This window comes from Streptococcus mitis, assembly GCF_023109105.1.
GTDB lineage: Bacteria > Bacillota > Bacilli > Lactobacillales > Streptococcaceae > Streptococcus > Streptococcus mitis_BW.
In genome coordinates this window covers 164,031-221,701 of sequence record NZ_JALDTZ010000002.1, presented here as the reverse complement: position 1 = coordinate 221,701, position 57,671 = coordinate 164,031, and the positions used below count along the sequence as shown (strand labels likewise).

At 42.4% G+C, this 57,671-nt stretch carries 59 protein-coding genes and 1 pseudogene (2 of these 60 cut by a window edge); 52 read left to right on the top strand and 8 right to left on the bottom strand.

Annotation, left to right across the window (positions count from 1 at the left end; genetic code table 11):
• From pnp to M1F37_RS02625, 6 genes are all read left to right on the top strand, one after another.
• Window positions 1-772, top strand: partial view of a polyribonucleotide nucleotidyltransferase gene (gene pnp / locus M1F37_RS02650; protein ID WP_247934610.1) — the end only. Its footprint begins 1,451 nt before the window's first position; only the last 772 of its 2,223 coding nucleotides appear in the window; the start codon falls outside the window, past its left edge; it ends in the stop codon at window positions 770-772.
• A 15-nt stretch (window positions 773-787) separates the two neighbouring features.
• The gene (cysE, locus tag M1F37_RS02645; protein WP_247934609.1) at window positions 788-1,405 is read left to right on the top strand and encodes a serine O-acetyltransferase; all 618 of its coding nucleotides are present in this window, start codon (window positions 788-790) and stop codon (window positions 1,403-1,405) included.
• A 235-nt stretch (window positions 1,406-1,640) separates the two neighbouring features.
• Window positions 1,641-2,984, top strand: a complete 1,344-nt coding sequence (cysS, locus tag M1F37_RS02640; protein WP_247934608.1) for a cysteine--tRNA ligase — start codon at window positions 1,641-1,643, stop codon at window positions 2,982-2,984.
• Window positions 2,977-3,363 carry a ribonuclease III domain-containing protein gene (locus tag M1F37_RS02635; protein WP_049540908.1) on the top strand — a complete coding sequence of 129 codons (387 nt, stop codon included), beginning with the start codon at window positions 2,977-2,979 and terminating at the stop codon, window positions 3,361-3,363. Before cysS ends, M1F37_RS02635 begins: the two co-directional genes overlap by 8 nt.
• A gap of 3 nt (window positions 3,364-3,366) precedes the next feature.
• Complete coding sequence (locus M1F37_RS02630; protein ID WP_247934607.1) at window positions 3,367-4,236, top strand: helix-turn-helix domain-containing protein; 870 nt, start codon at window positions 3,367-3,369, stop codon at window positions 4,234-4,236.
• Window positions 4,237-4,348: 112 nt separating this feature from the next.
• Window positions 4,349-5,479: an ABC transporter ATP-binding protein gene (locus M1F37_RS02625; protein ID WP_153208909.1), complete on the top strand. Its 1,131-nt coding sequence runs from the start codon at window positions 4,349-4,351 to the stop codon at window positions 5,477-5,479.
• A gap of 202 nt (window positions 5,480-5,681) precedes the next feature.
• Here the strand turns inward: M1F37_RS02625 and M1F37_RS02620 are convergent.
• The 5 genes and pseudogenes from M1F37_RS02620 to M1F37_RS02600 form a co-directional block, all read right to left on the bottom strand.
• Window positions 5,682-6,872 (bottom strand): annotated as a pseudogene (locus M1F37_RS02620) (oxidoreductase).
• A gap of 142 nt (window positions 6,873-7,014) precedes the next feature.
• Window positions 7,015-7,674, bottom strand: a complete 660-nt coding sequence (locus M1F37_RS02615) for an amino acid ABC transporter permease (protein WP_247934606.1) — start codon at window positions 7,672-7,674, stop codon at window positions 7,015-7,017.
• Window positions 7,675-7,683: 9 nt separating this feature from the next.
• Window positions 7,684-8,361 (bottom strand): amino acid ABC transporter permease, encoded by a 678-nt coding sequence (locus M1F37_RS02610; RefSeq protein WP_247934605.1) that lies wholly within the window; start codon window positions 8,359-8,361, stop codon window positions 7,684-7,686.
• A 12-nt stretch (window positions 8,362-8,373) separates the two neighbouring features.
• Entirely contained in the window at window positions 8,374-9,168 is a 795-nt protein-coding gene (locus M1F37_RS02605) for a transporter substrate-binding domain-containing protein (protein ID WP_247934604.1), read from the bottom strand.
• 10 nt (window positions 9,169-9,178) lie between these two features.
• Window positions 9,179-9,937: an amino acid ABC transporter ATP-binding protein gene (locus tag M1F37_RS02600; protein ID WP_247934603.1), complete on the bottom strand. Its 759-nt coding sequence runs from the start codon at window positions 9,935-9,937 to the stop codon at window positions 9,179-9,181.
• 176 nt (window positions 9,938-10,113) lie between these two features.
• Between M1F37_RS02600 and recJ the strand changes: the two genes are divergently transcribed.
• The 31 genes from recJ to whiA all read left to right on the top strand — a co-directional run bounded on the left by recJ (window position 10,114) and on the right by whiA (window position 39,120).
• Window positions 10,114-12,336 (top strand): single-stranded-DNA-specific exonuclease RecJ, encoded by a 2,223-nt coding sequence (gene recJ / locus M1F37_RS02595; RefSeq protein WP_247934602.1) that lies wholly within the window; start codon window positions 10,114-10,116, stop codon window positions 12,334-12,336.
• Between the two features lie 137 nt (window positions 12,337-12,473).
• On the top strand, window positions 12,474-12,758 hold the full coding sequence (locus M1F37_RS02590; RefSeq protein ID WP_247934601.1) for a DUF2695 domain-containing protein: 285 nt from the start codon (window positions 12,474-12,476) through the stop codon (window positions 12,756-12,758).
• Between the two features lie 223 nt (window positions 12,759-12,981).
• A complete protein-coding gene (locus tag M1F37_RS02585; protein ID WP_247934600.1) occupies window positions 12,982-14,643 on the top strand; it encodes a ribonuclease J in 1,662 nt (553 codons plus the stop codon).
• A 66-nt stretch (window positions 14,644-14,709) separates the two neighbouring features.
• The gene (locus M1F37_RS02580; RefSeq protein ID WP_247934599.1) at window positions 14,710-15,489 is read left to right on the top strand and encodes an alpha/beta hydrolase; all 780 of its coding nucleotides are present in this window, start codon (window positions 14,710-14,712) and stop codon (window positions 15,487-15,489) included.
• Window positions 15,490-15,657: 168 nt separating this feature from the next.
• On the top strand, window positions 15,658-16,359 hold the full coding sequence (locus M1F37_RS02575; RefSeq protein ID WP_247934598.1) for a M57 family metalloprotease: 702 nt from the start codon (window positions 15,658-15,660) through the stop codon (window positions 16,357-16,359).
• Window positions 16,360-16,398: 39 nt separating this feature from the next.
• The gene (gene uvrC / locus M1F37_RS02570) at window positions 16,399-18,246 is read left to right on the top strand and encodes an excinuclease ABC subunit UvrC (RefSeq protein ID WP_247934597.1); all 1,848 of its coding nucleotides are present in this window, start codon (window positions 16,399-16,401) and stop codon (window positions 18,244-18,246) included.
• Window positions 18,236-19,090, top strand: a complete 855-nt coding sequence (locus tag M1F37_RS02565; protein WP_247934596.1) for a metallophosphoesterase family protein — start codon at window positions 18,236-18,238, stop codon at window positions 19,088-19,090. The genes uvrC and M1F37_RS02565 overlap by 11 nt, the downstream gene beginning before the upstream one ends.
• Before the next feature lie 173 nt (window positions 19,091-19,263).
• Window positions 19,264-19,869, top strand: coding sequence for a nitroreductase family protein (locus M1F37_RS02560; RefSeq protein WP_247934595.1), 606 nt, complete (start codon window positions 19,264-19,266; stop codon window positions 19,867-19,869).
• A 9-nt stretch (window positions 19,870-19,878) separates the two neighbouring features.
• Window positions 19,879-21,279 (top strand): dipeptidase PepV, encoded by a 1,401-nt coding sequence (pepV, locus tag M1F37_RS02555; protein WP_247934594.1) that lies wholly within the window; start codon window positions 19,879-19,881, stop codon window positions 21,277-21,279.
• A 53-nt stretch (window positions 21,280-21,332) separates the two neighbouring features.
• Entirely contained in the window at window positions 21,333-21,923 is a 591-nt protein-coding gene (locus tag M1F37_RS02550) for a uracil-DNA glycosylase family protein (RefSeq protein ID WP_247934593.1), read from the top strand.
• Window positions 21,920-22,207, top strand: coding sequence for a rhodanese-like domain-containing protein (locus M1F37_RS02545; RefSeq protein WP_247934592.1), 288 nt, complete (start codon window positions 21,920-21,922; stop codon window positions 22,205-22,207). Before M1F37_RS02550 ends, M1F37_RS02545 begins: the two co-directional genes overlap by 4 nt.
• A 166-nt stretch (window positions 22,208-22,373) precedes the next feature.
• Entirely contained in the window at window positions 22,374-23,699 is a 1,326-nt protein-coding gene (brnQ, locus tag M1F37_RS02540) for a branched-chain amino acid transport system II carrier protein (RefSeq protein ID WP_247934591.1), read from the top strand.
• Window positions 23,700-23,910: 211 nt separating this feature from the next.
• Window positions 23,911-24,948, top strand: coding sequence for a M42 family metallopeptidase (locus tag M1F37_RS02535; RefSeq protein WP_247934590.1), 1,038 nt, complete (start codon window positions 23,911-23,913; stop codon window positions 24,946-24,948).
• Between the two features lies 1 nt (window position 24,949).
• Window positions 24,950-25,378 (top strand): HIT family protein, encoded by a 429-nt coding sequence (locus tag M1F37_RS02530; protein ID WP_247934589.1) that lies wholly within the window; start codon window positions 24,950-24,952, stop codon window positions 25,376-25,378.
• A gap of 44 nt (window positions 25,379-25,422) precedes the next feature.
• Complete coding sequence (gene ldcB / locus M1F37_RS02525; RefSeq protein WP_247934588.1) at window positions 25,423-26,139, top strand: LD-carboxypeptidase LdcB/DacB; 717 nt, start codon at window positions 25,423-25,425, stop codon at window positions 26,137-26,139.
• 122 nt (window positions 26,140-26,261) lie between these two features.
• Window positions 26,262-26,687: a 50S ribosomal protein L11 gene (rplK, locus tag M1F37_RS02520; RefSeq protein WP_001085807.1), complete on the top strand. Its 426-nt coding sequence runs from the start codon at window positions 26,262-26,264 to the stop codon at window positions 26,685-26,687.
• 97 nt (window positions 26,688-26,784) lie between these two features.
• A complete protein-coding gene (gene rplA / locus M1F37_RS02515; RefSeq protein WP_001085675.1) occupies window positions 26,785-27,474 on the top strand; it encodes a 50S ribosomal protein L1 in 690 nt (229 codons plus the stop codon).
• 181 nt (window positions 27,475-27,655) lie between these two features.
• Window positions 27,656-28,168, top strand: a complete 513-nt coding sequence (locus M1F37_RS02510) for an adenine phosphoribosyltransferase (protein ID WP_001049318.1) — start codon at window positions 27,656-27,658, stop codon at window positions 28,166-28,168.
• A gap of 182 nt (window positions 28,169-28,350) precedes the next feature.
• Complete coding sequence (gene metA, locus M1F37_RS02505) at window positions 28,351-29,295, top strand: homoserine O-acetyltransferase MetA (protein WP_001122699.1); 945 nt, start codon at window positions 28,351-28,353, stop codon at window positions 29,293-29,295.
• Window positions 29,296-29,303: 8 nt separating this feature from the next.
• Window positions 29,304-29,981, top strand: coding sequence for a DnaD domain-containing protein (locus tag M1F37_RS02500; RefSeq protein ID WP_247934587.1), 678 nt, complete (start codon window positions 29,304-29,306; stop codon window positions 29,979-29,981).
• 97 nt (window positions 29,982-30,078) lie between these two features.
• Complete coding sequence (tpiA, locus tag M1F37_RS02495; RefSeq protein ID WP_247934586.1) at window positions 30,079-30,837, top strand: triose-phosphate isomerase; 759 nt, start codon at window positions 30,079-30,081, stop codon at window positions 30,835-30,837.
• A gap of 37 nt (window positions 30,838-30,874) precedes the next feature.
• Window positions 30,875-32,485, top strand: coding sequence for a GH25 family lysozyme (lytC, locus tag M1F37_RS02490; RefSeq protein WP_247934585.1), 1,611 nt, complete (start codon window positions 30,875-30,877; stop codon window positions 32,483-32,485).
• A gap of 230 nt (window positions 32,486-32,715) precedes the next feature.
• Complete coding sequence (locus M1F37_RS02485) at window positions 32,716-33,234, top strand: Dps family protein (protein WP_000229863.1); 519 nt, start codon at window positions 32,716-32,718, stop codon at window positions 33,232-33,234.
• 130 nt (window positions 33,235-33,364) lie between these two features.
• Complete coding sequence (locus M1F37_RS02480; protein ID WP_247934584.1) at window positions 33,365-33,871, top strand: dihydrofolate reductase; 507 nt, start codon at window positions 33,365-33,367, stop codon at window positions 33,869-33,871.
• The gene (locus M1F37_RS02475; protein WP_000442261.1) at window positions 33,871-34,041 is read left to right on the top strand and encodes a hypothetical protein; all 171 of its coding nucleotides are present in this window, start codon (window positions 33,871-33,873) and stop codon (window positions 34,039-34,041) included. Before M1F37_RS02480 ends, M1F37_RS02475 begins: the two co-directional genes overlap by 1 nt.
• A gap of 36 nt (window positions 34,042-34,077) precedes the next feature.
• On the top strand, window positions 34,078-35,310 hold the full coding sequence (gene clpX, locus M1F37_RS02470) for an ATP-dependent Clp protease ATP-binding subunit ClpX (RefSeq protein ID WP_247934583.1): 1,233 nt from the start codon (window positions 34,078-34,080) through the stop codon (window positions 35,308-35,310).
• 8 nt (window positions 35,311-35,318) lie between these two features.
• Window positions 35,319-35,906 (top strand): ribosome biogenesis GTP-binding protein YihA/YsxC, encoded by a 588-nt coding sequence (yihA, locus tag M1F37_RS02465; protein ID WP_247934582.1) that lies wholly within the window; start codon window positions 35,319-35,321, stop codon window positions 35,904-35,906.
• Window positions 35,907-35,915: 9 nt separating this feature from the next.
• Window positions 35,916-36,296 (top strand): RidA family protein, encoded by a 381-nt coding sequence (locus M1F37_RS02460; protein WP_247934581.1) that lies wholly within the window; start codon window positions 35,916-35,918, stop codon window positions 36,294-36,296.
• Window positions 36,297-36,347: 51 nt separating this feature from the next.
• Entirely contained in the window at window positions 36,348-37,238 is an 891-nt protein-coding gene (rapZ, locus tag M1F37_RS02455; protein WP_247934580.1) for an RNase adapter RapZ, read from the top strand.
• On the top strand, window positions 37,235-38,212 hold the full coding sequence (locus M1F37_RS02450) for a YvcK family protein (RefSeq protein WP_247934579.1): 978 nt from the start codon (window positions 37,235-37,237) through the stop codon (window positions 38,210-38,212). The genes rapZ and M1F37_RS02450 overlap by 4 nt, the downstream gene beginning before the upstream one ends.
• Window positions 38,209-39,120, top strand: coding sequence for a DNA-binding protein WhiA (gene whiA / locus M1F37_RS02445; protein ID WP_247934578.1), 912 nt, complete (start codon window positions 38,209-38,211; stop codon window positions 39,118-39,120). The genes M1F37_RS02450 and whiA overlap by 4 nt, the downstream gene beginning before the upstream one ends.
• A gap of 33 nt (window positions 39,121-39,153) precedes the next feature.
• Here whiA and M1F37_RS02440 read toward each other — a convergent pair whose 3' ends face one another.
• Window positions 39,154-40,122 carry an NAD(P)/FAD-dependent oxidoreductase gene (locus tag M1F37_RS02440; protein WP_247934577.1) on the bottom strand — a complete coding sequence of 323 codons (969 nt, stop codon included), beginning with the start codon at window positions 40,120-40,122 and terminating at the stop codon, window positions 39,154-39,156.
• 138 nt (window positions 40,123-40,260) lie between these two features.
• On the opposite strand from M1F37_RS02440, the gene cdaA reads away from it, so the two are divergent.
• From cdaA to M1F37_RS02395, 9 genes are all read left to right on the top strand, one after another.
• Entirely contained in the window at window positions 40,261-41,118 is an 858-nt protein-coding gene (cdaA, locus tag M1F37_RS02435; RefSeq protein WP_247934576.1) for a diadenylate cyclase CdaA, read from the top strand.
• Window positions 41,105-41,884 carry a YbbR-like domain-containing protein gene (locus tag M1F37_RS02430; protein WP_247934575.1) on the top strand — a complete coding sequence of 260 codons (780 nt, stop codon included), beginning with the start codon at window positions 41,105-41,107 and terminating at the stop codon, window positions 41,882-41,884. Before cdaA ends, M1F37_RS02430 begins: the two co-directional genes overlap by 14 nt.
• Before the next feature lie 23 nt (window positions 41,885-41,907).
• Complete coding sequence (gene glmM / locus M1F37_RS02425; protein ID WP_247934574.1) at window positions 41,908-43,260, top strand: phosphoglucosamine mutase; 1,353 nt, start codon at window positions 41,908-41,910, stop codon at window positions 43,258-43,260.
• Between the two features lie 73 nt (window positions 43,261-43,333).
• Complete coding sequence (locus tag M1F37_RS02420) at window positions 43,334-43,708, top strand: DUF1149 family protein (protein WP_247934573.1); 375 nt, start codon at window positions 43,334-43,336, stop codon at window positions 43,706-43,708.
• 1 nt (window position 43,709) lies between these two features.
• Window positions 43,710-44,558, top strand: coding sequence for a DegV family protein (locus M1F37_RS02415; RefSeq protein ID WP_247934572.1), 849 nt, complete (start codon window positions 43,710-43,712; stop codon window positions 44,556-44,558).
• A gap of 276 nt (window positions 44,559-44,834) precedes the next feature.
• The gene (gene dapB, locus M1F37_RS02410) at window positions 44,835-45,602 is read left to right on the top strand and encodes a 4-hydroxy-tetrahydrodipicolinate reductase (protein ID WP_247934571.1); all 768 of its coding nucleotides are present in this window, start codon (window positions 44,835-44,837) and stop codon (window positions 45,600-45,602) included.
• Window positions 45,599-46,798, top strand: coding sequence for a CCA tRNA nucleotidyltransferase (locus M1F37_RS02405; RefSeq protein WP_282184449.1), 1,200 nt, complete (start codon window positions 45,599-45,601; stop codon window positions 46,796-46,798). The genes dapB and M1F37_RS02405 overlap by 4 nt, the downstream gene beginning before the upstream one ends.
• Window positions 46,795-48,663, top strand: a complete 1,869-nt coding sequence (locus M1F37_RS02400; RefSeq protein WP_247934570.1) for an ABC-F family ATP-binding cassette domain-containing protein — start codon at window positions 46,795-46,797, stop codon at window positions 48,661-48,663. Before M1F37_RS02405 ends, M1F37_RS02400 begins: the two co-directional genes overlap by 4 nt.
• Window positions 48,663-49,268: a hypothetical protein gene (locus M1F37_RS02395; protein ID WP_282184448.1), complete on the top strand. Its 606-nt coding sequence runs from the start codon at window positions 48,663-48,665 to the stop codon at window positions 49,266-49,268. The genes M1F37_RS02400 and M1F37_RS02395 overlap by 1 nt, the downstream gene beginning before the upstream one ends.
• Before the next feature lie 53 nt (window positions 49,269-49,321).
• Here the strand turns inward: M1F37_RS02395 and mntE are convergent, their stop codons facing one another.
• Complete coding sequence (gene mntE / locus M1F37_RS02390) at window positions 49,322-50,515, bottom strand: cation diffusion facilitator family transporter (RefSeq protein ID WP_247934568.1); 1,194 nt, start codon at window positions 50,513-50,515, stop codon at window positions 49,322-49,324.
• Between the two features lie 307 nt (window positions 50,516-50,822).
• Here mntE and M1F37_RS02385 point away from each other — a divergent pair, with 307 nt between their 5' ends.
• The 6 genes from M1F37_RS02385 (at window position 50,823) to yaaA (ending at window position 57,493) form a co-directional block, all read left to right on the top strand.
• Complete coding sequence (locus tag M1F37_RS02385) at window positions 50,823-53,519, top strand: cation-translocating P-type ATPase (RefSeq protein ID WP_247934567.1); 2,697 nt, start codon at window positions 50,823-50,825, stop codon at window positions 53,517-53,519.
• A 12-nt stretch (window positions 53,520-53,531) separates the two neighbouring features.
• Window positions 53,532-54,323 carry a glutathione-dependent disulfide-bond oxidoreductase gene (gene yghU, locus M1F37_RS02380; RefSeq protein WP_247934566.1) on the top strand — a complete coding sequence of 264 codons (792 nt, stop codon included), beginning with the start codon at window positions 53,532-53,534 and terminating at the stop codon, window positions 54,321-54,323.
• A gap of 115 nt (window positions 54,324-54,438) precedes the next feature.
• Window positions 54,439-54,849 carry a peptide deformylase gene (locus M1F37_RS02375; protein ID WP_247934565.1) on the top strand — a complete coding sequence of 137 codons (411 nt, stop codon included), beginning with the start codon at window positions 54,439-54,441 and terminating at the stop codon, window positions 54,847-54,849.
• 11 nt (window positions 54,850-54,860) lie between these two features.
• Entirely contained in the window at window positions 54,861-56,456 is a 1,596-nt protein-coding gene (locus M1F37_RS02370; RefSeq protein ID WP_247934564.1) for a hypothetical protein, read from the top strand.
• A 65-nt stretch (window positions 56,457-56,521) separates the two neighbouring features.
• Window positions 56,522-56,686 (top strand): YczI family protein, encoded by a 165-nt coding sequence (locus M1F37_RS02365; RefSeq protein ID WP_247934617.1) that lies wholly within the window; start codon window positions 56,522-56,524, stop codon window positions 56,684-56,686.
• 78 nt (window positions 56,687-56,764) lie between these two features.
• Window positions 56,765-57,493 carry a peroxide stress protein YaaA gene (gene yaaA / locus M1F37_RS02360; RefSeq protein WP_247934563.1) on the top strand — a complete coding sequence of 243 codons (729 nt, stop codon included), beginning with the start codon at window positions 56,765-56,767 and terminating at the stop codon, window positions 57,491-57,493.
• A 130-nt stretch (window positions 57,494-57,623) separates the two neighbouring features.
• On the opposite strand, the gene M1F37_RS02355 is transcribed toward yaaA, so the two are convergent.
• Window positions 57,624-57,671: the end of an NADPH-dependent FMN reductase gene (locus M1F37_RS02355; RefSeq protein ID WP_247934562.1), read on the bottom strand. Its footprint extends 501 nt past the window's final position; 48 of the gene's 549 nt are visible here — the last part of the coding sequence; its start codon lies off the right edge, out of view; the stop codon is at window positions 57,624-57,626.

The window sequence follows — 57,671 nt, the reverse complement described above, 5'->3', positions numbered from 1 at the left end:
CCAAGGTTTGGAAGACCACTTTGGAGATATGGACTTCAAGGTTGCAGGTACTCGTGATGGGATTACAGCCCTTCAAATGGATATCAAGATCCAAGGGATTACTGCAGAAATCTTGACTGAGGCTCTTGCCCAAGCCAAGAAAGCGCGTTTTGAGATTCTCGATGTCATCGAAGCAACCATTCCAGAAGTTCGTCCAGAATTGGCTCCAACTGCTCCGAAAATTGATACCATCAAAATCGATGTGGATAAGATCAAGATTGTCATCGGTAAGGGTGGAGAAACCATCGACAAGATCATCGCTGAAACAGGCGTTAAGATTGATATCGACGAAGAAGGAAACGTGTCTATCTACTCAAGCGACCAAGATGCTATTAACCGTGCTAAAGAAATTATTGCTGGTTTGGTTCGTGAAGCGAAAGTGGACGAAGTTTACCATGCCAAAGTTGTTCGTATCGAAAAATTCGGTGCCTTTGTCAACCTCTTTGACAAGACTGATGCCCTCGTTCATATCTCTGAAATGGCTTGGACTCGCACTAACCGTGTCGAAGACTTGGTAGCCATCGGTGATGAAGTGGATGTCAAGATTATCAAGATTGACGAAAAAGGTCGTGTAGATGCTTCGATGAAAGCACTCTTGCCACGTCCACCGAAACCTGAACATTCAGAAGATAAAGGTGAAAAGGGTCATCGTCATGGCGATCGTCCTCGTCACCATCACAAGGACCACAAACCTAAGAAAGAAACTACAGAAACACCAAAAGACTCAGAATAAGAAAAGGAGAATTGTATGGGATGGTGGCGTGAAACCATTGATATCGTAAAAGAAAATGATCCAGCGGCTCGCACCACTTTGGAGGTTCTTTTGACCTATCCTGGTGTGAAAGCCTTGGCTGCCCATCGTCTCTCTCATTTTCTCTGGGAGAATGGCTTTAAGCTCTTAGCTCGTATGCACAGCCAGTTTTGGCGCTTTTGGACACAAATCGAGATTCATCCAGGTGCCCAGATTGATTCAGGTGTTTTTATCGACCATGGTTCAGGCTTGGTGATTGGGGAAACAGCTATTGTTGAAAAAGGGGTTCTTCTCTACCACGGGGTAACTCTTGGTGGGACAGGGAAGGATGTTGGCAAACGCCATCCGACCGTGCGTAAGGGAGCTCTCATATCTGCACATGCCCAAGTTATCGGGCCTGTAGAAATCGGTGAAAATGCCAAAGTCGGTGCTGCAGCGGTTGTTGTTGCAGATGTACCTAGCGATGTAACGGTTGTCGGTATTCCTGCTAAGATTGTCCGAGTGCATGGTCAAAAGGATGAACCAACCATTCACGAAGTCGAAGAAAAACGAGAGTATTACGTCAATAAACTCGAGCAAGCGAGAGATGCCAGTCATAGATCGTCTGGGCTCTAATTTATGATGATTCTTTTATCCATTAACATTTTTTCAAAGACGATATTCGACTGAGTAGGTCGTAAAGCAAAAGGGCGACTGTCAGCCCTTTTCTTGCATTTATTTGATTCTTCTTTTACTTTTTAGAAAGGAGCAAGGAATTCCGAAGTGTAGAGATATTCGGACTGAAATTCAATTGAACTGTCAGCGATGAAATTAACTGTTCTTGGATTTTGGCTTTCCTGACTATTATTTTATGATTAAAATTTACGATACCATGTCTCGTGATTTGCGAGAATTTGTCCCGATTGAGAACGGCAAGGTCAAGATGTATGTTTGTGGGCCAACCGTGTATAACTATATCCACGTGGGGAATGCTCGTTCGACGGTAGCTTTTGATACCATTCGACGTTACTTTGAGTACCGTGGTTACGAGGTTGCCTATATTTCCAATTTTACGGATGTTGATGATAAGATTATCAACCGTGCCAAGGAAGAAGACATCACGCCTCAGGAGGTTGCGGACAAGTACATCGTTGCCTTTCGTGAAGATGTGACGGCCTTGGGCGTCAAACCTGCAACTCGCCATCCGCGTGTGGTGGAGTTTATGGCTGACATTATCCGCTTTGTGGAAGACTTGATTGAAAAAGGTTTTGCCTACGAGAGTCAAGGGGATGTTTATTTCCGTGTGGAAAAATCCCACAATTATGCCAAGTTGGCCAATAAAACCTTAGAAGATTTGGAGCTGGGGGCTTCAGGTCGTACCGATGAAGAAACGGTTCGTAAGGAAAATCCTGTGGACTTTGCCCTCTGGAAATCTGCCAAATCAGGAGAGATTTCTTGGGATAGCCCTTGGGGACCTGGTCGTCCGGGCTGGCACATCGAGTGTTCAGTCATGTCGACAGAGATTTTAGGTGATACCATTGATATCCATGGTGGTGGAGCCGACCTAGAGTTTCCACACCACACCAATGAAATTGCCCAGTCAGAAGCCAAAACAGGCAAGACCTTTGCTAACTACTGGATGCACAACGGCTTTGTCAACATTGACAATGTCAAGATGTCCAAGTCTTTGGGGAATTTTATCACTGTTCATGATGCTCTCAAGACCATTGACGGACAAGTGCTTCGTTTCTTCTTTGCGACTCAACATTACCGCAAGCCAATCAACTTTACAGAAAAAGCAGTGCGGGATGCCGAGACCAATCTCAAGTATCTGAAGAACACTTATGAGCAACCATTTACAGGAAATGTGGACGCCCAAGAGTTACAAGCATTTAAAGATAAGTTTGTAGCTGTTATGGATGAAGATTTTAACGCGGCAAATGGAATCACTGTTGTCTTTGAAATGGCCAAGTGGATCAATTCCGGCAACTATGATGCAAGTGTCAAGCAAGCTCTTGCAGCTATGTTAGAGGTTTTTGGAATTGTCTTTGTTGAGGAAGTTTTGGACGCTGAGATCGAAGCCTTAATCCAAAAACGCCAAGAAGCGCGTGCCAATCGGGACTTTGCGACAGCGGATCAAATCCGTGACCAATTGGCTGCTCAAGGGATTAAGCTCCTTGATACCAAGGATGGAGTGAGGTGGACTCGTGATTGATGTCAATCTCATTAATGGGATTGCGCTAGCCTTTGAAGGAGATGCGGTGTACTCTATGTATATTCGCCGTCATCTCATCCTCAAAGGTATGACCAAGCCCAATAAACTCCATCAAGAGGCAACCAAATATGTGTCAGCCAAGGCTCAGGCCCACCTGATTTCTCTTATGTTGGAGGAGCAAGTCCTGACAGAAAAAGAAGAAGAAATCTACAAACGTGGCCGCAATACTAATAGCCATACCAAGGCCAAAAATGCTGATGTGGTGACTTACCGTATGTCCACAGGTTTTGAAGCCGTGATGGGCTATCTCCATATGACTGAAAATCTGGAACGACTTGAAAGCTTGATTTCTTGGTGCATCCAAAAAGTGGAGGACTAGGACATGATAGCAAAAGAATTACTAGACTGGTTTCCACAAGCTCAAATTGTAGACCAGCCAGTTGATAAGGAAGGTTTTCTTACGCTGCCAGTCTCCTCTCAACAGTGGATTTTACTGGAGGAAGCTGGACTAAGTGAACGCGAGAAACAGTTGGTGGCTCTTTTAACTCAGCAGGAACAGGCTCGTTCGCTCAATCCTTGGTATTCTTATCTGATTGAGGGTAAGGGGCAGGCTCCTCAAACTTTTAAAAAGATTCAGTTGGTTTATTGTCATCTTTCCTATTTTCAGCAGGAAAATCTGGCTTCTTGGTTGGATATGATGCGAACCCTATTTCCTAACTGTCAGACGGTGCTTCAAGTCGGAGCTCAGGATTATGTTTTCGTGCTTCAACAAGATAAATACACCTCTGTAAGAGCTATTTTAAGTGATACGATTGAAGCGGTTGAGTATGACTTTGGACTGCGTCTCTCTATCATGTTGGGTCAGGTTTGGTCTCAGACAGGACATCAAGCTCTATCAGACTTAATCAAAGCGGAGCGGGATTTGTTTAAGACTTGGTGGCGTCAGGGTCACCAAGGTGTTCATACCTTTTCACAACTCTATTTGTGGAGTATGGGAGAAAGACTCGTGGATTTGAAGGCAATCAAGGAATGCCTGCACCAGATGATTTTGGATCAGGACCAGATTCAGGAAATTATCCTTTCTCTCTGGGAAAATAGTGCTGTTCTGACTAAAACAGCCCAGCAACTCTACCTCCACCGCAATTCTCTCCAATACAAGATTGATAAATGGGAAGAATTGACAGGGCTTCAGTTGAAGGAGTTGACCGACCTGACCCTGTGCTATCAATTGATTTTACCAGATATTCTCTAAAGTTTTGTGCAAGTTGCACAGAACTTTTTTGTTTTTTTGGTCATCTTGCCATAGAAAAGTAAAGCGTTTTCATCTATAATATAATTATCAAAATACAAAAGGAGTTCACCTCATGGTAGAATTGAATCTTAAAAATATTTACAAAAAATATCCAAATAGCGAACACTACTCAGTTGAAGACTTTAACTTGGACATCAAAGACAAAGAATTTATCGTTTTCGTAGGTCCTTCAGGGTGTGGTAAATCAACAACTCTTCGTATGATTGCCGGTCTTGAAGATATTACAGAAGGTACTGCATCTATCGATGGCGTGGTTGTCAACGATGTGGCTCCAAAAGACCGTGACATCGCCATGGTATTCCAAAACTACGCTCTTTACCCACACATGACTGTATACGATAACATGGCTTTCGGTTTGAAATTGCGTAAATACAGCAAAGAAGACATCGACAAACGTGTTCAAGAAGCAGCAGCAATCCTTGGTTTGAAAGAATTCTTGGATCGTAAGCCAGCTGACCTTTCAGGTGGTCAACGTCAACGTGTTGCCATGGGTCGTGCCATCGTCCGTGACGCAAAAGTGTTCTTGATGGATGAACCTTTGTCAAACTTGGATGCCAAACTTCGTGTATCAATGCGTGCTGAAATTGCGAAAATCCACCGTCGTATCGGAGCTACAACTATCTACGTAACTCACGACCAAACAGAAGCGATGACACTTGCAGACCGTATCGTTATCATGTCAGCAACTAAGAACCCTGCTGGTACAGGTACTATCGGACGTGTAGAACAAATCGGTACTCCTCAAGAAGTTTACAAAAACCCAGTTAATAAATTCGTAGCAGGATTCATAGGAAGCCCAGCTATGAACTTCATTAACGTGAAATTGGTTGGTAGCGAAATTGTTTCTGACGGTTTCCGTTTGAAAGTTCCAGAAGGAGCATTGAAAGTTCTTCGTGACAAAGGCTACGAAGGTAAAGAATTGATCTTTGGTATCCGTCCAGAAGACGTGAATGCAGAACCTGCTTTCCTTGAAACATTCCCAGAATCAGTTGTGAAAGCTACTATCTCTGTATCAGAATTGCTTGGTTCAGAATCTCACCTATACTGCCAAGTTGGTAAAGATGAATTTGTTGCTAAAGTTGACGCTCGTGACTACTTGCAAACAGGTGCAACAGTTGAACTTGGATTTGACTTGAACAAAGCACACTTCTTTGATGTAGAAACTGAAAGAACAGTTTACTAAGATAAATGAAACTCAAAACACTGCTAGAGAAATCTGGCAGTGTTTTTTGCGGTTGAGTAGAAAAACTCCTGAGATATCCCAGAAGAATGTGATTGATACTCAATGAAAATCAAAAAGCAAACTAGGAAGCTAGCCGCAAGCTGTACTTGAGTACGGTAAGGCGACGCTGACGTGGTTTGAATTTGATTTTCGAAGAGTATGATTATTTGAACTTGAATCCTTCATAAATAAGCTCTGCTTTTGGATTTTGTTTCTTAATCTGTTTGGCAAGTGACTTCATCATAGAAAGAGGGCCACACATATAGACGGTTGCATGTTCGGGTACTTCTTTTTGTTCAAAATTAAGATAGCCGTCTTTTGTACTGTCTACTAGATGGAGTTCAAAATTAGGATTTTTCTGAGCATAGTCACGGAGCAAATCTAGGTAGACTGCATTTTCATCTCCACGGAAACTATAGTAGAAGTGAACCTGTTTATCTAAAATAGGATGTTCACGGATGTAAGAGATGAAGGGGGTGATCCCAATACCTCCAGCAATCCAAACCTGATTTTCTCGTCCTTCTTCTATAATCATGTGCCCGTAAGCTCTGTCTACGCTTACTTTGCTGCCGACTTGAAGATTGTCATAGATATTCTTGGTATGGTCACCTGAATTTTTGACAGTAAAGTAAAGAGTTTGACCATGACCTCCTGAGATAGAAAAGGGATGCGGAGCACTTTCAAAGCCTTCTTGGAAAATCTTTAGGAAGGCAAACTGTCCTGGTTGATAGTTGAATGGTCTGCTAAGATGGATTTGAATTTCTCTAGTATCGTGGTTTAAGCGTTTGAGATTGGTGATTTTGCCTAGATAGGGGAAGGAAATCTTTTGATAAAGGAAGATGATATAAAAACCGGCCAGTAAGCCTAAAAGAGCATAGCTACCAACAAGAAAACTTAGAAGATTAAATGTAAGGAGGCGATTGCCCATCATCATATAGACGTGAAAGAGTCCAAAAATATAGGCTAGGTAAACCAGACGGTGAATTCATCGCCAAGCTTCGTATTGGATGTATTTGCCTAAATAGGCGACCAGGATGATACTGATAAAGATATAGATAGCAAGGTTGCCAAACTGAGCAGCTAAGCGAGAGCCCCACAAACCGCCCATACTAAAGTTATGAAAGATTGGCAGGATGATGGAGAGAAAGGCTGTGAATTTGTGGACAGTGTAGACCTTCTCCAAACCGTGAAACCAGCTTTCTAGTAGTGGGAGACGAGTGGCTAGGATAAAAGTTAGAGATAGGCTTGTTAAAGCTAGTCCTGGAATCATGAATTGGGGAGAGGTGTTCATCCAAGTCAAAATAATCAGGACAAAACTAGTTGTGATAAAGAGTATTCCTTTGAGTGATTTCATAAAAAATTCCATTTCATTAAGATTTGATTTGTTGTAAACAAATTTGTTACATTTTATCATAGAAAATGTATGGTGTCAAATCTAGGTTTGTAAATTTCTGTTCTCATCAAAAAACTCTCCAATTGAACTGGAGAGTGGCTGTTTATTCTGCAGCTTGTTGCCAACGTTTTGCTAGCATATGAGACAGGCTAGAAATTGCTAGGTTAAAGCTGAAGTAGATGAGGGCAGTCAGGATGTAAAGGCTAAAGACCTGCTCTGGTTCGAAATAACGGCCCATGAGAATTTGGCTGGCTCCAAAGAGTTCTTGTAGGGCGATAACAGAGTAGAGAAGACTGGTATCCTTAATCACGGTTACAAACTGAGAAATGATGGCAGGCAACATTTTGCGGATGGCTTGTGGGAGAATGATGTGATAGAGGATTTGGGCTGAGGTGAAGCCTTGTGACATTCCTGCTTCGTACTGTCCCTTGTCTACGGCATTGAGACCACCTCGGATAATCTCAGCTAAGGCTGCTGAGGTAAAGAGGGTAAAGGCTGTAATACCTGCTGGTGTCGACTTCATCTTGAACACCAAAAAGATAGTGAAAATCCAGAGAAGGTTGGGAACGTTACGCACAAATTCGATATAAATGCTGGAGATGATTCGCAAGACAGGATTTTTCCCATTTCGCATGACCGCAAGTACCGTCCCAATCAGGGTAGAGAGTACGATGGCAATCAGAGAAATATAGAGGGTCAAGCCAAATCCTTTAAAGATGAAGATTAGGTTATCTGGGGTCAAAACTTCTAAAATGGATTCCATAGTAACCTCCTAAAGTGAATAGGCTTTTTTGTTGGTTTGCTCCATTTTGCGACCAAACTGGGCAACAGGGAAGCATAGAGAAAAGTAGAGAAGGGCAGCGCCTAAGAATGCTGGAATGTAGTTTCCGTTAAGTGCTGACCAAGACTTAGTCACAAACATCAAGTCGACTCCAGAGATGATAGCGACTGTAGAGGTGTTCTTGATGAGGTTGACGATTTGGTTGGTCAAAGGAGGGAGAATGATACGGAAAGCCTGAGGCAAGATAATCAAGCGCATAGCACTGATATAGGTAAACCCTTGCGACAAGGCGGCCTCCATCTGACCGCTAGGAATAGACTGAATACCTGAACGAATAACCTCAGCAATATAGGCGCCGTGATAGAGACCTACACAGAGTACAGCTGTCCAATAAATCGGAATCATGATGATGTGGTCACTGATAAGAGGTAGACCATAGAAGACGATAACAAACTGCACCAAGAGGGGAGTGTTTTGGTAAAATTCGACAAAGATGCGAGCTAAAATGCGCAAAATTGGGCGTTTACTGGTCGACATAGCTCCAAAGAAGATACCTAAGACCATGGCGAGGATAAAGGATCCGATTGCCAGGGCAAGAGTAAAGAGGAAGCCATTGAAAAATTGTCCAAAATCCTGAAAATAGGCTGTCCAAGATGATAAATCTGTCATGGGGTGTCCTCCTTAATCTGCAGTATGGCTAGATGGCTTGAGCTTGTAACGGTCATAAAGTTTTTGCAAACTGCCATCCTTGCTCCATTTGGTAACCAAGTTATCAAGATAGTCGTTGAGCTCGGTATTTGATTTTTTAGTAACAATACCGTAGTCAGATGGCTTGAAACTATCATCTAGCAGTTCTGTCCGTTTACTGATGTAACCAGATAGGATAGAGCGGTCAACGGAAAAAGCATCAATACGGTGAGCGTGGAGGGAAGTAATCAATTCTGGGTAGGAACCAAGTTCGACGAATTTAAAGGTCAGGCCTTTCTTTTTACCCAGTTCGGTAATCAAGCGTTGGGTAATGGAACCTTGGGCAATGCCGATGGTTTTTCCGTTTAGGTCTTCAATGCTTTTGATTTTGGCAGACTTATTGACCAAAAAGCCAGAAGCATCTGTGTAGTAAGGGCTGGTGAAGTTATAGAGTTTTTTGCGTTCGTCTGTGATGGTAAAGGTCGCTATATCCATATCGACCTGCTCATTGTCTAGAAGGGGGCCACGAGTTTGCGCTGTAACAGGCACATAGCGAACCTTGACCTTGAGTTCATCAGCTACCATCTTGGCCAAGTCAGTTTCGATACCAGAATAGGTTCCTGTCTTGGGATCCTTGTAACCGAAATTGGGAACGTCTTGTTTCACACCGACAACTAGCTCGCCTCTTTTTTGAATGTCTGCGACACTGGTATCAGCTTGGACTGGTTTTGTAGCAGCAAGACCGAAAAGGCTAATCAATATTGCTGATAAAAAGAATTTCTTTTTCATAGGTGCCTCCTTATTTGACTTTGTCACTTTCGTGGTTGATGATTTTGCTGAGGAATTGTTGAGCGCGAGGTTCACTTGGATTATCGAAAAAGTCATCGACATCTGTCGTATCCACCAAAACTTCTCCGTCAGCCATAAAGATGATGCGGTCGGCAACTTCACGGGCAAAGCCCATTTCATGGGTAACGATAATCATATTCATACCCTCGTGGGCCAATTTTTGCATAACTGCAAGAACATCGCCGATGGTTTCAGGGTCAAGAGCAGATGTTGGTTCATCAAAGAGGAGGAGTTCAGGATGCATAGCGAGTCCACGTGCAATGGCGATCCGTTGTTTTTGTCCACCAGATAGCATGGCTGGATAAGAATCTTTTTTGTCCCACATATTTACAAATTCCAAATATTTTTGAGCTGTTTTTTCAGCTTCTTTTTTATCAATTCCTAGAACTTTTACAGGCGCTAGTGTTACGTTTTCTAACACAGTTTTATGAGGATAGAGGTTGAAATGTTGAAAAACCATGCCAACTTCCTTGCGAAGGGGCACCAAATCTTTCTGGCTGGCACCAGCAACTTGGTGACCATTTACTAGAAGACTTCCTTTGTCAACAGCCTCTAAACCATTGATGGTACGGATAAGAGTGGACTTTCCAGAACCAGATGGTCCGAGTAGGACAACGACTTGTCCTTTTTCAAAACGGAGATTGATGTCACGGAGTGCATGGTAGTCTCCGTAATATTTTTCGACGTGTTCAAATTCTACTAAAGCCATAAGGAATCTCCTTTGTGTTAGATTTTATAACATGATTCTACACCAAAAGATTTGTCTTGTCAAATCATATCAGAAAAAAGTTAGTAAAATTTTTGTAGAAAGTAATCTGGATAGAGAAAAAGTCTAAATCATGTTATAATGAAGCAATAGAATTCTTAGAAAGAGTGGATGTCTTTTTGATAACACCTACTTATGAATGGCAGTTTGCCCCGCAGGTTGAAGATGCGGATTTTACAAAGATAGCCAAGAAGGCTGGATTGGGTCCTGAGGTGGCTCGCTTATTATTTGAGAGAGGGATTCAGGACCAAGAAAGTCTGAAAAAGTTTTTAGAACCTTCCTTGGAGGACTTGCATGACCCTTATCTGCTTCATGATATGGATAAGGCAGTAGAACGGATTCGTCAGGCCATTGAAGAAGGGGAAAATATTCTCATCTATGGAGATTACGATGCAGATGGCATGACTTCGTCTTCTATTGTGAAGGAAAGTTTGGAACAGCTTGGTGCTGAGTGCCGTGTTTACCTGCCCAATCGTTTTACAGATGGTTATGGACCTAATGCCAGTGTTTATAAATACTTCATCGAGCAAGAAGGAATTTCCTTGATTGTGACGGTGGATAATGGGGTTGCGGGTCATGAGGCGATTGAATTGGCTCAGTCTATGGGAGTGGATGTCATTGTGACTGACCACCATTCAATGCCTGAAACCTTGCCAGATGCCTATGCTATTGTCCATCCTGAGCATCCAGATGCGGACTATCCTTTCAAATATTTGGCTGGTTGTGGAGTAGCCTTCAAGTTAGCTTGTGCCTTGTTAGAAGAAGTACAAGTTGAATTGCTTGATTTAGTCGCTATTGGTACCATTGCAGATATGGTCAGTTTGACGGATGAAAACCGTATCTTGGTTCAATATGGTCTGGAAATGTTGGGGCACACTCAGCGTGTTGGTCTACAAGAAATGCTGAATATGGCTGGGATTGCTGCTAACGAAGTAACAGAAGAAACGGTTGGTTTCCAGATTGCTCCTCGTTTGAATGCCTTGGGTCGCTTGGATGATCCCAATCCAGCAATTGATTTGCTGACTGGATTTGATGATGAGGAAGCGCACGAGATTGCCCTTATGATTCACCAGAAAAATGAAGAGCGCAAGGAAATCGTACAATCTATCTATGAAGAAGCCAAAACCATGGTGGATCCCGAGAAGAAGGTCCAAGTCTTGGCCAAGGAAGACTGGAATCCTGGGGTTCTAGGGATTGTGGCTGGTCGTTTGTTGGAAGAATTGGGGCAGACAGTCATCGTTCTTAATATAGAAGACGGTCGTGCCAAGGGTAGTGCTCGTAGTGTAGAAGCGGTCGATATTTTTGAGGCTCTGGATCCCCATCGAGACCTCTTCATCGCCTTTGGAGGCCATGCTGGTGCGGCGGGCATGACGCTGGAAGTTGAGAAGCTTTCAGATTTATCTAAGGTCTTAGAAAATTATGTCCGTGAAAAAGGAGCAGATGCTGCTGGCAAGAACAAGTTAAATCTAGATGAAGAGCTGGATTTGGAGGCACTTAGCTTGGAAACGGTCAAAAGTTTTGAACGTTTAGCACCTTTTGGCATGGATAATCAGAAACCTATCTTTTATATTAAGGATTTTCAGGTCGAAAGTGCCCGTACTATGGGTGCAGGCAATGCCCATCTCAAGCTGAAAATATCTAAAGGTGAGGCGAGTTTTGAAGTGGTAGCCTTTGGTCAAGGCAGATGGGCGACAGAGTTTTCTCAAACCAAGAATCTAGAGTTGGCAGTTAAATTGTCTGTCAACCAATGGAACGGCCAAACTGCCCTGCAGTTGATGATGGTGGATGCGCGTGTAGAGGGTGTTCAACTTTTTAACATCCGTGGGAAAAATGCAGTCTTGCCAGAAGGAATTCCAGTATTGGATTTTGCTGGAGAACTACCAGATATAGTGACTAGTGAAGCGGTTGTCGTAAAAACCATTCCTGAGGATATTACTCAGCTGAAGACCATTTTTCAGGAACAGAATTTCTCTGCGGTTTATTTCAAAAATGACATTGACAAGGCCTATTATCTGACAGGTTATGGGACTAGAGAGCAGTTTGCCAAATTGTACAAGACCATCTACCAGTTTCCAGAGTTTGATATTCGCTACAAGCTCAAAGATTTATCTACTTATCTCAATATTCAACAAATCTTGTTGGTCAAGATGATTCAAGTGTTTGAAGAACTAGGATTTGTGACAATTAAAGATGGTGTCATGACAGTCAATAAAGAGGCACCAAAGCGGGAAATCGGAGAAAGCCAGATTTACCAACATCTCAAACAAACCGTCAAAGATCAAGAAATGATGGCGCTGGGTACCGTGCAAGAAATTTATGACTTTTTAATGGAAAAAGAGTAGACGATAGGAAAGAGTTGGCTTGCTGACTCTTTTTTATGTTCATGAATAGGCTTCAAAAGGAGCCAGTTTAGTGTTATAATAAAAAAAGAGGACTAGTTAGCTAGATAACTGGTCAAAGGAAAGCTTAGAGGTGTCAAATGGATAAGATGAAGAAAAAGAGATTACGAGCGGACTATAAAAAGCAAGAAAGACAAAAGTTCGAAGAAAGTTTGCCCTTGTCAAGGGAGCTCTTTTTTGACTTGTTTGACTTTTTGGATGTAGAACTTGAAACTCAAGCTTGTCAGGACGATTTTTTATTAACACAAACATTTCTAGAGAAGCACAATGTGGAAGTCGAAACAGTTAGAGACTTTTTAGAAGCAAATGGAGCCTACTGTGACTGCGAAGTGCTATTCAATGTCGCGGAAAGATTTGAAGAGTAACAGGAAACTAGTCAGAAACATTCTTTTTAGTTTTTCCCAGTTCTTTCTTGTTTGTGCCTTGGAGAAGAGTTGTTTATAGTTCTTTAGCTGGAAACCTTCATTTTGAAAATCATCAAAAAAATGGTATAATAGTAGGAAAAGATTCGGCTAAAAGCAATAGTGCTTTTAGAATAAAAGGGTAAGCAACCCTATAATCAAGATAAACTAAGCTTTCGGAGGAAAAATGAGTAATATCAGTTTAACAACACTTGGTGGTGTGCGTGAAAATGGGAAAAATATGTATATCGCTGAAATCGATGGGTCTATTTTCGTTTTGGATGCAGGTCTAAAATACCCTGAAAATGAACAACTAGGGGTGGATGTAGTCATTCCCAATATGGACTACCTTTTTGAAAATAGCGACCGTATTGCAGGGGTCTTCTTGACCCACGGACATGCCGATGCTATTGGCGCGCTTCCTTATCTCTTGGCTGAAGCCAAGGTGCCTGTATTTGGATCGGAGTTGACCATTGAGTTGGCCAAACTCTTTGTCAAAGGAAATGACGCAGTTAAGAAATTCAATGATTTCCATGTCATTGATGAAGATACGGAGATTGATTTTGGAGGGACTGTGGTTTCCTTCTTCCGTACGACCCACTCTATCCCAGAGAGTCTGGGTGTGGTTTTGAAGACGGCTGAAGGTAGTATCGTTTATACAGGTGACTTCAAATTTGACCAGACAGCTAGTGAATCCTATGCGACAGACTTCGCTCGTTTGGCAGAAATCGGTCGTGATGGAGTTCTAGCGCTTCTCAGTGACTCAGCCAATGCGGACAGTAATATCCAAGTGGCTAGCGAAAGTGAAGTTGGGGACGAAATCACTCAAACCATTGCAGACTGGGATGGCCGTATCATTGTTGCAGCAGTAGCTAGCAACCTCTCTCGTATTCAGCAGGTGTTTGACGCTGCGGATGAAACAGGCCGTCGTGTGGTCTTGACAGGATTTGATATTGAAAATATCGTCCGTACTGCTATTCGCCTCAAGAAATTGTCTCTAGCTAACGAGAGTCTTTTGATTAAGCCAAAAGATATGTCTCGTTTTGAAGACCATGAGTTGATTATCCTTGAGACAGGCCGTATGGGTGAGCCAATCAACGGTCTTCGCAAGATGTCGATTGGTCGCCACCGTTATGTGGAAATCAAGGACGGTGACTTAGTCTATATCGTAACGACTCCGTCTATCGCTAAAGAAGCAGTCATGGCACGTGTGGAAAACATGATTTACCAAGCTGGTGGAGTTGTCAAACTGATTACCCAAAGCTTGCGCGTCTCAGGGCATGGAAATGCGCGTGATTTGCAGCTGATGATTAACCTCTTGCAACCCAAGTATCTCTTCCCAATTCAAGGGGAATACCGTGAGTTAGATGCCCATGCTAAGGCTGCTATGGCAGTTGGGATGTTGCCAGAACGCATTTTCATCCCTAAAAAGGGAACCAGCATGGCTTATGAGAATGGAGACTTTGTCCCAGCTGGAGCGGTTTCGGCAGGGGATGTCTTGATTGACGGAAATGCCATCGGTGATGTTGGAAATGTGGTCCTTCGTGACCGTAAGGTCCTGTCAGAGGACGGTATTTTCATCGTCGCAATCACCGTTAACCGTCGTGAGAAGAAAATTGTAGCCAAGGCCCGTGTTCACACGCGTGGATTTGTTTATCTCAAGAAGAGTCGCGATATTCTCCGTGAAAGTTCAGAATTGATTAACCAAACGGTGGAAGACTATCTTCAAGGAGATGACTTTGACTGGGCAGATCTTAAAGGGAAGGTTCGTGATAATTTGACCAAGTACCTTTTTGACCAAACCAAGCGACGTCCAGCTATTTTACCAGTAGTCATGGAAGCAAAATAATCGTTGAAATAAACAGAGAGAAAGTCGAATGTCGGCTTTTTCTTATAGAAAAATAGAGGAAAAATTATGGCAGTAATGAAAATTGAGTATTACTCACAAGTTTTGGATATGGAGTGGGGGGTGAATGTCCTCTACCCTGATGCCAATCGAGTGGAAGAACCAGAGTGTCAAGATATTCCTGTCTTGTACCTCTTGCATGGGATGGCTGGTAATCATAATAGTTGGCTTAAGCGGACTAATGTAGAACGCTTGCTTCGAGGAACTAACCTCATCGTCGTCATGCCTAATACCAGCAACGGTTGGTACACCGATACCCAGTATGGTTTTGACTATTACACAGCTCTGGCAGAGGAATTACCACAGGTTCTGAAACGCTTCTTCCCTAATATGACTACAAAGCGTGAAAAGACCTTTATCGCTGGTCTTTCTATGGGAGGCTACGGCTGCTTTAAACTTGCTCTTGCTACAAATCGTTTTTCTCATGCAGCTAGCTTTTCAGGTGCCCTTAGCTTTCAAGATTTTTCTCCTAAAAGCCGAAATATGGGAACGCCAGCTTATTGGAAAGGTGTTTTTGGGGAGATTAAAGATTGGACAGCTAGTCCCTATTCTCTTGAAAGTCTGGCTAAAAAATCGGACAAAAAGACCAAGCTATGGGCTTGGTGTGGCGAGCAGGATTTCTTGTATGAAGCTAATAATCTAGCAGTGAATAATCTCAAAAAACTGAAATTTGATGTGACCTATAGCCATAGCGCTGGAACTCACGAGTGGTATTATTGGGAAAAACAATTGGAAAAATTTTTATCAAGCCTACCAATCGATTTCAAATTAGAAGAGAGATTGTCATAATTTATACTCAATAAAAATCAAAGAGCAAACTAGGAAGCGAGCCGCAGGCTGTACTTGAGTACGGCAAGACGAAGCTGACGTGGTTTGAATTTGATTTTTGAAGAGTATTAGCTTTCTTTCAGCTTGTTTTAGTAGAATAATTTTTATTTGCTAGAAAGGTGGAGAGACATGCGCTGGATTTTTCGTTTGATAGGGGCTTTCTTTTCTTTTGTGTGGCGTTTGTTTTGGCGCCTGGTTTGGACAGTTGTTCTCTTATGTGCTCTTGCTTTTGGTTTTCTCTGGTATCTGAACGGGGATTTTCAAGGAGCGCTAAAGCAAGCAGAGCGGTCAGTCAAGATTGGTCAACAAAGTATCGACCAATGGGGAAAAACAGGGCAACTGCCTAAGTTGAGCCAGACAGATAGCCACCAACACTCTGAAGGAAGGTGGCCACAGGCTTCTGCTCGTATTTACTTGGATTCCCAGATGGATTCACGCTTTCAAGAGGCATATTTAGAAGCAATTCAGAACTGGAATCAAACTGGTGCTTTTAACTTTGAAATTGTCACTGAGTCCAGCAAGGCAGATATCTTAGCTACGGAGATGAATGACGGAGGCACTCCTGTTGCAGGAGAAGCGGAAAGTCAGACCAATCTCTTAACGGGGCAATTCTTGTCTGTAACAGTGAGGTTGAATCATTATTATCTGTCCAATCTTGACTATGGTTATTCCTATGAGCGTATTGTCCATACGGCAGAACATGAGTTGGGGCATGCGATTGGCTTGGACCATACAGATGAGAAGTCTGTCATGCAACCTGCGGGTTCCTTTTATGGTATCCAGGAAGTGGATGTTGAAAGGCTTCGAAAATTATATGAGACCAATGAGTAGGGAGGTTATCTTTCCCTACTTTTTTGCTATAATGGAACTATGAATAACTTGATTAAATCAAAACTAGAGCTCTTGCCGACCAGCCCTGGTTGCTACATTCACAAGGATAAAAACGGAACCATTATCTATGTAGGAAAGGCTAAAAATCTGCGCAACCGCGTGCGGTCTTATTTTCGTGGAAGTCATGATACCAAAACAGAAGCTTTGGTGTCTGAAATTGTAGATTTTGAATTTATCGTTACTGAGTCTAATATTGAGGCCCTCCTTCTGGAAATCAACCTCATCAAGGAAAACAAGCCTAAGTACAATATCATGCTCAAGGATGATAAGTCTTATCCTTTTATCAAAATCACCAATGAGCGCTATCCACGCTTGATTATCACCCGTCAGGTCAAGAAGGACGGAGGTCTCTATTTTGGTCCCTATCCAGATGTGGGAGCGGCCAATGAAATTAAGAGACTACTGGATCGGATTTTCCCTTTTCGTAAGTGTACCAATCCACCGTCTAAGGTCTGTTTTTACTACCATATCGGCCAATGTATGGCCCACACTATCTGTAAGAAAGATGAGGCCTATTTCAAGTCAATGGCTCAGGAGGTTTCTGATTTCCTAAAAGGGCAGGATGACAACATCATCGATGACCTAAAGGGCAAGATGGAAACGGCAGCCCAGACGATGGAATTTGAACGTGCAGCGGAATACCGCGATTTGATTCAGGCCATTGGAACGCTTCGGACCAAGCAACGGGTTATGGCCAAGGATCTCCAAAATCGGGATGTCTTTGGCTACTATGTGGAAAAGGGCTGGATGTGTGTCCAGGTTTTCTTTGTCCGTCAGGGCAAACTTATCGAACGAGATGTCAATCTCTTCCCCTACTATAATGATCCGGATGAGGACTTCTTAACCTATGTGGGACAATTTTATCAAGAAAAATCTCACCTAGTTCCCAATGAGGTGCTGATTCCGCAGGATATCGATGAAGAAGCGGTAAAGGCCTTGGTGGATACTAAGATTGTCAAACCCCAGCGTGGAGAGAAAAAACAACTGGTCAATCTAGCTATAAAGAATGCCCGTGTTAGTCTGGAGCAGAAGTTCAATCTGCTAGAAAAATCTGTTGAAAAGACCCAAGGGGCTATTGAAAATCTGGGACGCTTGCTCCAAATTCCGACCCCAGTTCGCATCGAGTCTTTCGATAACTCCAATATCATGGGGACCAGCCCTGTTTCAGCCATGGTAGTCTTTGTTAACGGCAAGCCGAGTAAGAAGGATTACCGTAAGTATAAAATCAAGACTGTTGTTGGGCCGGATGACTATGCCAGTATGCGAGAGGTCATTCGCAGGCGTTATGGTCGAGTTCAACGTGACGGTTTGACTCCTCCTGATTTGATTGTCATTGATGGAGGACAAGGTCAAGTCAATATCGCTAAGAAAGTCATCCAAGAGGAACTGGGTTTGGATATCCCCATTGCAGGTTTGCAAAAGAATGACAAGCACCAAACCCATGAATTGCTCTTTGGAGATCCGCTTGAGGTGGTGGAGTTGTCTCGCAATTCTCAGGAATTTTTCCTCCTCCAACGCATTCAAGATGAGGTGCACCGCTTTGCTATTACCTTTCACCGCCAACTGCGCTCTAAAAACTCCTTTTCATCCCAATTGGATGGGATTGACGGTCTGGGACCTAAACGCAAGCAAAATCTCATGAAGCATTTCAAGTCTTTGACTAAAATCAAGGAAGCCAGTGTGGATGAGATTGTGGAAGTTGGCATACCAAGAGCTGTCGCAGAAGCTGTGCAGAGGAAGTTGAATCCGCAGGAAGAAGAGGAATTAGCTCAAGTGGCGGAAGAAAGAGTCGATTACCAAACAGAAGGAGACCATCATGAACCATAAAATCGCAATTTTATCAGATATTCATGGGAATACGACAGCCTTAGAAGCAGTGATTGCAGATGCTAAAAATCAAGGAGTCAGTGAATATTGGCTTCTGGGGGATATTTTTCTTCCTGGTCCAGGTGAAAATGACTTGGTCGCCCTGCTACAAGACCTTCCGATTACTGTGGCTGTTCGTGGGAACTGGGATGATTGTGTCCTAGAGGCCTTGGATGGCGAATACGGTTTGGAACATCCGCAAGAAATCCAGCTCATGCGAATGACACAATTTTTGATGGAGCAAGTGGATCCTGAAACGATTGTCTGGCTACGAAACTTGCCTTTGCTGGAAAAGAAAGAAATTGACGGACTGCGCTTTTCTATCTCTCATAATTTGCCAAATAAGAACTATGGTGGTGACTTGCTAGTTGAGAATGATACAGAGAAATTTGACCAACTCCTAGATGATAAAGTTGACGTGGCAGTCTATGGTCACGTCCACAAGCAGTTGCTTCGTTATGGAAGTCAAGGGCAACAAATCATCAATCCAGGTACGATTGGTATGCCTTATTTTAATTGGCAAGCACTGAAAAATCACCGTGCCCAGTATGCCGTGATAGAAGTTGAAGATGGGGAATTGGTCAATATCCTATTTCGTAAAGTCGCTTATGATTATGAAGCGGAGTTAGAATTGGCCAAGTCCAAGGGTCTTCCCTTTATCGAAATGTATGAAGAGCTACGCAGAGAAGACAACTATCAGGGGCACAATCTGGAATTATTAGCCAGCTTAATAGAGAAGCATGGATATGTAGAAGATGTGAAGGATTTCTTGGAGGCTATAAAGTCAGAATATAAGATAGACTAGTTTCTTTAAATTGCTGAACATTAGTTGAAACTGGATGAGGGGATTCCTGATTTAAATGATTTTCTTCATTCGGTTGCTTATCCTTGTTCCAATTTCTTTCTATGAAAAATCTCTGCAAGCTCTTTCAAATTATGGTAAAATGGAAGCAGTAGAATTAGAAAAGGAAATCGATTATGAAATTTCTTGAATTAAATAAAAAACGTCATGCGACTAAGCATTTTACTGATAAGCCAGTTGATCCAAAAGATGTGCGTACGGCTATCGAAATTGCAACCTTGGCTCCAAGCGCCCACAACAGTCAGCCTTGGAAATTTGTGGTGGTTCGTGAGAAAAATGCTGAACTGGCAAAATTGGCTTACGGTTCAAACTTTGAGCAAGTCGCAACTGCTCCTGTAACTATTGCCTTATTTACAGATACTGACCTAGCAAAACGTGCTCGCAAGATTGCCCGTGTTGGTGGAGCAAAGAATTTCTCAGAAGAACAGCTTCAGTACTTTATGAAAAATCTTCCAGCAGAGTTTGCACGTTACAATGAACAACAAGTGAGTGACTACTTGGCCCTCAATGCGGGGCTTGTAGCTATGAACCTAGTTTTGGCTCTGACAGACCAAGGAATCGGTTCAAATATTATCCTTGGTTTTGATAAATCAAAAGCCAATGAAGTCTTGGAAATCGAAGAACGCTTCCGTCCAGAGCTGTTGATTACAGTAGGCTACACAGACGAGAAGCTGGAGCCAAGTTACCGCTTGCCAGTAGATGAAATTATCGAAAAAAGATAGGAAGTAAAAATGACAGTTATTGATTTTACAGCAGAAGTAGAAAAACGCAAAGAAGCCCTCTTGGCTGACCTATTCAGTCTATTGGAAATTAATTCAGAACGTGATGACAGCAAGGCTGATGCGCAACATCCTTTTGGACCTGGTCCAGTGAAAGCCTTGGAAAAATTCCTTGAAATCGCAGACCGTGATGGTTACCCAACAAAAAATGTTGACAACTATGCAGGACATTTTGAGTTTGGTCAAGGAGAAGAAGTTCTCGGAATCTTTGCCCACATGGACGTAGTGCCTGCTGGTAGCGGTTGGGATACAGATCCATACACACCAACTATCAAAGATGGTCGCCTTTATGCGCGTGGTGCTTCTGATGACAAGGGACCTACAACAGCTTGTTACTATGGTTTGAAAATCATCAAAGAATTGGGCCTTCCAACTTCTAAGAAAGTTCGCTTTATTGTCGGAACTGATGAAGAATCAGGTTGGGCAGATATGGACTACTACTTTGAACATGTAGGACTAGCAAAACCAGACTTTGGTTTCTCTCCAGATGCTGAATTCCCAATCATCAATGGTGAAAAAGGAAATATCACAGAATATCTCCATTTTGCAGGTGAAAATACTGGTGCAGCTCGTCTTCACAGCTTCTCAGGTGGTTTGCGTGAAAACATGGTTCCTGAATCAGCAACTGCAGTCGTTTCAGGTGACTTGGCTGACTTGCAAGCGAAACTAGATGCTTTTGTTGCAGAGCACAAACTTAGAGGAGAAATCCAAGAAGAAAATGGTCAGTATAAGGTTACGATTATCGGTAAATCTGCCCACGGTGCTATGCCTGCTTCAGGTGTCAATGGTGCAACTTATCTTGCCCTCTTCCTCAGCCAGTTTGCTTTTGAAGGACCTGCAAAAGACTACCTTGACATTGCTGGTAAGATTCTCTTAAATGACCATGAAGGCAAAAACTTGAAAGTGGCTCATGTGGATGAAAAGATGGGTGCTCTTTCTATGAATGCCGGTGTCTTCCGCTTTGACGAAGCAAGTGCTGATAATACCATTGCCCTCAACTTCCGTTATCCAAAAGGAACGAGCCCAGAGCAAATCAAGTCAGTTCTTGAAGACTTGCCAGTTGTTTCTGTTAGCTTATCAGAACATGGTCACACACCTCACTATGTATCAATGGAAGATCCACTTGTGCAAACCTTGTTGAATGTCTATGAAAAGCAAACAGGTCTTCAAGGTCACGAGCAAGTTATCGGTGGTGGTACTTTTGGTCGCTTGCTTGAACGTGGGGTTGCCTACGGTGCCATGTTCCCAGACTCAATTGACACCATGCACCAAGCCAATGAATTTATCGCCTTGGACGATCTCTTCCGAGCAGCAGCAATCTATGCCGAAGCTATTTACGAATTGATCAAATAAAACGATAGAAGTCTGAGATGGTATGCTTAGACTTCTTTTTGGAGGGAAAGTAGATGTCTCAAATCGAAAGAATCAAGCAGGATATCATGGCGGATTCGCAGAATGCCAGCTATACCGAACGCGGGATAGAGCCTCTCTTTGCAGCGCCAAAGACTGCTCGCATCAATATCATCGGTCAGGCACCGGGACTTAAAACCCAAGAAGCTGGCCTTTACTGGAAAGATAAGAGTGGTGATCGTCTGCGGGACTGGCTAGGCGTGGATGAAGACACTTTTTACAATTCAGGCTATTTTGCTGTTTTGCCTATGGATTTCTATTTTCCAGGACATGGCAAGTCGGGTGATTTACCGCCGCGAACTGGCTTTGCAGAAAAATGGCATCCGCAGCTCTTGAAAGAATTGCCCGATATTCAATTGACCCTCTTGATTGGGCAATATGCCCAGGCCTACTATTTAAAGGAGAAAGTCAGTGGTAAGGTGACAGAACGGGTAAAATATTACCAGAACTACTTGCCAACCTATTTTCCACTGGTACACCCATCACCACGAAATCAAATCTGGATGGCCAAAAATCCTTGGTTTGAGTCAGAAGTGGTGCCAGATTTGAAAAAAAGAATTAAAACTATTTTAGGAGAAAAAGAATGAAAGAAATTTCCTTTGACGCATTTTACCAGCTTTACCAAAACGACCAACTTTCTCTAGTGGACGTGAGAGAAGTGGAAGAGTTTGAAACTCTTCATTTAGAAGGTGCCCACAACCTACCGCTGAGTCAATTGGCTGATATATATGATCAGTTGGACAAGAACCACTTGCATTATGTCATTTGCAAATCTGGAATGAGATCGGCGCGTGCTTGCCAATTCCTATCAGAACAAGGTTATGAGGTTATCAATGTCCAAGGTGGCATGACTGCCTTTGAAGAACTCTAAACGTATTTCTCCTACTTGGTGTGATCTGGGTAGGAGAGTTTTATTTTTAGATAATTCTCGTTTTTCTGAATCTTGAAAACATTCAATATTTACTTCGTGAAGCTTTTTTCATACTCCTATTCATGATATACTAGGTCAGTATTTTATAAATATGAAGGAGATTTACATGGCTAAAAAAGGTGCCCTAACAGGTTTACTCCTGTTTGGAATATTTTTTGGTGCGGGGAACTTGATTTTTCCGCCTTCTCTAGGTGCTCTATCTGGAGAACATTTTCTTCCTGCCATCGCAGGTTTTGTCTTTTCAGGTGTCGGTATCGCCGTCTTGACTCTTATTATTGGAACGCTAAATCCTAAAGGATATATCTACGAGATTTCAACAAAGATAGCGCCTTGGTTTGCGACTCTTTACCTCTCAGTTCTTTACTTGTCAATTGGTCCATTCTTTGCTATCCCACGTACCGCTACAACAGCTTACGAAGTAGGGATTAGCCCACTTTTGTCGGATGCAAATAAAGGTCTTGGTTTGATTGTCTTTACTGTTTTGTATTTCGCGGCAGCGTATCTAATTTCGCTTAATCCATCAAAAATCTTGGACCGTATCGGCCGTATTTTAACGCCAGTTTTTGCGATTTTGATTGTTATCTTGGTTGTTCTAGGAGCTATCAAATACGGTGGAACAAGCCCTCAAGCTGCCTCAGCTGCTTATCTAGCTTCTGCTTTTGGTACAGGTTTCCTAGAAGGTTACAATACCTTGGATGCCCTTGCCTCAGTTGCCTTCAGTGTAATCGCAGTTCAAACCTTGAAACAGCTTGGATTTTCAAGTAAGAAAGAATACATTTCAACCATTTGGGTTGTTGGTATCGTTGTTGCCCTTGCCTTCAGCGCTCTTTACATCGGTTTAGGTTTCCTTGGAAATCATTTCCCAGTACCAGCTGAAGCGATGAAGGGTGGAACACCAGGTGTTTACATCTTGTCACAAGCTACCCAAGAAATCTTTGGCTCAACAGCTCAACTCTTCCTGGCAGCTATGGTTACTGTAACCTGCTTCACAACGACAGTTGGACTGATTGTGTCAACAGCTGAGTTCTTTAATGAACGCTTCCCACAAATCAGCTACAAGGTTTATGCGACAGCTTTTACCTTGATTGGATTTGCCATTGCCAATTTGGGTCTTGATGCGATTATCAAGTACTCAATTCCAGTACTAGTTATCTTGTATCCAATCACGATTGCCATCGTTATGATTGTTATTGTCAACAAATTTGTCGCTCTTTCAAAACCAGGTATGCAGTTGACAATTGCTGTTGTTACAGCTATTGCCATTGCAAGCGTACTAGGAAGCTCATTTAAGGTTGAGTTTCTTGCAAATCTTGTCAATGCTCTTCCTTTTGCCAAGGCATCTCTTCCATGGTTGGTGCCAGCCATCGTCGGAATTTTGCTCTCATTGGTTCTACCAAACAAGCAAGAAAGCGATGTTTTTGAAATGGAATAATGATAATACTCAATGAAAATCAAAGAGCAAACTAGGAAGCTAGCCGCAGGTTGCTCAAAACACTGTTTTGAGGTTGCAGATGGAAGCTGACGTGGTTTGAAGAGATTTTTGAAGAGTATAAAATCACTTTTGTAGCCAAGTCTACAGGAGTGATTTTCTTTTTTTATCCGATGATAAATGTGTTATAATAGGTAGCAAAAGAGGTGAAGAAATGAATCAAACAGTAGAATATATCAAAGAACTAACAGCCATTGCGTCGCCAACGGGCTTCACTCGTGAGATTGCGGACTATTTAGTCAAAACTTTAGAAGGTTTTGGGTACCAGCCGGTTCGCACAGCCAAGGGCGGTGTCAATGTAACCATCAAAGGTCAAAATGACGAAGAGCACCGCTATGTGACTGCTCATGTGGATACCCTAGGTGCCATTGTCCGTGCTGTCAAACCAGATGGCCGTCTCAAATTGGATCGTATAGGTGGTTTCCCTTGGAACATGATTGAAGGAGAAAACTGTACCGTTCATGTAGCAAGTACAGGTCAAAAGATATCGGGAACCATCCTCATCCACCAAACTTCTTGCCATGTCTACAAGGATGCAGGAACTGCAGAACGCACGCAGGATAATATGGAAGTGCGTTTAGACGCAAAAGTAACCAATGAAAAAGAAACTCGTGCCTTGGGGATTGAGGTCGGTGATTTTATCAGCTTTGATCCACGAACTGTCGTGACAGAGACAGGTTTTATCAAGTCTCGTCATTTGGATGATAAGGTCAGCGCAGCGATTCTGCTCAATCTGCTTCGTATTTATAAGGAAGAGAAGATTGAATTGCCAGTAACAACCCATTTTGCTTTTTCAGTTTTTGAAGAAGTGGGACACGGTGCCAACTCTAATATTCCTGCTCAGGTAGTAGAATATCTGGCTGTTGATATGGGAGCTATGGGAGATGACCAGCAGACAGATGAGTACACAGTATCTATCTGTGTCAAGGATGCTTCAGGTCCTTATCACTATGACCTCCGTCAACATTTGGTGGCCTTGGCGAAAACCCAAGATATTCCATTTAAGCTGGACATCTATCCATTTTATGGTTCGGATGCTTCAGCGGCTATGTCTGCAGGGGCAGAAGTCAAACATGCCCTTCTCGGTGCTGGTATCGAGTCTAGTCATTCTTATGAGCGCACTCATATTGACTCAGTGGTCGCAACAGAACGTATGGTTGATGCTTATCTTAAGAGTGGATTGGTAGACTAATATGTGTCTTATTTGCCAGAGAATTGAATTCATCAAGAAGGGAGAAAATCCCTATTTTGTCAAAGAGTTGGAAACAGGCTATCTTGTCATTGGAGACCACCAGTATTTTGAAGGCTATAGTCTCTTTCTAGCCAAGGAGCATGTCACCGAATTGCATCATTTAGAGAAGAAAACTAGAATCCGTTTTCTAGAGGAAATGAGTTTAGTCCAAGAGGCAGTTGCTAAGGCCTTTACTGCTGAGAAAATCAATATCGAGCTTTTAGGCAATGGCGATGCCCATCTTCATTGGCACATTTTCCCTAGACGAACAGGTGACATGAATGGTCACGGCCTCAAGGGACGTGGTCCAGTCTGGTGGGTTCCTTTTGAAGAAATGACAGCAGAAACCTGCCAAGCAAAACCGGATGAGATTGAAAAATTAGTCAAATGATTGTTGTCAGAAGTAGATAAACTATTAGAAATAAAGGAGTAGAAATGAAAAAAAGATACCTTGTCTTGACAGCCTTGCTAGCCTTGAGTTTAGCAGCTTGTTCACAAGAAAAAGCAAAAAATGAAGACGGAGCAGCTAAAACAGAACAAACTGCCAAAGCTGATGGAACAGTCGGAAGTAAGTCTCAAGGGGCTGCCCAGAAAAAAGCAGAGGTGGTCAATAAAGGAGACTATTACAGCATCCAAGGAAAATACGATGAAATTATTGTAGCAAATAAACACTATCCCTTGTCAAAAGACTACAATCCAGGGGAAAATCCAACAGCCAAGGCTGAGTTGGTCAAACTCATCAAAGCTATGCAAGAGGCAGGTTTCCCGATTAGCGACCATTATAGTGGTTTTAGAAGTTATGAAACTCAGACCAAGCTCTATCAAGATTATGTCAACCAAGATGGGAAGGCAGCAGCTGACCGTTACTCTGCCCGTCCTGGCTATAGCGAACACCAAACAGGTTTGGCCTTTGATGTTATTGGGACTGATGGTGATTTGGTAACAGAGGGAAAAGCAGCCCAATGGCTCTTGGACCATGCGGCTGATTATGGTTTTATTGTCCGTTATCTCAAAGGCAAGGAAAAGGAAACAGGCTATATGGCTGAAGAATGGCACCTTCGTTATGTCGGAAAAGAAGCAAAAGAAATTGCTGAGAGTGGTCTCAGTTTGGAAGAGTACTATGGCTTTGAAGGCGGAGATTACGTAGATTAAAAAATAAACTTTTCTCTTGCAATTCTAGATAAATAGTGTATAATAGATGAGTATGTGTAAAGCATACTTGTGGGAGGTAAAAATCTCTAATTACCGCCAAAACCACAAAGGAGGATTTAAAAATGGCTAAAAAAGTCGAAAAACTTGTAAAATTGCAAATCCCTGCTGGTAAAGCTACACCAGCTCCACCGGTTGGACCTGCTCTTGGTCAAGCTGGTATCAACATCATGGGATTCACAAAAGAGTTCAACGCTCGTACAGCTGACCAAGCTGGTATGATCATTCCAGTTGTTATCTCAGTTTATGAAGATAAATCATTTACTTTCATCACCAAAACACCACCAGCTGCTGTTCTTTTGAAAAAAGCTGCAGGTGTTGAAAAAGGATCAGGTACACCTAACAAAACTAAAGTTGCTACAGTTACTCGTGCGCAAGTACAAGAAATTGCAGAAACTAAGATGCCAGATTTGAACGCAGCAAACGTAGAGTCTGCAATGCGTATGATCGAAGGTACTGCTCGTTCTATGGGATTCACTGTTGTTGACTAATCAATAACACCCCCAATATAACCCGCAAGACTTCATCATTTCGAGAAGTGACGTGGGAGATGAAAATCGATTGAACCACTTACAAGGAGAATAGAAAATGGCTAAAAAAAGCAAACAACTTCGTGCTGCTCTTGAGAAAATCGACAGCACAAAAGCATACAGCGTAGAAGAAGCTGTAGCACTTGCAAAAGAAACTAACTTTGCAAAATTTGACGCAACTGTAGAAGTTGCTTACAACTTGAATATCGACGTTAAAAAAGCTGACCAACAAATCCGTGGAGCAATGGTATTGCCAAACGGTACTGGTAAAACTTCACGCGTTCTTGTTTTCGCACGTGGTGCAAAAGCTGAAGAAGCAAAAGCTGCTGGTGCAGACTTTGTTGGTGAAGATGACCTTGTTGCTAAAATCAACGACGGTTGGTTGGACTTCGACGTAGTTATCGCTACACCTGACATGATGGCTCTTGTTGGACGTCTTGGACGTGTCCTTGGACCACGTAACTTGATGCCAAACCCTAAAACTGGTACTGTAACTATGGATGTTGCTAAAGCAGTTGAAGAGTCTAAAGGTGGTAAAATCACTTACCGTGCTGACCGTGCAGGTAACGTTCAAGCGATCATCGGTAAAGTATCATTTGAAGCTGAAAAATTGGTTGAAAACTTTAAAGCTTTCAACGAAACAATCCAAAAAGCAAAACCAGCTACAGCTAAAGGAACTTACGTAACAAACTTGACTATCACAACTACTCAAGGTGTTGGTATCAAAGTTGACGTAAACTCACTTTAATCAGTAGTTTATATCAGAGAACGAGTACGAAAGTGCTCGTTTTTTGCTTGCTTTTGCATCCAAAGAAGGGAGAACTGAACTATTTTGCATCTGACTTGAAAAAGGAAATGGAGTTTTGCTTCCTTCTTTACTAGAAAATATGGTATAATAGAGAGTAAAAACTTTGAAAGAAAGAAAAAAGATGAATTTAAAAGATTATATTGCAACAATTGAAAATTATCCAAAGGAGGGTATTACCTTCCGAGATATCAGTCCTTTGATGGCTGATGGAAATGCTTATAGCTATGCTGTTCGTGAAATCGTTCAGTATGCTACTGACAAGAAAATCGACATGATCGTGGGACCTGAAGCTCGTGGTTTTATCGTGGGCTGTCCAGTTGCATTTGAGTTGGGAATTGGTTTCGCGCCTGTTCGTAAGCCAGGTAAATTGCCACGCGAAGTCATTTCTGCTGACTATGAAAAAGAGTACGGTGTTGATACCTTGACTATGCATGCTGACGCTATCAAGCCAGGTCAACGAGTTCTTATCGTGGATGACCTCTTGGCAACAGGTGGAACTGTTAAGGCAACTATCGAGATGATTGAAAAACTTGGTGGTGTTGTAGCAGGTTGTGCTTTCCTTGTTGAATTGGATGAATTGAACGGCCGTGAAAAAATCGGTGACTACGATTACAAAGTTCTCATGCATTATTAATGAAAAACAGTCCCTAGGGCTGTTTTCTCTACATTAGGATATAAAAATAGACTATAGCTAGTTAGAGAAAAACTATAATTGAAAACTATATCTTCTTGCAGTATAATAAAAGGACTAAGTGTTTGAGATTTGACTTCAAACACATTCAATTATTTCTAAAAGAGTACAGTTAGGAGAAGGTTATGCCGATTAGAATTGATAAAAAATTGCCAGCTGTTGAGATTTTACGGACAGAGAATATCTTTGTCATGGATGATCAACGTGCGGCCCACCAAGATATCCGTCCCTTGAAAATTTTGATTTTAAACCTAATGCCCAAAAAAGTGGTCACAGAGACCCAGTTGTTACGGCATTTAGCAAATACTCCTTTGCAATTGGACATAGACTTTCTCTATATGGAGAGCCACCGTTCCAAGACGACTCGTGCAGAGCACATGGAGACCTTTTATAAAACTTTTCCTGAAGTCAAGGACGAGTATTTTGATGGGATGATTATCACAGGGGCTCCGATTGAGCATTTACCATTTGAGGAAGTGGACTATTGGGAGGAATTCAGTCAGGTGCTTGAGTGGTCCAAGACCCATGTCTATTCGACCCTTCATATCTGTTGGGGTGCTCAGGCTGGGCTTTATCTGCGTTATGGAGTGGAAAAATACCAGATGGACAGTAAGTTATCGGGTATCTATCCTCAAGATACTTTAAAAGAAGGGCATCTTCTTTTTAGAGGCTTTGACGATAGCTATGTATCTCCTCATTCACGGCACACGGAGATTTCTAAGGAAGAGGTCTTAAACAAAACCAATCTCGAGATTTTATCAGAGGGTCCTCAGGTTGGGGTTTCGATTTTGGCTAGTCGTGATTTACGAGAAATTTATAGTTTTGGGCATTTGGAATATGATCGTGATACCTTAGCAAAAGAGTATTTCCGAGATCGTGATGCAGGTTTGGATCCACATATTCCAGAAAATTACTTTAAGGATGATGATGTCAACCAGACACCTTGTCTTTGTTGGTCTTCATCTGCAGCTCTCTTTTTCAGTAACTGGGTGAATTATGCAGTCTATCAGGAAACCCCTTTTGACTGGAGAAAAATAGAAGATGATGCATCTGCATTTGGGTATTTATAAGAGGAATTATGACATATTTAGACGCTTTTAAATCAGGGAACTTGGTTTTACCGAGTGCCCTGCTCTTGCATTTTAAGGAACTCTTTCCTTCTAGCGACGATTTTCTGGTCTGGCAATTTTTCTATTTGCAAAATACGACAGGTTTGGAAGAGATGTCTCCAAGCCAGATTGCTGAAAGGATTGGCAAGGAAATTTCGGATGTCAATCAGGCTATTTCCAATCTGACGGAGAGGGGACTGCTTCAGTATCGAACTATCGAATTGAATGGTGAAATTGAATTGCTTTTTGATGCTAGTTTGGCATTAGAACGTTTGGATGACCTGCTTGGAGTAGTTCATTCAAGTTCAGACCAGCTGACACCCCAAAACCAGCTTAAGGATTTGGTGGAAACTTTCCAGCAGGAGTTAGGGCGCTTATTGACTCCTTTTGAGATTGAGGATTTGACCAAGACGCTAAAGGAAGATGGAACCAGTGCTGACTTGATTAAGGAAGCTCTTCGTGAAGCGGTTTTGAATGGCAAACCAAACTGGAAGTACATTCAGGCGATTTTGAGAAATTGGCGCCATGAAGGTATCAAAAGTGTGGCTCAAATCGAGGCTAAACGGGCAGAGAGAGAAGCAAGCAATCCTCAGTTGACACAGGTATCTGCAGATTTTAGAAATGCTATGGATCTCTGGAAGGATTAATCCTTGTAAGCAGGCTTGAAATCCGAGTAAGATTTGCAAGCTGTGTCTAATTGTGATAAAATAAATAGAAAATAAAATGAAAAAAGAGGTATGTGAAATGTCACGTAAACCATTTATCGCTGGTAACTGGAAAATGAACAAAAATCCAGAAGAAGCTAAAGCATTCGTTGAAGCAGTTGCATCAAAACTTCCTTCATCAGATCTTGTTGAAGCAGGTATCGCAGCTCCAGCTCTTGATTTGACAACTGTTCTTGCTGCTGCAAAAGGTTCAAACCTTAAAGTTGCTGCTCAAAACTGCTACTTTGAAAATGCAGGTGCTTTCACTGGTGAAACAAGCCCACAAGTTTTGAAAGAAATCGGTACTGACTACGTTGTTATCGGTCACTCAGAACGTCGTGACTACTTCCATGAAACTGACGAAGATATCAACAAAAAAGCAAAAGCAATCTTTGCAAACGGTATGCTTCCAATCATCTGTTGTGGTGAGTCTCTTGAAACTTACGAAGCTGGTAAAGCTGCTGAATTCGTAGGTGCTCAAGTTTCAGCAGCTCTTGCAGGATTGACTGCAGAACAAGTAGCTTCAACAGTTATCGCTTATGAGCCAATCTGGGCTATCGGTACTGGTAAATCAGCTTCACAAGACGACGCACAAAAAATGTGTAAAGTTGTTCGTGACGTTGTAGCCGCTGACTTTGGTCAAGAAGTTGCGGACAAAGTTCGTGTTCAATATGGTGGTTCAGTTAAACCTGAAAACGTTGCTTCATACATGGCTTGCCCAGACGTTGACGGTGCCCTTGTTGGTGGTGCGTCACTTGAAGCAGAGAGCTTCTTGGCTTTGCTTGACTTTGTAAAATAATTAGTAAGCAGCAAAAGCTAGGTGGAACAGCATTCAGGTGTCTGTTCCATTTTTTATAGGAGAGGAAAGATTGAAAACAAAGATTGGTAAAATTGGATTAGCAAGTCTCTGTTTACTGGGTTTGGCAGTTAATCATGTCGCTGCAAATGAAGCTGAAGTGAAAGCATCTTCGGAAGAAAGCAGTGTTCAAGCTTCTTCTGGTAAGTTAGAAGAAAAGAAATCAGAAACGACTGCAAGTCAAAAAGAAGAAGAGAAAAAAGTTGAGACTTCTTCTAGTCAGCGTCAAGAGAAAAAGGAAGAAGTAAAAGAGACGCGAGCTAGTAGTCAGAAAGAAGAAAGTAAGCCAAATTCGACATCAGCACATTGGGAAGGTGACTTCTATGTAAAAGCAGATGGTTCAAAAGCTAAGAGCGAGTGGATTTTCGATACTAGCTACAAGGCTTGGTTCTATATAAAAGCAGATGGTCGTTATGCCCAAAAAGAATGGCATGGGAACTATTACCTCAAAGCGGGTGGTTACATGGCTAAAAATGAATGGGTTTACGATGACCATTATAAAAGCTGGTTCTACCTCAAGGCAGACGGTTCTTATGCAGATCAAGAATGGCAGAAAATCAATGGCAAATGGTACTATTTTAAGAAGTGGGGCTATATGGCTAAAAGTCAGTGGCAAGGAAATTATTTCTTGAATGGTCAAGGTGCCATGATGCAAAACGAATGGCTTTACGATCATCATTATAAGAGTAAGTTCTATCTTAAGGCGGATGGTTCTTACGCTAATGAACAGTGGCAAAAGATTGATGGCAAGTGGTATTATTTCAAGAAGTGGGGATACATGGCTCAAGATGAGTGGCATGGAAATTACTACCTTACTGAAAGTGGTGCTATGGCAACAGGTGAGTTAATTATGGACGATACTCGCTATACTTTTGCTGATTCAGGGGAACTGAAAGAAAAGAAAGCCTTGAATGTTGGTTGGGTTTATCGAAACGGACACCGTTACTTCTTTAACCATCGTGAAGAACAGGTCGGAACAGACCGGGCTAAGAAGGTTATCGATGTCAGCGAGCACAATGGCCACATTAGTGATTGGAAAAAGGTTATCCAGGAAAATGGGGTTGATGGCGTTATTGTTCGTCTGGGATATAGCGGTGTAGAAGATAAGGAATTGGCTTACAATATTCAAGAACTTAATCGTCAGGGTATTCCTTATGGTGTCTATCTTTATACCTATGCCGAAAATGAAAAAGATGCTGAGGATGATGCCAATCAGACTATTGAACTCTTGAAAAAATACAAGATGAACTTGTCATATCCTATCTACTATGATGTTGAGAACTGGGAATATGTCAATAAAAGTAAGAGAGCTCCAAGTGATACTGGAATCTGGATCAAGATTATCAATAAGTATATGGAAACCATGAAGCAGGCTGGTTACCAAAATGTGAAAGTTTATAGCTATCGCCAACTCTTGCAAACTCGTTTGAATCATCCAGATATTTTACAACATGTCAACTGGGTTGCAGCCTATACGGATGCACTTGATTGGAATAATCCTCATTATTCAGGAGAAAAAGGATGGCAATATTCTTCATCTGAATACCTAAAAGGAATCCGAGGTCGTGTTGATATTAGTGTTTGGTATTAAGATGTAAAACCGAGAAAAGAGTGTACAATTGTATGCTCTTTTCTTTATTTTATCTCTGTTAAGAGAGTTTGAAAGTGACTGTGTTTTATTTTAAAAAATTCTTAAATTATCAGTCTATTGCAACTTTTCTCATGTGGGTCATTTGGCTTGCTATTGGTTTTTCTTAGTGGTATACTAAAGTAGTAATCATTAAGAAGTGGTTACAAAAAATAATGAACGAGGTAAAGAAAATGGTAGAATTGAAAAAAGAAGCAGTAAAAGATGTAGCATCATTAACAAAATCAGCGCCAGTAGCATTGGCAAAAACAAAGGAAGTATTGAATCAAGCTGTTGCTGATTTATACGTGGCTCACGTGGCTTTGCACCAAGTACACTGGTACATGCGTGGTCGTGGTTTCCTTGTATGGCATCCAAAAATGGATGAGTACATGGATGCTCTTGATGGTCACTTGGATGAAATCAGCGAACGCTTGATTACACTTGGTGGAAGCCCATTCTCTACATTGACAGAATTCCTTCAAAACAGTGAAATCGAAGAAGAAGTTGGAGAGTTCCGCAATGTAGAAGAAAGTTTGGAACGTGTCCTTGAAATTTATCGTTACCTCATCACTCTTTTCCAAGAAGCTTTGGATGTGACAGATAAAGAAGGCGATGATGTAACCAATGATATCTTTGTTGGAGCTAAGGCTGACCTTGAAAAAACAGTCTGGATGCTTGCTGCAGAACTTGGACAAGCACCTGGTTTGTAAGAAATAGAATAATCATATAAAAATCTGTAGGAATTTTCTTACAGATTTTTTCTATTCTGTAAGCTATTCCAAACCAGTCTTTTTTTGAGTTTTTTGATAAAATAGTACTATCAGTGAAAAGGATGGAAGCATGACTAAGAAAATCGTAGCTATTTGGGCCCAGGATGAAGAGGGTGTGATTGGTAAGGACAATCGTCTGCCCTGGTATTTGCCAGCAGAATTGCAACACTTCAAAGAAACAACTCTGAATCATGCTATCTTGATGGGGCGTGTGACCTTTGATGGGATGGGACGTCGCTTGCTTCCAAAACGGGAGACACTGATTTTGACTCGTAACCCAGAAGAAAAGATAGACGAGGTTGTTACTTTTCAGGATGTCCAGTCTGTTCTTGACTGGTATCAGGGTCAAGACAAGAATCTCTATATTATCGGTGGGAAGCAGATTTTTCAGGCTTTTGAACCCTATTTGGATGAAGTGATTGTGACTCACATTCATACTCGGGTGGAGGGAGATACCTATTTTCCTGAAGAGTTTGATCTGTCTCTTTTTGAGACAGTTTCAAGCAAATCCTATAGCAAAGATGAGAAAAATCCTTATGATTTTACCATCCAATACCGCAAGAGAAAGGAAGTCTAATGGAACGTAGTATATTTGGTTTTTTCACAGCCATGTTGTGTTTGGTCTGTTTGCTTGCTGGAGCACAGGCTTTTCGTAAAAAGCGTTATGGACTTTCTGTCCTGCTCTGGTTAAATGCCTTTACCAATTTGGTCAATAGTGTTCATGCCTTTTACATGACCTTATTTTAGATAGAATGATAGTATAGAATAGAACGGAAGGAAATCATGCCTACAACTAGGAATAATGATATGATGGTTTATTGCTCATTTTGTGGCAAAAGCCAAGAAGAAGTACAAAAAATAATCGCAGGCAACAACGCCTTTATCTGTAATGAATGTGTAGAGTTAGCCCAGGAAATCATTCGGGAGGAGTTGGCTGAGGAAGTCTTGGCAGACTTGTCAGAAGTTCCAAAACCAATCGAACTTCTCCATATCTTGAACCACTATGTAATCGGTCAAGATCGTGCCAAGCGTGCCTTGGCTGTGGCGGTTTACAACCACTACAAACGCATCAATTTCCACGATACGCGTGAAGAGTCAGAAGATGTGGATTTGCAGAAGTCAAACATATTGATGATTGGCCCAACTGGTTCAGGGAAAACATTCCTTGCTCAGACCTTGGCTAAGAGCTTGAATGTGCCTTTTGCTATTGCAGATGCGACTGCTCTTACTGAGGCTGGTTATGTGGGTGAGGACGTGGAAAATATCCTCCTCAAACTCTTGCAGGCTGCTGACTTTAACATCGAACGTGCAGAGCGCGGGATTATCTACGTGGATGAAATTGACAAGATTGCTAAGAAGAGCGAGAACGTATCGATAACACGTGACGTTTCTGGTGAAGGGGTGCAACAAGCCCTTCTTAAGATTATCGAGGGAACTGTTGCCAGCGTACCGCCTCAAGGTGGACGCAAGCATCCGCAACAAGAAATGATTCAAGTGGATACTAAAAATATCCTCTTCATCGTGGGTGGTGCCTTTGATGGTATTGAAGAAATCGTCAAACAACGTCTGGGTGAAAAGGTTATCGGTTTTGGTCAAAATAACAAGGCGATTGACGAAAACAGCTCTTACATGCAAGAAATCATCGCAGAAGATATTCAAAAATTCGGGATTATCCCTGAGTTGATTGGACGTTTGCCTGTCTTTGCAGCTCTTGAGCAATTGACGGTTGAAGACTTGGTTCGCATCTTAAAAGAACCAAGAAATGCCTTGGTCAAACAATACCAAACCTTGCTTTCTTATGATGATGTCGAGTTGGAATTTGACGACGAAGCCCTTCAAGAAATTGCTAATAAAGCCATTGAACGCAAGACAGGGGCGCGTGGTCTTCGCTCGATTATCGAAGAAACCATGCTGGACGTTATGTTTGAAGTACCGAGTCAGGAAAATGTGAAATTGGTCCGCATCACAAAAGAAGCTGTCGATGGAACGGCTAAGCCAATTCTAGAGACAGCCTAGAGGTGACTATGGAACTTAATACACACAATGCAGAAATCTTACTCAGTGCGGCAAATAAGTCCCACTATCCGCAGGATGAACTGCCAGAGATTGCCCTAGCAGGGCGTTCCAATGTTGGTAAGTCTAGCTTTATCAATACCATGCTGAACCGTAAGAATCTGGCTCGTACGTCAGGGAAGCCTGGGAAAACCCAGTTACTCAACTTCTTTAATATTGACGACAAGATGCGCTTTGTGGATGTGCCTGGCTATGGCTATGCCCGCGTTTCCAAAAAGGAACGTGAAAAGTGGGGGCGTATGATTGAAGAGTATCTAACAACTCGGGAAAATCTCCGTGTGGTAGTCAGTTTGGTGGATCTTCGTCATGACCCGTCAGCAGATGATGTGCAGATGTACGAATTTCTCAAGTACTATGAGATTCCGGTCATCATCGTTGCGACTAAGGCAGACAAGATTCCTCGTGGTAAATGGAACAAGCATGAATCAGCAATCAAAAAGAAATTAAACTTTGACCCAAGTGACGACTTCATCCTCTTTTCATCTGTCAGCAAGGCAGGGATGGATGAGGCTTGGGATGCAATCTTAGAAAAATTGTGAGGAAAAGAAATGGCAAAAACAATTCATACAGATAAAGCTCCAAAGGCTATCGGGCCTTATGTTCAAGGAAAAATCGTTGGCAATCTTTTGTTTGCTAGCGGTCAAGTTCCCCTATCTCCTGAAACTGGGGAAATCGTTGGAGAAACAATCCAAGAACAGACAGAACAAGTCTTGAAAAACATCGGTGCTATTTTGGCAGAAGCAGGAACAGATTTTGACCATGTTGTCAAAACAACTTGCTTCTTGAGCGATATGAAAGACTTTGTTCCTTTTAACGAGGTTTACCAAACGGCCTTCAAAGAGGAATTTCCAGCTCGTTCAGCTGTGGAAGTAGCTCGTCTTCCTCGTGATGTAAAAGTCGAAATTGAAGTCATCGCAGAGATTGGATAAGCTAGTTGAAGTTTGGTGTTGCCAAACTTCTTTTGATATAAGGAGAAAAAGATGACAAAGAAACAACTTCACTTGGTGATTGTGACAGGGATGAGTGGTGCTGGGAAAACAGTGGCCATTCAGTCCTTCGAGGACTTGGGATATTTCACTATTGATAATATGCCGCCAGCTCTCTTGCCTAAGTTTTTGCAGTTGGTGGAAACAAAGGAAGACGACCATAAGTTGGCCTTGGTAGTGGATATGCGGAGCCGTTCTTTCTTCTCAGAGATTCAAGCTGTTTTGGATGAGTTGGAAAACAAGGAAGAACTGGACTTTAAAATTCTCTTTTTGGATGCAGCAGATAAGGAATTGGTTGCTCGTTATAAGGAAACCAGACGGAGCCACCCTCTAGCTGCAGATGGACGGATTTTGGATGGGATTAAGCTGGAACGTGAACTCTTGGCACCTTTGAAAAACATGAGCCAAAATGTGGTGGATACAACTGAACTCACTCCGCGTGAGCTGCGTAAAACCATTGCAGAGCAGTTTTCAGATCAAGAGCAAGCCCAGTCTTTCCGTATTGAGGTCATGTCTTTTGGCTTTAAATATGGAATTCCGATTGATGCGGACTTGGTCTTTGATGTTCGTTTCTTACCAAATCCCTACTACCTTCCAGAGTTACGAAATCAAACGGGTGTAGATGAACCAGTTTATGAATATGTTATGAACCATTCTGAGTCAGAAGATTTTTATCAACATTTGTTGGCCTTGATTGAGCCGATTTTGCCAAGTTACCAAAAGGAAGGGAAGTCTGTTTTGACCATTGCCATGGGTTGTACGGGTGGGCAACACCGTAGTGTGGCCTTTGCCAAACGCTTGGCACAAGACTTATCCAAGAATTGGCCTGTCAATGAAGGACATCGTGACAAAGACCGAAGAAAGGAAACGGTAAACCGTTCATGAGAAAACCAAAGATAACGGTGATTGGTGGAGGAACTGGGATCCCCGTCATTCTTAAAAGTCTGCGTGAAAAAGATGTGGAAATCGCTGCTATCGTAACGGTGGCGGATGATGGTGGTTCATCAGGTGAACTCCGAAAAAATATGCAACAATTGACACCGCCAGGTGATCTTCGTAATGTCCTTGTGGCCATGTCGGATATGCCTAAGTTCTATGAGAAGGTCTTTCAGTACCGCTTTTCTGAGGATGCAGGAGCCTTTGCTGGCCATCCATTGGGCAATCTCATCATTGCAGGTCTGTCAGAAATGCAGGGTTCGACCTATAATGCCATGCAGTTATTGAGCAAATTTTTCCATACAACTGGAAAGATTTATCCTTCCAGTGACCATCCTTTGACCCTGCATGCAGTCTTTCAGGATGGGACAGAAGTCGCTGGAGAGAGTCATATTGCAGACCATCCAGGTATGATTGACCATGTCTATGTGACCAATACCCTAAACGATGATACGCCTCTGGCTAGTCGTCGAGTGGTGCAGACCATTCTTGAAAGTGACATGATTGTCCTCGGACCTGGTTCTCTATTTACCTCTATTTTACCTAACATCGTGATTAAGGAAATCGGGCAGGCGCTTTTGGAAACCAAGGCAGAAATCGCCTATGTCTGCAATATCATGACCCAACGTGGGGAGACGGAACACTTTACAGATAGTGATCACGTGGAGGTCTTGCATTGTCATCTTGGTCGACCTTTTATCGACACTGTCTTGGTGAATATCGAAAAAGTTCCTCAGGAATACATGAATTCCAACCGCTTTGATGAATACTTGGTGCAGGTGGAACACGATTTTTCTGGTCTTTGTAAGCAAGTTCCGCGTGTGATTTCATCCAACTTCCTTCGTCTGGAAAATGGGGGTGCCTTCCATGATGGGGATTTGATTGTGGACGAATTGATGCGGATTATACAGGTGAGAAAATGAGTTTCACAGTAGCAGTAAAAGAAGAAATCTTAGGTCAGCACCATCTAAGTCGTCATGAATTATCTGCCATTATCAAGATGTCTGGTAGCATCGGTCTCTTGACTTCGGGTTTGACCTTGTCTGTCGTGACAGAAAATGCCAAGCTGGCTCGTCACCTCTATGAGTCCTTTCTCCATTTCTATGAAATCAAATCGGAAATTCGCCACCACCAACGGAGCAATCTCCGCAAGAATCGGGTCTATACTGTCTTTACTGATGAAAAGGTGCAGGACTTGTTGAGTGATTTGCACTTGGCAGACTCCTTCTTTGGCCTGGAAACAGGTATTGATGAGGAGATTTTATCGGATGAGGAAGCGGGTCGTGCTTATCTCTGTGGTGCTTTCTTGGCAAATGGGAGCATTCGTGACCCTGAGTCAGGCAAGTATCAGTTGGAAATCAGTTCTGTTTATCTTGACCACGCGCAAGGGATTGCCTCCCTTCTCCAGCAATTTTTACTGGATGCCAAAGTGCTTGAGCGAAAGAAGGGAGCTGTGACCTATCTCCAGCGTGCCGAAGACATTATGGACTTCTTGATAGTAATTGGAGCCATGAAGGCGCGTGACGATTTTGAGAGGGTTAAGATTTTACGAGAAACCCGTAACGACCTCAATCGGGCCAATAATGCCGAGACAGCTAATATTGCTCGGACAGTTTCTGCTAGCATGAAGACCATCAACAATATCAGCAAAATCAAAGACATCATGGGCTTAGAAAATCTGCCAGTGGACTTGCAGGAGGTAGCGCAGTTGCGGATTCAGCACCCAGACTACTCTATCCAGCAGTTAGCAGATAGCCTCAGCACTCCTCTGACCAAAAGTGGTGTTAACCACAGACTCAGAAAAATCAATAAGATAGCAGATGAACTATAAAACCACGAATCCTATGTGACTCGTGGTTCTTTTTTATAAACTAGTAGAGTGTTTTGGTTGTACTTTTTGCTCAGGGTCAATGTAGTTGATGGCATTGTTGACAGCAGTTGGAGCTTCTCCGAGACCTGTCGCAATCAGATCAATTTTTCCGTCATAGTAGCAACAGTCACCGATAGCATAGATACCTGCTTGGCTTGATTCCTGTTTGCTGTTAACAATAATCTTGTGGCGGTTGAGGTCCAGACCCCAGTTTTTAAGATTACCAACAGAAGATTTAAAACCATAGTTGACAAAGAGGTGGTCTAGGTCAATCGTTTCTGTTTCATCAGATTTGACTTTTGTGATTTCCAGTTTATCAAGCGTTTGTCCATCTCCAAGGAGTTGGCTAGGGACGAATGGTGTTTTGATGGCTACAGATGATTCCTGTAAGGCTTGGACACTATGCTCTAAGGCACGGAAATTATCTCTGCGGTGAACAAGGGTAGTTGGTGCGATTTTTTCAAAAGCCAAAGCCCAATCCACAGCTGAGTCTCCCCCACCAAGAATCGTCACTTTCTTACCAGCATATTGATGGATGTTGGAAACGTGGTAGTGGATATTTTCATAGTCTTCAACGTCTTCAAGTTCCAGCGGACGTGGTTTGAAGGCACCGCCACCCATAGCGATGATAACTGTTTTAGACAGGTGACTTCCTTTAGAAGTTGTGATGGCAAAGCCATCTTCTTGTTTTTCAATCTCAAGAACCGTTTCATTGAGGTGAATTGGGGTATCAAAACCGTTTAACTGTTCAATCAAGCGGTTAGTCAACTCTTCTCCAGTCAGGTTTGGGAAACCTGGTACGTCTAGGATTTCCTTTTCAGGATAGAGAATAGCAGGTTGTCCACCTAGTTGGGGAAGAGAGTCGATGATTTGAACTTTGGCTTGGCGAAGGTGGGCGTAAAAGGCCGCAAAAAGACCGACAGGACCACCACCTACAATGGTAATATCATAGAGTTGAGACATGGTTTCTCCTTTGTTTTTTCTAGTCAGTTTATTTTATCATATTTTTTCCTTAATTTAAAATGAAGTAGGATAGGGAAAAAAATGCCAGAAAAATGGTATAATAGAAAGGAACGTGTTTGGACAGAGAGGAGACAGCAGATGAACTTTCAACAATTATCCAACCTGCAATATTGGACTAGCTTGTTTTCTAGTCCTTGGAGTATTGCCATCAATGTGTTTGATATTTTGATTGTGGCCTATATTTTATATCGTTTTACAAAAGCGATAGCTGGTACCAAGATTATGATTTTGGTGCGGGGGGTCGTGATCTTTGTATTAGCCCAGGTTGTGGCCAATATCCTTGGCTTGACAACGATTTCTTGGTTGATTAATCAGATTATCACTTACGGGGTTATTGCTGCGGTTGTTATCTTCTCTCCAGAGATTCGGACTGGTTTGGAACGCTTGGGAAGGGCGACAGATTTCTTTTCTACTACTCAAATTAGTGCAGAGGAGCAAATGATTCGTGCCTTTGTCAAATCTGTTGAATATATGAGTCCTCGTAAGATTGGTGCCCTAGTTGCCATTCAACGAGTTCGCACCTTGCAAGAATACATTGCGACAGGGATTCCCTTGGATGCCAACATTTCAGCAGAACTCCTCATTAATATCTTTATCCCCAACACTCCCCTACACGATGGTGCTGTGATTATTAGAGGAAATCGAATTGCAGTAACCTCTGCCTACCTGCCTTTAACAGAAAGCACAGGGATTTCCAAGGAATTTGGGACCAGACACAGGGCGGCTATTGGCTTATCAGAAGTGTCTGATGCCTTGACCTTCATCGTCTCAGAGGAAACAGGTGGTATTTCTATTACTTACAATGGGGTCTTCAAGCATGATTTGACGATTGAAGAATTTGAAGCAGAGCTAAGAAGAATTCTTTTGCCAGCTGTTGAGGAAAAAGCCGGTTTCAAGGACCGTTTGCTAGGAGGTTGGAAATATGAGAAAAAATAGTTTATATATCATTTCATCTCTCTTTTTTGCTTGTGTCTTATTCATCTATGCAACGTCAACCAACTTTCAAAATAGCAATACCGCAAGGCAGGTTAAATCAGAAACCTACACCAATACGATAACGAACGTTCCTATCGATATTCACTATGATGATGACCAGTATTTCATTAGCGGATTTGCATCAGAAGTTTCAGTGATATTAACCGGAGCTAATCGTGTAAGCTTGGCCAGCGAAATGCAGGAAAGCACTCGTAAGTTTAAGGTCACAGCGGATTTGACGGATGCCAGTGTTGGAACGATTGAAGTTCCCTTGAATATTGAAAATCTTCCAAGTGGAATGACTGCTGTGGCAACGCCTCAAAAGATTACAGTGAAAGTTGGGAAGAAGGTTAAGCGAGATGGGATGATTGTTGTGCCACAAGTTGATCAAAACCAGATTGATCCCAAGTTACAAATCGATAGTGTAACCGTGTCAAATGAAAGGGTTTCTGTCACAACTGACCAAGAAACATTGGCTAAGATTGACAAAGTTATTGCGCTTTTACCAACTAGCGAACGTATAACAGGTCATTACAGTGGTTCAGTACCTTTGCAGGCAATCGACCGAAATGGTGTTGTATTACCAGTAGTTATCACTCCATTTGATACAACAATGAAGGTGACGACAAAACCTGTGGCACCAAGTTCAAGCACATCAAATTCAACTACAAGCAGTTTGTCAGAGACATCTTCGTCAACGAAAGCAACTAGTTCAAAAACGAATTAAAAATAGGAAAAGGATTTTATAAAATGGGTAAATATTTTGGGACTGATGGAGTCCGTGGAGAAGCTAACGTAGAACTAACGCCAGAATTGGCCTTTAAACTAGGACGTTTCGGAGGTTATGTTCTTAGCCAACATGAAACGGAAGCACCGAAAGTCTTTGTAGGGCGTGACACACGTATTTCAGGAGAAATGCTAGAATCGGCCTTGGTGGCAGGTCTCCTTTCAGTAGGAATTCACGTATACAAACTAGGCGTTTTGGCAACACCAGCAGTCGCTTACTTGGTCAAGACAGAAGGAGCAAGTGCCGGTGTCATGATTTCTGCTAGCCACAACCCAGCCCTTGATAATGGCATTAAGTTCTTTGGTGGTGATGGTTTCAAACTAGATGACGAAAAAGAAGCAGAAATTGAAGCCTTGCTAGATGCTGCGGAAGACACTCTTCCTCGTCCAAGCGCAGAAGGATTGGGAACCTTGGTAGATTATCCAGAAGGCTTGCGTAAGTATGAAGGCTACCTTGTTTCAACTGGAGCTCCTCTTGAAGGAATGAAGGTTGCTTTGGATACAGCCAATGGTGCAGCTTCTACAAGTGCCCGTCAAATCTTTGCGGATCTTGGCGCTCAATTGACTGTTATCGGGGAAACACCAGATGGTCTTAATATCAACCTTAATGTTGGTTCAACCCACCCAGAAACCCTTCAAGAAGTGGTCAAAGAAAGCGACTCAGCTATTGGTTTGGCTTTTGACGGAGACAGTGACCGCTTGATTGCTGTTGATGAAAATGGCGACATCGTTGATGGTGACAAGATTATGTACATCATCGGGAAATACCTTTCTGAAAAAGGACAATTGGCTCAAAATACAATTGTGACAACTGTGATGTCTAACCTTGGTTTCCACAAGGCCTTGGACCGAGAAGGTATTAACAAGGCAGTTACTGCAGTTGGCGACCGCTACGTTGTTGAAGAAATGAGAAAATCAGGCTACAACCTCGGTGGTGAACAGTCTGGTCACGTTATCTTGATGGATTACAATACAACTGGTGATGGTCAATTATCCGCTGTCCAATTGACCAAAATCATGAAGGAAACTGGTAAGAGCTTGTCAGAGTTGGCAGCAGAAGTAACTATCTATCCACAAAAATTAGTCAATATCCGAGTGGAAAATGCTATGAAGGAAAAGGCCATGGAAGTGCCAGCTATCAAGGCTATTATCGAGAAGATGGAAGAAGAAATGGCGGGGAATGGCCGTATTCTTGTTCGCCCAAGTGGAACAGAGCCCCTCTTGCGAGTTATGGCAGAAGCGCCTACAACAGAAGAAGTGGACTACTATGTTGATACTATTGCAGACGTAGTTCGAGCTGAAATCGGGATTGACTAAATCCTAGAAAACTAGATGAAAATAAAAAATTATGGTACAATAGCATATAATATTGTAGCCGAGGGAGAAAGACATGAATCTTAAACGTGAACAAGAATTTGTTAGTCAGTATCATTTTGATGCGCGTAATTTTGAATGGGAAAATGAAAATGGAGCTCCTGAAACTAAGGTGGATGTGAACTTCCAATTGATTCAACATGACCAAGAAAATCAAGTGACTTCCTTGATTGTTATCTTGACTTTTATGATTGTATTTGATAAGTTTGTCATCAGTGGAACCATTTCACAGGTGAATCATATCGATGGTCGTATTGTCAATGAACCAAGTGAATTGAGCCAAGAAGAAGTGGAAACTTTGGCTCGTCCAAGTTTGAACATGCTCAACCGTTTGACTTACGAAGTAACTGAAATTGCATTAGACTTACCAGGAATCAATTTGGAGTTCTAATATGAAATTAGCTGTTATTACAGATTCTTCGGCTTATCTCAGTGCAGAGACCTTGCAAAGAGAGGATTTGTATGTCTTGGATATTCCTGTCAATATTGATGGTGAGGAGTATGTCGAAGGTATCAATCTGTCTGCTGAGGAATTTTACCAAAAAATGGCTCAGGCTTCTGAATTGCCTAAGACCAGTCAACCAAGCATTGCCAAGTTAGATGAGATTCTAACTTCGCTCAAAGAACAAGGTTATACCCATGCCTTGGGGCTTTTCTTATCTTCTGGAATTTCAGGTTTTTACCAAAATATCCAGTATATGATAGATGAATATGAGGGCTTGACCATTGCTTTTCCAGACACTTTGATTACAAGTGCTCCGTTAGGTATCATGGTTGAAAGCGTCTTTAATTGGCGAGATCAAGGCGATGATTTTGCTATTATTCAGGATAAGCTAGCTATTCAAATCAGCCGTACGTCAGCTTTTATCATGGTAGATGATTTGGATCATTTGGTAAAAGGTGGACGTCTTTCAAATGGGGCAGCTATTTTGGGCAATCTGCTAAGTATCAAGCCGATTCTTTATTTCAACGACCAAGGTGTGATTGAAGTGTATGAAAAAGTTCGTACTGAAAAGAAAGCAACCAAGCGCTTAATTGAGATTATCAAGGAAGCTACAGCTTCAGGCCAATACCGTATCATTGTCATTCACGGAAATGCTCCTGAAAAGGCTGAAGAATTGCGTCAGAACTTGCTTGAATCTGGCTTGGGTTCGGATATTTCACTTGCTACATTTGGTAGTGTCATTGGGACCCACCTAGGAGCAGGAAGTATTGCTCTAGGTTATATTCCAGTGATTTAGTTAGCGCTTCTCGGTTAGTTAAGAAATTTTGTATCATAGCAATTGAACACGCACGGAACCCTGTGTGAAAAAGATAGTTCTTCCAAGGAGTATCTACTCCTTGATCAGAGCTCCTATTTTCACTTTGTGTTCTTACAGGCTTTGTATCTTAGAAATTGAACACGGACTACCTGCCTCTTGAAAAAAGATGTATGTCTTGCCTTTCGTGGAAAGTCAGCGCCATTTCCTATTTTTCATGGACAGCTAAGGTCCTTTGTATCTTAGACAGGAGTAGAGATGAGTATTCGAGTAATTATTGCCGGTTTTAAAGGAAAGATGGGCCAGGCTGCTTGTCAGATGGTCTTGGCTGATCCAGACTTGGACTTGGTAGCAGTTTTGGATCCTTTTGAGTCTGAGTTAGAATGGCAGGGTATTCCTGTTTTCAAGGATAAGGTTGATTTAGCAGGCTTTGAAGCGGATGTCTGGGTAGATTTCACAACTCCAGCTGTTGCCTATGAAAATACACGCTTTGCTCTTGAAAATGGCTTTGCTCCAGTAGTTGGAACAACTGGTTTCACGAGTGAAGAAATTGCAGAGCTAAAAGAATTTTCTCGTTCCCAAAACTTGGGTGGCTTGATTGCCCCTAACTTTGCCTTGGGTGCTGTCTTGCTCATGCAATTTGCGACGCAGGCTGCCAAATATTTCCCAAATGTGGAGATTATCGAACTCCATCATGACAAGAAAAAAGATGCCCCGAGTGGAACAGCCATTAAAACAGCTGAGTTGATGGCAGAGGTTCGAGAGTCTATTCAGCAAGGTGCGCCTGATGAGGAAGAACTGATTGCGGGTGCTCGTGGTGCTGACTTTGATGGTATGCGTATTCACTCAGTTCGTTTGCCAGGCTTGGTAGCCCATCAGGAAGTCATCTTTGGTAATCAGGGAGAAGGATTGACCCTCCGTCATGACTCCTATGATCGTAGCTCCTTCATGACAGGGGTGAATTTGGGAATTAAAGAAGTTGTCAAGCGTCATGAGCTTGTCTATGGATTAGAACACTTATTATGAGATTAACGCAAATGCCTTCTGAATTTCAGAAGGCTTTACCAGTATTAGAAAAAATTAAAGAAGCAGGCTTTGAAGCTTATTTTGTTGGGGGTTCTGTTCGAGATGCCCTCCTCAATCGTCCTATCCATGATGTGGATATTGCGACTTCTTCTTATCCTGAGGAAACCAAGCAGATTTTTCCGCGAACAGCCGATATCGGAATTGAGCATGGAACCGTCTTGGTTTTAGATGGTGACGAGGAGTATGAAGTAACCACCTTTCGGACCGAAGATGTCTATGTAGACTATCGTAGACCGAGTGCAGTTTCCTTTGTCCGCTCATTAGAAGAAGACCTTAAGCGCCGTGATTTCACAGTCAACGCCTTTGCCTTGGATGAGACAGGGGGAATCATTGACTTGTTCCATGGTTTAGAAGATTTGGAAAACCAAGTCTTGCGAGCAGTTGGAGTGGCCAGTGAGCGTTTCAACGAAGATGCTTTGCGGATTATGCGTGGTTTCCGTTTTCAGGCCAGTCTTGGCTTTGAACTTGAGCCAGAAACCTTTAAAGCTATGAAGACCTTGACGCCACTTTTGGAGAAAATTTCTGTAGAGCGTACCTTTGTCGAGTTTGATAAACTCTTGCTGGCTCCATTTTGGAGAAGGGGCTTGGTTTCCATGATGGAGAGTCAAGCTTATGACTATCTTCCAGATATGGCATCTAGCAAGGACAAGCTTAATAGATTGTTTGATTTGGGGACTGCTTTCACCTTTGAATCCTCTGAACAAGCCTGGGCGGCTCTACTGTGGGTTTTGGAGGTTGAAAATGCGCAGCCCTTTTTGAAGGCTTGGAAGACCTCACGTCAATTTGCCAAGCAAGTTCAGGATTTACTGACTATTTTGGCTTTGCGTGAAAAGGGAGAATTGAGCAAACGTGATTGTTACAGCTTTGACTTGGATTTACTTTTACAGGCTGAGAATCTTCGTCAGGCTCAAGGGAAAGCAGTCAATCCGCAAGTCATAACAGAAACCTACCAGAGTTTGACCATTCATGATAAAAAAGAAATCCAAATCAACGGTGGTATTTTGATTAAGGAATATGGCTATCAGCCGGGACCAGACTTGGGAGAGATTTTAGCAGAGATTGAGTATGCCATTGTCGATGGAGAATTGGAAAATGACCGTCAAGCCATCCATGTTTACCTGAGGGAGAAAAAATGAGTGATTTTATCGTTGAAAAACTAAGCAAGTCCGTTGGTGACAAGACCGTTTTTAAGGATATTTCCTTTATTATCCATGATTTAGACAGAATCGGTCTAATCGGTGTCAATGGCACGGGTAAAACCACCCTTTTAGATGTCCTTTCTGGTGTTTCTGGCTTTGATGGGGATGTCTGTCCCTTTTCAGCTAAGAATGATTACCAGATTGGTTACTTGACCCAGGATCCTGATTTTGATGATAGCAAGACGGTTTTGGATACGGTCCTATCCAGCGACCTCAAGGAAATCCAGCTCATTCGTGAGTATGAATTGATCATGCTCAACTACAGTGAGGACAAGCAGGCCCGTTTGGAACGGGTCATGGCTGAAATGGACTCTCTTCAAGCTTGGGAAATTGAGAGTCAGGTCAAGACGGTTCTCAGCAAGTTAGGCATTCAGGATTTATCCACTCCAGTTGGAGAATTGTCAGGTGGTTTGAGAAGACGAGTCCAGTTGGCGCAAGTTTTACTTGGCAACCACGACCTCTTGCTTTTGGATGAACCGACCAACCACTTAGATATTGCGACTATTGAGTGGCTGACCCTCTTTTTAAAAAATTCTAAGAAGACAGTTCTCTTTATCACTCACGATCGTTATTTCCTAGATGCACTGTCAACACGGATTTTCGAGTTGGACAGAGCAGGATTGACAGAGTATCAAGGGAATTATCAGGACTATGTTCGCCTTAAGGCGGAACAAGACGAGCGCGATGCAGCTCTTCTCCACAAAAAGGAACAACTTTATAAGCAAGAATTGGCCTGGATGCGCAGACAACCGCAGGCGCGTGCGACCAAGCAGCAGGCTCGTATTAATCGTTTCCATGACCTGAAAAAGGAAATTTCAGGTGGCATTGCTGAGACAGACTTGACCATGAACTTTGAAACCAGTCGGATTGGGAAGAAAGTCATCGAGTTTCAGGATGTTTCCTTTGCCTATGAACACAAGCCCATTTTGCAAGATTTTAACCTCTTGGTGCAGGCCAAAGACCGTATTGGAATTGTTGGGGACAACGGTGTTGGAAAATCAACTCTGCTTAATCTGATTGCAGGAAGTCTTGAGCCGACAGCAGGTCAAGTTGTGATTGGGGAAACTGTTCGCATCGCCTATTTCTCTCAGCAAATTGAGGGTTTGGATGAAAGTAAGCGAGTGATCAATTACTTGCAGGAAGTGGCAGAAGAGGTCAAGACCAGCGGTGGTTCTACGACTTCGATTGCAGAGTTGCTGGAGCAGTTCCTTTTCCCTCGTTCGACGCATGGAACCTTGATTGAGAAATTATCTGGAGGAGAGAAAAAACGTCTTTATCTCCTCAAATTGCTCTTGGAGAAACCAAATGTTCTTCTTTTAGACGAGCCAACCAATGACCTAGATATTGCTACTTTGACAGTCTTGGAGAATTTCTTGCAGGGTTTTGCAGGGCCTGTCTTAACTGTTAGCCATGATCGCTATTTCTTGGACAAGGTAGCGACCAAGATTCTCGCTTTTGAGGATGGCAAGATTCGTCCTTTCTTTGGTCATTACACCGACTATCTTGATGAAAAAGCCTTTGAAACAGAGATGGCCAATCAAGTGCAAAAGGCCGAAAAGAAAAAAGTCGTCAAAGTCCGTGAAGATAAGAAACGCATGACTTACCAAGAAAAGCAGGAGTGGGCAAGCATTGAAGGCGATATTGAAGCCTTGGAAAACCGTATCGCTGCTATTGAAGAGGAAATGCAAGCCAACGGCTCTGACTTTGGTAAACTAGCTACTCTCCAAAAAGAATTGGATGAGAAAAACGAAGCACTCTTTGAAAAATACGAACGCTATGAATATTTAAGTGAGTTGGCGTGATGGAAGAAGTCATTAAACGTAGTCCCAAGAAAATCATTTGGAATGCCTTGTTTGGCTTGGTTTCAGTGCTTTTATTGTTGTTAGCTCTCTATTATTTCCATTCGCATTCGCAAAAAGGGACCAGATTTTATACGATAAGTCTTTTGTTAATGCTAGTTTTACTTTCTTATGTTGGAGTAGGAGTTTATCTGACTTACAGACTTTTAAGCTCGGATAAGGAATATTTGAGATTTACTGTTCAGGGGTTTTACTACAAACCGAATCCAAAGAAACCCAGTCATTTCTATGCTTGGACTGATGTAGAGGAATTTTCCTTCTCTCGAATTCGAGGGAAGTATAGGGATTCCTATCGGATTGAAGTTTATTTTAAAAACAAGGAAAATGTGCAATCTCAATCACTTCTAGCTCTAATGAAGAGAAGGTGTTTCCCTTTTCATCAATCAGCAGATTTGATCATCCCTATCTTTCTATTAGATGTAGGTCTTCCTGAAAGGGTATACGATACTATGAAGTACTATGAAAGAGAATGGCGTATCGAACAAAATCGTCAAGCAAGAAAACAGACAAAACAAGCTTCGAAAACCAAATCTTCTAAACACTTATGAGATAGTTTAGGTTAAAGAAAATCAATCAAAAAAGCCCTATCCACTGGATAGGGTTACTGTTGGTCTTCTTTTTTTGTTTCTTGGTGGAAGATATTTTGCCAAGTCTCATGGCGACGCCAGATACTGGTATGAACGATACCGTCTAGCTCATAGCAGATGAGTTTGGTTTTTTGACTGATAGAAGTGATTTGGATGTCCTTGATAGCTGAATTTAACTCTTTTTCAGCCTTATAAGCCTCTTTATCCATCTGCTTTCCATCTTGGCGGATATAGACAAAGTCTTCGGCTAGGAGTTCTTGTAATTGATTTCCTTGGTCAATCAATTGTTCACGCATGAGCAATTTTTTATAGACATTGTCTAAAATTTCATCCTCAGGGATAGGCGCCGGCTCGATATGGATATCGGTATCAAAGACGCCAAAACGTTCCTCCAGCATAGACTCGACCTGATCCGCGATTTCATGACTTTCGTAAACAGACAAGTCTGGATTCATTTCTAACGTGATATCCAGATAGATGTTGCTACCGTAGGTGCGACCTCTTTGGGATTTGACCTTACTAATCTTTGGAATTTCCATAATGGCCTTTTGATAGTCCTCAAGCAGACGGTCATCGAAGCCATCTGAAAGGCTAAAGGAAGACTCGATGAAGATATCATAGGCAGTTTTCAAGATAAAGAAGGTGATGACAATAGCAACCAGTTTATCCACAATGGGATAATTGAAACTGCTGGCCAGGATGGCGATGGTAGTTCCAAGTGAAGTAACAGCGTCAGAAAGATTGTCCTTGGCGGCGGCCTTGAGTGCCTTGGAGTTGGATTTCTTACTGAGGCGAGTGTTGTAGAGATACACCACAAACATAATCGCTGCAGAAATGATTCCTAGAGTTGCACCAAGAGGATCAATGACCGTTTCTTCCCGACTGAGAATTTTTTGAATGGTATCCCTCAGCACATCAAAGCCAACATAGAACATGATGATAGAAGTGATCAAGCTGGCCAAATCTTCAATCTTCCAGTGGCCGAAACGATGGCCACGGTCAGCAGGCTGGCGCGCCATCCGAATCCCAATCAAGAGGGCGACATTTCCAATGATGTCCGAAACGTTGTTAAAACCATCGGCCACCAAACTGGATGAATGGAGGAGGTGACCAGTCGCTAATTTGGCTGCAGACAAGATTAAATAGGTCGAAATACTGATAATGGCCCCACGCTCAGCTAACTTGAGATTTGAGATAGATTGCTTCATTCAACTTCCTTTCTAGTCACATAGCATTCTACCATTATACTGGTTTTCAAGGGAAAATTCAAATAAGTCAGTTTTTACTCTTTGAAAACTTTTCAAAATTTGGTATAATAGTACTACTCAAGGGAGTAGCTGGCAGAAACCTGTGATAGTGTCGTCATTCCGAATTTTATACTGAAAAGTATGCTTTCCGGCCCTATCTTAAACAGCGAGACTTGTTATGACTAACAGGTCTCTTTTTGTTTGTCGTGAAAAGATGCGATGAGGGAAAAGAGAGTCTGTTTTGCACACAATGTCAAGGAGGAGACACATGTCAAAAGAACAAAAACGCCAAGCGTTTTACACTCAGAGTCCTGAAGAGGTCTTGAAGGCTGTGGATGCGACCGAGCAAGGTTTGTCATCAAGTGAGGCTGAAAAGCGCCTTGCCGAATTTGGCCACAATGAACTCGAAGAAGGCGAGAAACGATCAATTCTAGTCAAATTCATCGAACAATTTAAGGATTTGATGATTATTATCCTAGTTGCGGCAGCAATCTTGTCAGTCGTGACTTCTGGTGGGGAAGATATCGCAGATGCCATTATCATCCTAGCCGTGGTTATCATCAACGCTGCCTTTGGTGTTTACCAAGAAGGGAAAGCCGAAGAAGCTATCGAAGCTCTCAAATCTATGTCTAGTCCAGCTGCTCGGGTTCTTCGTGATGGGCACATGGCTGAGATTGATTCTAAAGAATTGGTACCAGGTGATATCGTTGCCCTTGAAGCTGGCGATGTGGTACCAGCAGACCTACGTTTGCTAGAAGCCAATTCTCTTAAAATCGAAGAAGCAGCTCTTACAGGTGAGTCTGTTCCAGTTGAAAAAGACCTGACAGTTGATCTTGCTGCAGATGCTGGTATTGGTGACCGTGTCAATATGGCCTTCCAAAACTCAAATGTGACTTATGGTCGTGGTCTTGGTGTTGTTGTCAATACAGGTATGTACACGGAAGTTGGTCATATCGCTGGCATGCTCCAAGATGCGGATGAGACGGATACACCACTCAAACAAAACTTGAACAACCTTTCTAAGGTCTTGACCTATGCTATCTTGGTCATTGCCCTTGTTACTTTTGTAGTGGGTGTCTTCATTCAAGGGAAAAATCCACTTGGTGAGTTGATGACCTCTGTTGCCCTTGCTGTTGCAGCCATCCCAGAAGGACTTCCTGCTATCGTAACTATCGTTCTTGCCCTTGGTACTCAAGTTTTGGCAAAACGAAACTCTATCGTTCGGAAGTTGCCAGCAGTTGAAACCCTTGGTTCAACTGAAATCATTGCTTCTGATAAGACTGGTACGCTGACTATGAACAAGATGACAGTTGAAAAAGTCTTCTACGATGCAGTCCTACATGACTCGGCTGATAACATTGAACTAGGTCTTGAAATGCCTCTTCTTCGTTCAGTTGTCTTAGCCAATGATACGAAAATCGATGTGGAAGGCAACCTGATTGGTGACCCAACCGAGACAGCCTTCATTCAGTATGCCTTGGATAAGGGTTACGATGTCAAAGGTTTCTTAGAGAAATATCCTCGTGTAGCTGAGTTGCCATTTGACTCTGACCGTAAGCTCATGTCAACGGTTCACCCATTGCCAGATGGTCGTTTCCTTGTGGCAGTCAAAGGTGCGCCAGACCAACTTTTGAAACGTTGTGTTCTTCGTGATAAGGCTGGGGATATTGCTCCGATTGATGAGAAGGTTACAAACCTTATTCATACAAACAACTCTGAAATGGCCCACCAAGCCTTGCGTGTCCTTGCAGGTGCTTATAAGATTATTGATAGTATTCCAGAAAATCTTACTTCTGAAGAATTAGAAAATGATTTAATCTTTACTGGTTTGATCGGAATGATTGACCCTGAACGTCCTGAGGCGGCTGAGGCTGTTCGTGTGGCTAAGGAAGCGGGAATCCGTCCAATTATGATTACGGGTGACCATCAAGACACAGCAGAAGCTATTGCCAAACGTTTGGGAATCATTGATGCAAACGATACAGAAGGCCACGTTTTAACTGGTGCAGAGCTCAACGAACTGTCTGATGAAGAATTTGAAAAAGTAGTTGGTCAGTATTCTGTTTATGCCCGTGTGTCTCCAGAACACAAGGTTCGTATCGTGAAAGCTTGGCAAAAACAAGGTAAGGTCGTTGCCATGACAGGTGACGGTGTCAATGATGCGCCAGCTCTGAAAACAGCAGATATCGGTATCGGTATGGGAATCACTGGTACAGAGGTTTCTAAGGGTGCATCTGACATGATTCTTGCAGATGATAACTTTGCGACCATCATCGTCGCAGTAGAAGAAGGACGTAAGGTCTTTTCAAACATTCAAAAGACCATTCAGTACCTACTTTCTGCCAATACTGCTGAAGTATTAACCATCTTCCTGTCAACCTTGTTTGGTTGGGACGTCTTGCAGCCAGTTCATCTTTTGTGGATTAACTTGGTAACGGATACCTTCCCAGCTATTGCTCTTGGTGTTGAACCTGCTGAGCCTGGTGTCATGAACCATAAACCACGTGGACGCAAGGCAAGCTTCTTCTCAGGTGGTGTTTTCAGTTCTATCATCTATCAAGGTGTACTCCAAGCAGCTATTGTTATGAGTGTTTATGGCCTTGCGATTGCTTACCCAGTTCATGTGGGTGACAATCATGCTATTCACGCAGATGCCCTTACTATGGCCTTTGCAACCCTTGGTTTGATTCAGCTTTTCCATGCCTATAATGTGAAATCTGTTTACCAATCCATCTTAACAGTTGGACCATTCAAGTCTAAGACCTTTAACTGGTCTATCTTGGTATCCTTCATTCTTCTTATGGCAACAATCGTCGTAGAACCACTTGAAGGTATCTTCCATGTAACCAAACTAGACTTGTCACAATGGGGAATCGTTATGGCTGGAAGCTTCTCAATGATTATTATTGTCGAAATTGTTAAGTTCATCCAACGTAAACTCGGCTTTGACAAGAATGCGATTTAAGTGAGGTTTCTGATGTCAGCATATCAATTACCGACCGTATGGCAGGATGAAGCTAGTAATCAAGGAGCCTTTACAGGACTAAATAGATCAACAGCAGGCGCGCGTTTCGAACAAAACTTGCCAAAAGGAGAACAACCTTTTCAGCTTTATTCACTGGGAACACCAAATGGTGTGAAGGTCACTATCTTATTAGAAGAATTACTAGAAGCTGGTTTTGAGCAAGCAGCTTACGACTTATATAAGATTGCTATTATGGATGGGGATCAATTCGGATCAGACTTTGTGAAGCTCAATCCCAATTCCAAGATTCCAGCCTTATTGGACCAGTCTGGGACTGAAGAAGTAAGAGTCTTTGAGTCTGCTCATATTCTTCTTTACCTTGCTGAGAAATTTGGAGCCTTTTTACCAAGCAATCCTGTGGAAAAGGTAGAAGTTTTGAATTGGCTATTCTGGCAAGCAGGTGCTGCACCTTTTCTAGGTGGGGGATTTGGACATTTCTTTAATTATGCCCCTGAAAAATTGGAATATCCAATTAATCGTTTTACGATGGAAGTGAAACGCCAGTTGGATTTATTGGATAAGGAATTGGCTCAGAAACCTTATATTGCAGGCAATGACTATACGATTGCAGATATTGCTATTTGGTCTTGGTATGGACAGTTAGTCCAAGGAAACCTTTATCAAGGTTCTGCAAAATTCTTAGATGCCTCAAGTTACCAGAATCTAGTAAAATGGGGAGAAAAAATTGCCAATCGTCCAGCTGTTAAGCGTGGCTTGGAAGTAACTTATAAAGAAATTAAATAGTAAAAAAGTCATCTTCGGATGGCTTTTTGCTACAGTTGAGGGAAAGGGCTTGCAGTTATCAGCTTTTGTGCTATAATTGCTATAATATAGTAAACATCTAGAGGAGTGTGAGGAAGTGGAAAAGAAAATTGTGAAGGATATCTTATTTTTATCCCAGGTGTCTCAGACGGCAAGTCAGGAAGACCTGTATCTTGCCAGAGATTTGCAGGATACCCTGCTTGCGAATCGTGAGACCTGTGTTGGTCTAGCTGCCAATATGATTGGGGTGCAGAAGCGCGTGATTATCTTTAATCTTGGCTTGGTTCCCGTGGTCATGTTTAACCCAGTTCTCCTATCCTCTGAAGGACCTTATGAGACAGAAGAAGGCTGTTTGTCCTTGATGGGTGTGAGACCTGCTAAGCGTTATGAAACTATAAGGATTTCCTATCGTGACAGCAAGTGGCAGGAACAGACTATTACCTTGACAGGCTTCCCAGCTCAGATTTGCCAGCATGAACTAGATCACTTGGAAGGACGAATCATTTAGGAGGAAAGCAAATGAAACGAATAGTCTTTGAATTTATTTTTATCGCAACGACCTGGTATATCTTTTTACCGCCTCTTAACCTGACCAGCTGGGAATTTCTCTTTTTTCTCTGTGGGCATTTGCTGCTTGTGGCAATCTTATTTGGCTTTGGCAAGGGAATCAATCTGGTCAAAACAGTTCATGTGCGCCACGGCAAGGCGGAAGCTGCCTTAAATCTTGAAGGTTTCAAAATCAATCGGTTAGGTAAAGTTCTTTTTGCTTCTATTGGAGGGATTCTTCTCTTGGCAGCTTTGGTTTCCTTGGTAACTTCCAGCATTTTTCAGGCTAAAAATTATGCCAATGTAGTCACGGTTACGGAAAAAGACTTTACTGAATTTCCTAAGACTGACACCAGTAAGGTTCCTATCTTAGATAGAAGTACCGCTGAAAAAATTGGTGACCGTTACTTGGGTTCCCTGACGGATAAGGTGTCGCAGTATGTAGCGGCAGATACCTATACCCAATTGACAATTGATGGGAAACCTTATCGGGTTACGCCACTAGAATACGCAGACCCTATTAAATGGTTTAACAATCAGGCCAAGGGAATCGGCGAGTATATCAAGGTGGACATGGTGACTGGAAATGCGGACTTGGTGGACTTGAAGACACCAATCAAGTATTCGGACTCGGAGTATTTTAACCGTGATGTCAAACGCCACCTGCGCTTTAAGTACCCAACAAAAATCTTCAAGACTCCATCATTTGAGGTGGATGATGAGGGCAATCCTTTCTATGTAGCAACGGTTTACCAAAAGCAATTTGGGCTTGCGGTTCCCCGTCCTGTTTCAGTCATTATCTTGGATGCCACAAATGGAGAAACCAAGGAGTACAGCTTGGCGGATGTTCCAGAATGGGTGGACAGGGTCTATCCAGCTGAGGAAACCATTGAGCAAATCAACTACAACGGCAAGTACAAGGACGGTTTCTGGAATGCCATGATTTCCAAGAAAAATGTGACCCAGACTACCAAGGGCTATAATTACTTGTCTATCGGCAATGACATCTATCTCTACACAGGTGTGACGTCGGCCAATGCAGATGAAAGTAACCTTGGCTTCATCCTTGAAAATATGCGAACAGGGGAAATCACTAAGTACAGCTTGGCTTCTGCGACCGAAGAATCAGCCCGTGAATCAGCCGAAGGTGCTGTTCAGGAGAAATCCTACAAGGCAACCTTCCCAATTCTCATCAACCTCAATGACAAACCTCTCTACATCATGGGCTTGAAGGACAATGCGGGCTTGGTCAAAGAGTACGCTCTGGTAGACGCAGTCGAGTACCAAAATGTTATCGTAGCTACTACAGTAGAAGAACTGCTCAGCAAGTACGCCAATAAAAACGACCTTGAGATTGATAATGAAACCACAGAAAGCATCAAGGGTGTGGTAGCAGACCTCAAATCAGCTGTTATCAAGGGCGACACCGTCTACTTCTTTAAAGTTGATGGCAAGATTTACAAGGTTAAAGCCTCAGTATCCGATGACCTTCCTTACCTTGAAAATGGTAAAACCTTCGAAGGTCAAGTAGGAAAAGACAATTATCTCAAGACCTTTAAAGTGCAGTAAAAACAGCTTTATTTTAAAAATATAAGTTATAATAAGGTAAATTAAGACTAATGGAGGACAAACAAATGGGGTTTTATTTGATGGTTGCTTCCATGCTACTCGGACTGCTCGCTTTGAAGATAGGTTTTTCTCAGTTCAAGGAGAAAAAAGATAAATTCTTTTCTATCTTAACAAGTTTAGCTGGCACAGCCCTTGTTCTCGTAGCTATCTGGTTAGGATGGCCAAAATAAACAGATAAACCTCGGTCAAACCGAGGTTTTTTAGATGAATTTCTTGGTAGTGGCTCAAAAATATGCTACACTATTCATATGAAAATTTTAATCCCAACAGCAAAAGAAATGAACACAGATTTGCCAAGTATCGAGGAAACTCCTTTAAGACCAGAAAGTCAGGCTGTGCTTGATGCCTTGGCCCTCTATTCTGCTAGTCAATTGGAGAGCTTTTACAAGGTATCAGCTGAGAAGGCAGCGGAAGAATTTCAGAATATCCAAGCTTTGAAAAACCAAACTGCTCAACACTACACAGCCTTGAAACTTTTTGATGGGCTTATGTACCGTCACATTAAGAGAGACAAACTGACCGAGGTAGAACAAGTCTATCTTGAAAATCATGTCTTCATCACGTCGGCTTTGTACGGAGTCGTTCCAGCCTTGTCACCTATGGCTCCTCACCGTTTGGACTTTTTGATGAAGTTAAAAGTCGATGGTAAGACTTTGAAGAGCCATTGGAAGGCAGCCTATGATGAAGCCATGAATGGTGAAGACCTAATTTTCTCCCTCTTGTCGTCCGAGTTTGAGACTGTATTTTCTAAGGAAATCAGAGAAAAGATGGTGACCTTCAAATTCATGGAGGATAGAGGTGGGCAGCTGAAGATTCATTCAACTATTTCAAAGAAAGCGCGTGGTGCCTTCCTGACAGCCCTAATAGAAAATCAAGTACAGACGGTGGAGGAAGCTCGTTGCTTAAGCTTTGCAGGATTTGTCTACCGAGAAGACCTGTCCCAGCCACAGGAATTGGTTTTTGTAAAGGAAGTATGAGAAGATATTTTGTATTGGACAATATGTATCATCAGCTATTTTAGTTTGTAAATGAGAAAAAGCGAACAAGCTAGCCTTCTGAGTGTCAGAAAAGTAGTCTTGTTCGCTTTTTTTATGTTAGTTAGTTTAGTTACTTGATAGCATTGACCAAGTCTTGAGCTTGTTTTTCAAGTGAGTT

Coding starts and splice junctions, on each gene's coding strand:
- cysE (WP_247934609.1), top strand. CDS start 788: ATGGGATGGTGGCGTGAAACCATTGATATCGTAAAAGAAAATGATCCA.
- cysS (WP_247934608.1), top strand. CDS start 1,641: ATGATTAAAATTTACGATACCATGTCTCGTGATTTGCGAGAATTTGTC.
- M1F37_RS02630 (WP_247934607.1), top strand. CDS start 3,367: ATGATAGCAAAAGAATTACTAGACTGGTTTCCACAAGCTCAAATTGTA.
- M1F37_RS02625 (WP_153208909.1), top strand. CDS start 4,349: ATGGTAGAATTGAATCTTAAAAATATTTACAAAAAATATCCAAATAGC.
- M1F37_RS02615 (WP_247934606.1), bottom strand. CDS start 7,674: ATGGAATCCATTTTAGAAGTTTTGACCCCAGATAACCTAATCTTCATC.
- M1F37_RS02610 (WP_247934605.1), bottom strand. CDS start 8,361: ATGACAGATTTATCATCTTGGACAGCCTATTTTCAGGATTTTGGACAA.
- M1F37_RS02605 (WP_247934604.1), bottom strand. CDS start 9,168: ATGAAAAAGAAATTCTTTTTATCAGCAATATTGATTAGCCTTTTCGGT.
- M1F37_RS02600 (WP_247934603.1), bottom strand. CDS start 9,937: ATGGCTTTAGTAGAATTTGAACACGTCGAAAAATATTACGGAGACTAC.
- M1F37_RS02590 (WP_247934601.1), top strand. CDS start 12,474: ATGGATAAGATGAAGAAAAAGAGATTACGAGCGGACTATAAAAAGCAA.
- M1F37_RS02585 (WP_247934600.1), top strand. CDS start 12,982: ATGAGTAATATCAGTTTAACAACACTTGGTGGTGTGCGTGAAAATGGG.
- M1F37_RS02580 (WP_247934599.1), top strand. CDS start 14,710: ATGGCAGTAATGAAAATTGAGTATTACTCACAAGTTTTGGATATGGAG.
- M1F37_RS02575 (WP_247934598.1), top strand. CDS start 15,658: ATGCGCTGGATTTTTCGTTTGATAGGGGCTTTCTTTTCTTTTGTGTGG.
- uvrC (WP_247934597.1), top strand. CDS start 16,399: ATGAATAACTTGATTAAATCAAAACTAGAGCTCTTGCCGACCAGCCCT.
- M1F37_RS02565 (WP_247934596.1), top strand. CDS start 18,236: ATGAACCATAAAATCGCAATTTTATCAGATATTCATGGGAATACGACA.
- M1F37_RS02560 (WP_247934595.1), top strand. CDS start 19,264: ATGAAATTTCTTGAATTAAATAAAAAACGTCATGCGACTAAGCATTTT.
- pepV (WP_247934594.1), top strand. CDS start 19,879: ATGACAGTTATTGATTTTACAGCAGAAGTAGAAAAACGCAAAGAAGCC.
- M1F37_RS02550 (WP_247934593.1), top strand. CDS start 21,333: ATGTCTCAAATCGAAAGAATCAAGCAGGATATCATGGCGGATTCGCAG.
- M1F37_RS02545 (WP_247934592.1), top strand. CDS start 21,920: ATGAAAGAAATTTCCTTTGACGCATTTTACCAGCTTTACCAAAACGAC.
- brnQ (WP_247934591.1), top strand. CDS start 22,374: ATGGCTAAAAAAGGTGCCCTAACAGGTTTACTCCTGTTTGGAATATTT.
- M1F37_RS02535 (WP_247934590.1), top strand. CDS start 23,911: ATGAATCAAACAGTAGAATATATCAAAGAACTAACAGCCATTGCGTCG.
- M1F37_RS02530 (WP_247934589.1), top strand. CDS start 24,950: ATGTGTCTTATTTGCCAGAGAATTGAATTCATCAAGAAGGGAGAAAAT.
- ldcB (WP_247934588.1), top strand. CDS start 25,423: ATGAAAAAAAGATACCTTGTCTTGACAGCCTTGCTAGCCTTGAGTTTA.
- rplK (WP_001085807.1), top strand. CDS start 26,262: ATGGCTAAAAAAGTCGAAAAACTTGTAAAATTGCAAATCCCTGCTGGT.
- rplA (WP_001085675.1), top strand. CDS start 26,785: ATGGCTAAAAAAAGCAAACAACTTCGTGCTGCTCTTGAGAAAATCGAC.
- M1F37_RS02510 (WP_001049318.1), top strand. CDS start 27,656: ATGAATTTAAAAGATTATATTGCAACAATTGAAAATTATCCAAAGGAG.
- metA (WP_001122699.1), top strand. CDS start 28,351: ATGCCGATTAGAATTGATAAAAAATTGCCAGCTGTTGAGATTTTACGG.
- M1F37_RS02500 (WP_247934587.1), top strand. CDS start 29,304: ATGACATATTTAGACGCTTTTAAATCAGGGAACTTGGTTTTACCGAGT.
- tpiA (WP_247934586.1), top strand. CDS start 30,079: ATGTCACGTAAACCATTTATCGCTGGTAACTGGAAAATGAACAAAAAT.
- M1F37_RS02485 (WP_000229863.1), top strand. CDS start 32,716: ATGGTAGAATTGAAAAAAGAAGCAGTAAAAGATGTAGCATCATTAACA.
- M1F37_RS02480 (WP_247934584.1), top strand. CDS start 33,365: ATGACTAAGAAAATCGTAGCTATTTGGGCCCAGGATGAAGAGGGTGTG.
- M1F37_RS02475 (WP_000442261.1), top strand. CDS start 33,871: ATGGAACGTAGTATATTTGGTTTTTTCACAGCCATGTTGTGTTTGGTC.
- clpX (WP_247934583.1), top strand. CDS start 34,078: ATGCCTACAACTAGGAATAATGATATGATGGTTTATTGCTCATTTTGT.
- yihA (WP_247934582.1), top strand. CDS start 35,319: ATGGAACTTAATACACACAATGCAGAAATCTTACTCAGTGCGGCAAAT.
- M1F37_RS02460 (WP_247934581.1), top strand. CDS start 35,916: ATGGCAAAAACAATTCATACAGATAAAGCTCCAAAGGCTATCGGGCCT.
- rapZ (WP_247934580.1), top strand. CDS start 36,348: ATGACAAAGAAACAACTTCACTTGGTGATTGTGACAGGGATGAGTGGT.
- M1F37_RS02450 (WP_247934579.1), top strand. CDS start 37,235: ATGAGAAAACCAAAGATAACGGTGATTGGTGGAGGAACTGGGATCCCC.
- whiA (WP_247934578.1), top strand. CDS start 38,209: ATGAGTTTCACAGTAGCAGTAAAAGAAGAAATCTTAGGTCAGCACCAT.
- M1F37_RS02440 (WP_247934577.1), bottom strand. CDS start 40,122: ATGTCTCAACTCTATGATATTACCATTGTAGGTGGTGGTCCTGTCGGT.
- cdaA (WP_247934576.1), top strand. CDS start 40,261: ATGAACTTTCAACAATTATCCAACCTGCAATATTGGACTAGCTTGTTT.
- M1F37_RS02430 (WP_247934575.1), top strand. CDS start 41,105: ATGAGAAAAAATAGTTTATATATCATTTCATCTCTCTTTTTTGCTTGT.
- glmM (WP_247934574.1), top strand. CDS start 41,908: ATGGGTAAATATTTTGGGACTGATGGAGTCCGTGGAGAAGCTAACGTA.
- M1F37_RS02420 (WP_247934573.1), top strand. CDS start 43,334: ATGAATCTTAAACGTGAACAAGAATTTGTTAGTCAGTATCATTTTGAT.
- M1F37_RS02415 (WP_247934572.1), top strand. CDS start 43,710: ATGAAATTAGCTGTTATTACAGATTCTTCGGCTTATCTCAGTGCAGAG.
- dapB (WP_247934571.1), top strand. CDS start 44,835: ATGAGTATTCGAGTAATTATTGCCGGTTTTAAAGGAAAGATGGGCCAG.
- M1F37_RS02405 (WP_282184449.1), top strand. CDS start 45,599: ATGAGATTAACGCAAATGCCTTCTGAATTTCAGAAGGCTTTACCAGTA.
- M1F37_RS02400 (WP_247934570.1), top strand. CDS start 46,795: ATGAGTGATTTTATCGTTGAAAAACTAAGCAAGTCCGTTGGTGACAAG.
- M1F37_RS02395 (WP_282184448.1), top strand. CDS start 48,663: ATGGAAGAAGTCATTAAACGTAGTCCCAAGAAAATCATTTGGAATGCC.
- mntE (WP_247934568.1), bottom strand. CDS start 50,515: ATGAAGCAATCTATCTCAAATCTCAAGTTAGCTGAGCGTGGGGCCATT.
- M1F37_RS02385 (WP_247934567.1), top strand. CDS start 50,823: ATGTCAAAAGAACAAAAACGCCAAGCGTTTTACACTCAGAGTCCTGAA.
- yghU (WP_247934566.1), top strand. CDS start 53,532: ATGTCAGCATATCAATTACCGACCGTATGGCAGGATGAAGCTAGTAAT.
- M1F37_RS02370 (WP_247934564.1), top strand. CDS start 54,861: ATGAAACGAATAGTCTTTGAATTTATTTTTATCGCAACGACCTGGTAT.
- M1F37_RS02365 (WP_247934617.1), top strand. CDS start 56,522: ATGGGGTTTTATTTGATGGTTGCTTCCATGCTACTCGGACTGCTCGCT.
- yaaA (WP_247934563.1), top strand. CDS start 56,765: ATGAAAATTTTAATCCCAACAGCAAAAGAAATGAACACAGATTTGCCA.